General features: G+C 70.8%; 52 protein-coding genes (1 of these 52 running past the window's edge). 18 read left to right on the forward strand and 34 right to left on the reverse strand.

Features of this window, described 5'->3' with window-relative positions; translation table 11 throughout:
• The 8 genes from KXC43_RS39760 to KXC43_RS39795 form a co-directional block, all read right to left on the reverse strand.
• Nucleotides 1-18: the 5' portion of an epoxide hydrolase family protein gene (locus KXC43_RS39760; RefSeq protein ID WP_221381418.1), read on the reverse strand. 1,125 nt of this gene lie to the left of the window's left edge; only the first 18 of its 1,143 coding nucleotides appear in the window; it begins with the start codon at nt 16-18; the stop codon falls past the left edge of the window.
• 39 nt (nt 19-57) lie between these two features.
• Nucleotides 58-981, reverse strand: a complete 924-nt coding sequence (locus KXC43_RS39765; RefSeq protein ID WP_221381419.1) for a DUF1648 domain-containing protein — start codon at nt 979-981, stop codon at nt 58-60.
• The gene (locus tag KXC43_RS39770) at nt 978-1,331 is read right to left on the reverse strand and encodes a GntR family transcriptional regulator (protein WP_221381420.1); all 354 of its coding nucleotides are present in this window, start codon (nt 1,329-1,331) and stop codon (nt 978-980) included. Before KXC43_RS39770 ends, KXC43_RS39765 begins: the two co-directional genes overlap by 4 nt.
• Nucleotides 1,332-1,473: 142 nt before the next feature.
• The gene (locus KXC43_RS39775) at nt 1,474-1,641 is read right to left on the reverse strand and encodes a hypothetical protein (protein ID WP_221381421.1); all 168 of its coding nucleotides are present in this window, start codon (nt 1,639-1,641) and stop codon (nt 1,474-1,476) included.
• A gap of 69 nt (nt 1,642-1,710) precedes the next feature.
• Entirely contained in the window at nt 1,711-2,205 is a 495-nt protein-coding gene (locus KXC43_RS39780; RefSeq protein WP_221381422.1) for a phospholipase, read from the reverse strand.
• A 134-nt stretch (nt 2,206-2,339) separates the two neighbouring features.
• Nucleotides 2,340-3,239, reverse strand: coding sequence for a serine hydrolase (locus KXC43_RS39785; RefSeq protein ID WP_308129472.1), 900 nt, complete (start codon nt 3,237-3,239; stop codon nt 2,340-2,342).
• Nucleotides 3,240-3,343: 104 nt separating this feature from the next.
• Nucleotides 3,344-4,990: an ATP-binding protein gene (locus tag KXC43_RS39790; RefSeq protein ID WP_221381423.1), complete on the reverse strand. Its 1,647-nt coding sequence runs from the start codon at nt 4,988-4,990 to the stop codon at nt 3,344-3,346.
• Between the two features lie 135 nt (nt 4,991-5,125).
• Nucleotides 5,126-5,500, reverse strand: a complete 375-nt coding sequence (locus tag KXC43_RS39795) for a response regulator transcription factor (RefSeq protein WP_221381424.1) — start codon at nt 5,498-5,500, stop codon at nt 5,126-5,128.
• A gap of 201 nt (nt 5,501-5,701) precedes the next feature.
• Here KXC43_RS39795 and KXC43_RS39800 point away from each other — a divergent pair, with 201 nt between their 5' ends.
• Together KXC43_RS39800 and KXC43_RS39805 are read left to right on the forward strand one after the other, a co-directional pair.
• Nucleotides 5,702-5,932, forward strand: coding sequence for a hypothetical protein (locus KXC43_RS39800; protein ID WP_221381425.1), 231 nt, complete (start codon nt 5,702-5,704; stop codon nt 5,930-5,932).
• A gap of 387 nt (nt 5,933-6,319) precedes the next feature.
• Complete coding sequence (locus KXC43_RS39805; protein ID WP_221381426.1) at nt 6,320-8,170, forward strand: anthranilate synthase family protein; 1,851 nt, start codon at nt 6,320-6,322, stop codon at nt 8,168-8,170.
• A gap of 124 nt (nt 8,171-8,294) precedes the next feature.
• Here the strand turns inward: KXC43_RS39805 and KXC43_RS39810 are convergent, their stop codons facing one another.
• Nucleotides 8,295-9,647: an alpha/beta fold hydrolase gene (locus tag KXC43_RS39810; protein WP_221381427.1), complete on the reverse strand. Its 1,353-nt coding sequence runs from the start codon at nt 9,645-9,647 to the stop codon at nt 8,295-8,297.
• Nucleotides 9,648-9,756: 109 nt separating this feature from the next.
• Between KXC43_RS39810 and KXC43_RS39815 the strand changes: the two genes are divergently transcribed.
• On the forward strand, nt 9,757-11,175 hold the full coding sequence (locus KXC43_RS39815) for a sensor histidine kinase (protein ID WP_221381428.1): 1,419 nt from the start codon (nt 9,757-9,759) through the stop codon (nt 11,173-11,175).
• A gap of 87 nt (nt 11,176-11,262) precedes the next feature.
• Entirely contained in the window at nt 11,263-11,940 is a 678-nt protein-coding gene (locus KXC43_RS39820) for a response regulator (protein ID WP_221381429.1), read from the forward strand.
• 69 nt (nt 11,941-12,009) lie between these two features.
• Here the strand turns inward: KXC43_RS39820 and KXC43_RS39825 are convergent, their stop codons facing one another.
• From KXC43_RS39825 to KXC43_RS39845, 5 genes are all read right to left on the reverse strand, one after another.
• Nucleotides 12,010-13,215 (reverse strand): ABC transporter ATP-binding protein, encoded by a 1,206-nt coding sequence (locus KXC43_RS39825; RefSeq protein WP_221381430.1) that lies wholly within the window; start codon nt 13,213-13,215, stop codon nt 12,010-12,012.
• 6 nt (nt 13,216-13,221) lie between these two features.
• Nucleotides 13,222-14,055, reverse strand: a complete 834-nt coding sequence (locus KXC43_RS39830; RefSeq protein ID WP_221381431.1) for a carbohydrate ABC transporter permease — start codon at nt 14,053-14,055, stop codon at nt 13,222-13,224.
• Complete coding sequence (locus tag KXC43_RS39835; RefSeq protein WP_308129473.1) at nt 14,055-15,032, reverse strand: carbohydrate ABC transporter permease; 978 nt, start codon at nt 15,030-15,032, stop codon at nt 14,055-14,057. Before KXC43_RS39835 ends, KXC43_RS39830 begins: the two co-directional genes overlap by 1 nt.
• A complete protein-coding gene (locus KXC43_RS39840) occupies nt 15,029-16,312 on the reverse strand; it encodes an ABC transporter substrate-binding protein (RefSeq protein ID WP_221381432.1) in 1,284 nt (427 codons plus the stop codon). The genes KXC43_RS39835 and KXC43_RS39840 overlap by 4 nt, the downstream gene beginning before the upstream one ends.
• Before the next feature lie 127 nt (nt 16,313-16,439).
• Nucleotides 16,440-17,309: a TIGR03560 family F420-dependent LLM class oxidoreductase gene (locus KXC43_RS39845; RefSeq protein WP_221381433.1), complete on the reverse strand. Its 870-nt coding sequence runs from the start codon at nt 17,307-17,309 to the stop codon at nt 16,440-16,442.
• A gap of 132 nt (nt 17,310-17,441) precedes the next feature.
• On the opposite strand from KXC43_RS39845, the gene KXC43_RS39850 reads away from it, so the two are divergent.
• Together KXC43_RS39850 and KXC43_RS39855 are read left to right on the forward strand one after the other, a co-directional pair.
• Nucleotides 17,442-18,995 (forward strand): GAF domain-containing protein, encoded by a 1,554-nt coding sequence (locus tag KXC43_RS39850; RefSeq protein WP_221381434.1) that lies wholly within the window; start codon nt 17,442-17,444, stop codon nt 18,993-18,995.
• Nucleotides 18,996-19,008: 13 nt separating this feature from the next.
• Nucleotides 19,009-19,623, forward strand: coding sequence for a carbonic anhydrase (locus tag KXC43_RS39855; protein WP_221381435.1), 615 nt, complete (start codon nt 19,009-19,011; stop codon nt 19,621-19,623).
• A 27-nt stretch (nt 19,624-19,650) separates the two neighbouring features.
• Here KXC43_RS39855 and KXC43_RS39860 read toward each other — a convergent pair whose 3' ends face one another.
• On the reverse strand, nt 19,651-20,193 hold the full coding sequence (locus tag KXC43_RS39860; RefSeq protein ID WP_221381486.1) for a TetR/AcrR family transcriptional regulator: 543 nt from the start codon (nt 20,191-20,193) through the stop codon (nt 19,651-19,653).
• A 237-nt stretch (nt 20,194-20,430) separates the two neighbouring features.
• Between KXC43_RS39860 and KXC43_RS39865 the strand changes: the two genes are divergently transcribed.
• On the forward strand, nt 20,431-21,600 hold the full coding sequence (locus tag KXC43_RS39865) for a macrolide family glycosyltransferase (protein ID WP_221381436.1): 1,170 nt from the start codon (nt 20,431-20,433) through the stop codon (nt 21,598-21,600).
• A gap of 73 nt (nt 21,601-21,673) precedes the next feature.
• Here the strand turns inward: KXC43_RS39865 and KXC43_RS39870 are convergent, their stop codons facing one another.
• The 5 genes from KXC43_RS39870 to KXC43_RS39890 form a co-directional block, all read right to left on the reverse strand.
• A complete protein-coding gene (locus KXC43_RS39870; protein WP_221381437.1) occupies nt 21,674-22,060 on the reverse strand; it encodes a nuclear transport factor 2 family protein in 387 nt (128 codons plus the stop codon).
• On the reverse strand, nt 22,057-23,361 hold the full coding sequence (locus KXC43_RS39875; RefSeq protein WP_221381438.1) for an MFS transporter: 1,305 nt from the start codon (nt 23,359-23,361) through the stop codon (nt 22,057-22,059). Before KXC43_RS39875 ends, KXC43_RS39870 begins: the two co-directional genes overlap by 4 nt.
• Nucleotides 23,358-24,617, reverse strand: coding sequence for an aminotransferase class I/II-fold pyridoxal phosphate-dependent enzyme (locus tag KXC43_RS39880; protein ID WP_221381439.1), 1,260 nt, complete (start codon nt 24,615-24,617; stop codon nt 23,358-23,360). The genes KXC43_RS39875 and KXC43_RS39880 overlap by 4 nt, the downstream gene beginning before the upstream one ends.
• Nucleotides 24,618-24,633: 16 nt before the next feature.
• Nucleotides 24,634-27,696, reverse strand: coding sequence for a putative bifunctional diguanylate cyclase/phosphodiesterase (locus KXC43_RS39885; protein WP_221381440.1), 3,063 nt, complete (start codon nt 27,694-27,696; stop codon nt 24,634-24,636).
• Nucleotides 27,697-27,770: 74 nt separating this feature from the next.
• Entirely contained in the window at nt 27,771-29,486 is a 1,716-nt protein-coding gene (locus tag KXC43_RS39890; RefSeq protein WP_221381441.1) for an SCO7613 C-terminal domain-containing membrane protein, read from the reverse strand.
• An 80-nt stretch (nt 29,487-29,566) separates the two neighbouring features.
• Between KXC43_RS39890 and KXC43_RS39895 the strand changes: the two genes are divergently transcribed.
• The 4 genes from KXC43_RS39895 to KXC43_RS39910 are packed head-to-tail and all read left to right on the forward strand — an operon-like array spanning nt 29,567 to nt 33,088.
• Entirely contained in the window at nt 29,567-30,445 is an 879-nt protein-coding gene (locus tag KXC43_RS39895) for an ATP-binding cassette domain-containing protein (RefSeq protein WP_221381442.1), read from the forward strand.
• Nucleotides 30,442-31,044 (forward strand): hypothetical protein, encoded by a 603-nt coding sequence (locus tag KXC43_RS39900; RefSeq protein ID WP_221381443.1) that lies wholly within the window; start codon nt 30,442-30,444, stop codon nt 31,042-31,044. Before KXC43_RS39895 ends, KXC43_RS39900 begins: the two co-directional genes overlap by 4 nt.
• A gap of 50 nt (nt 31,045-31,094) precedes the next feature.
• On the forward strand, nt 31,095-32,237 hold the full coding sequence (locus KXC43_RS39905; RefSeq protein ID WP_221381444.1) for an NAD(P)/FAD-dependent oxidoreductase: 1,143 nt from the start codon (nt 31,095-31,097) through the stop codon (nt 32,235-32,237).
• A complete protein-coding gene (locus KXC43_RS39910) occupies nt 32,234-33,088 on the forward strand; it encodes an RNA polymerase sigma-70 factor (protein ID WP_221381445.1) in 855 nt (284 codons plus the stop codon). The genes KXC43_RS39905 and KXC43_RS39910 overlap by 4 nt, the downstream gene beginning before the upstream one ends.
• On the opposite strand, the gene KXC43_RS39915 is transcribed toward KXC43_RS39910, so the two are convergent.
• Both KXC43_RS39915 and KXC43_RS39920 read right to left on the reverse strand, forming a co-directional pair.
• A complete protein-coding gene (locus KXC43_RS39915) occupies nt 33,075-33,473 on the reverse strand; it encodes a TIGR03668 family PPOX class F420-dependent oxidoreductase (RefSeq protein ID WP_308129474.1) in 399 nt (132 codons plus the stop codon). The two genes, KXC43_RS39910 and KXC43_RS39915, sit on opposite strands and share 14 nt — an antisense overlap.
• On the reverse strand, nt 33,470-34,300 hold the full coding sequence (locus KXC43_RS39920; protein WP_221381447.1) for an LLM class F420-dependent oxidoreductase: 831 nt from the start codon (nt 34,298-34,300) through the stop codon (nt 33,470-33,472). The genes KXC43_RS39915 and KXC43_RS39920 overlap by 4 nt, the downstream gene beginning before the upstream one ends.
• A 67-nt stretch (nt 34,301-34,367) precedes the next feature.
• Here KXC43_RS39920 and KXC43_RS39925 point away from each other — a divergent pair, with 67 nt between their 5' ends.
• Nucleotides 34,368-34,547 carry a hypothetical protein gene (locus tag KXC43_RS39925; RefSeq protein ID WP_221381448.1) on the forward strand — a complete coding sequence of 60 codons (180 nt, stop codon included), beginning with the start codon at nt 34,368-34,370 and terminating at the stop codon, nt 34,545-34,547.
• 54 nt (nt 34,548-34,601) lie between these two features.
• On the opposite strand, the gene KXC43_RS39930 is transcribed toward KXC43_RS39925, so the two are convergent.
• From KXC43_RS39930 to KXC43_RS39955, 6 genes are all read right to left on the reverse strand, one after another.
• Nucleotides 34,602-34,853, reverse strand: a complete 252-nt coding sequence (locus KXC43_RS39930; RefSeq protein WP_221381449.1) for a hypothetical protein — start codon at nt 34,851-34,853, stop codon at nt 34,602-34,604.
• Between the two features lie 74 nt (nt 34,854-34,927).
• Nucleotides 34,928-37,534 carry an MGH1-like glycoside hydrolase domain-containing protein gene (locus KXC43_RS39935; RefSeq protein ID WP_221381450.1) on the reverse strand — a complete coding sequence of 869 codons (2,607 nt, stop codon included), beginning with the start codon at nt 37,532-37,534 and terminating at the stop codon, nt 34,928-34,930.
• An 84-nt stretch (nt 37,535-37,618) separates the two neighbouring features.
• Entirely contained in the window at nt 37,619-40,576 is a 2,958-nt protein-coding gene (locus KXC43_RS39940) for a sensor histidine kinase (RefSeq protein WP_221381451.1), read from the reverse strand.
• Nucleotides 40,577-40,800: 224 nt separating this feature from the next.
• Nucleotides 40,801-41,163: a hypothetical protein gene (locus tag KXC43_RS39945; RefSeq protein ID WP_221381452.1), complete on the reverse strand. Its 363-nt coding sequence runs from the start codon at nt 41,161-41,163 to the stop codon at nt 40,801-40,803.
• A gap of 113 nt (nt 41,164-41,276) precedes the next feature.
• Nucleotides 41,277-42,092 (reverse strand): metal-dependent hydrolase, encoded by an 816-nt coding sequence (locus KXC43_RS39950; protein ID WP_221381453.1) that lies wholly within the window; start codon nt 42,090-42,092, stop codon nt 41,277-41,279.
• Nucleotides 42,093-42,152: 60 nt separating this feature from the next.
• A complete protein-coding gene (locus tag KXC43_RS39955) occupies nt 42,153-42,647 on the reverse strand; it encodes a DUF1707 SHOCT-like domain-containing protein (protein WP_221381454.1) in 495 nt (164 codons plus the stop codon).
• Between the two features lie 412 nt (nt 42,648-43,059).
• On the opposite strand from KXC43_RS39955, the gene KXC43_RS39960 reads away from it, so the two are divergent.
• The 5 genes from KXC43_RS39960 (at nt 43,060) to KXC43_RS39980 (ending at nt 47,525) form a co-directional block, all read left to right on the forward strand.
• Entirely contained in the window at nt 43,060-44,574 is a 1,515-nt protein-coding gene (locus KXC43_RS39960) for a sensor histidine kinase (protein ID WP_308129475.1), read from the forward strand.
• Nucleotides 44,571-45,245 (forward strand): response regulator transcription factor, encoded by a 675-nt coding sequence (locus KXC43_RS39965; RefSeq protein ID WP_221381455.1) that lies wholly within the window; start codon nt 44,571-44,573, stop codon nt 45,243-45,245. The genes KXC43_RS39960 and KXC43_RS39965 overlap by 4 nt, the downstream gene beginning before the upstream one ends.
• Nucleotides 45,246-45,273: 28 nt before the next feature.
• Nucleotides 45,274-46,113, forward strand: coding sequence for a formate/nitrite transporter family protein (locus tag KXC43_RS39970; RefSeq protein WP_221381456.1), 840 nt, complete (start codon nt 45,274-45,276; stop codon nt 46,111-46,113).
• Between the two features lie 94 nt (nt 46,114-46,207).
• Entirely contained in the window at nt 46,208-47,257 is a 1,050-nt protein-coding gene (locus KXC43_RS39975; RefSeq protein WP_221381457.1) for a glycoside hydrolase family 43 protein, read from the forward strand.
• 82 nt (nt 47,258-47,339) lie between these two features.
• A complete protein-coding gene (locus KXC43_RS39980) occupies nt 47,340-47,525 on the forward strand; it encodes a hypothetical protein (RefSeq protein WP_221381458.1) in 186 nt (61 codons plus the stop codon).
• 45 nt (nt 47,526-47,570) lie between these two features.
• On the opposite strand, the gene KXC43_RS39985 is transcribed toward KXC43_RS39980, so the two are convergent.
• The 3 genes from KXC43_RS39985 to KXC43_RS39995 form a co-directional block, all read right to left on the reverse strand.
• Nucleotides 47,571-48,746 (reverse strand): serine hydrolase domain-containing protein, encoded by a 1,176-nt coding sequence (locus tag KXC43_RS39985; protein ID WP_308129476.1) that lies wholly within the window; start codon nt 48,744-48,746, stop codon nt 47,571-47,573.
• A 127-nt stretch (nt 48,747-48,873) separates the two neighbouring features.
• The gene (locus KXC43_RS39990) at nt 48,874-49,449 is read right to left on the reverse strand and encodes a hypothetical protein (protein ID WP_221381459.1); all 576 of its coding nucleotides are present in this window, start codon (nt 49,447-49,449) and stop codon (nt 48,874-48,876) included.
• A 9-nt stretch (nt 49,450-49,458) separates the two neighbouring features.
• Entirely contained in the window at nt 49,459-50,595 is a 1,137-nt protein-coding gene (locus KXC43_RS39995) for a zinc-dependent alcohol dehydrogenase (RefSeq protein WP_255645635.1), read from the reverse strand.
• 179 nt (nt 50,596-50,774) lie between these two features.
• Here KXC43_RS39995 and KXC43_RS40000 point away from each other — a divergent pair, with 179 nt between their 5' ends.
• Nucleotides 50,775-51,593, forward strand: a complete 819-nt coding sequence (locus tag KXC43_RS40000) for a DUF4142 domain-containing protein (RefSeq protein ID WP_308129477.1) — start codon at nt 50,775-50,777, stop codon at nt 51,591-51,593.
• 118 nt (nt 51,594-51,711) lie between these two features.
• On the opposite strand, the gene KXC43_RS40005 is transcribed toward KXC43_RS40000, so the two are convergent.
• The 3 genes from KXC43_RS40005 to metH are packed head-to-tail and all read right to left on the reverse strand — an operon-like array spanning nt 51,712 to nt 56,161.
• Complete coding sequence (locus KXC43_RS40005; RefSeq protein WP_221381461.1) at nt 51,712-52,050, reverse strand: gamma-glutamylcyclotransferase family protein; 339 nt, start codon at nt 52,048-52,050, stop codon at nt 51,712-51,714.
• On the reverse strand, nt 52,050-52,472 hold the full coding sequence (locus KXC43_RS40010) for a rhodanese-like domain-containing protein (RefSeq protein ID WP_308129478.1): 423 nt from the start codon (nt 52,470-52,472) through the stop codon (nt 52,050-52,052). The genes KXC43_RS40005 and KXC43_RS40010 overlap by 1 nt, the downstream gene beginning before the upstream one ends.
• A gap of 56 nt (nt 52,473-52,528) precedes the next feature.
• Entirely contained in the window at nt 52,529-56,161 is a 3,633-nt protein-coding gene (gene metH / locus KXC43_RS40015) for a methionine synthase (RefSeq protein ID WP_221381491.1), read from the reverse strand.
• Nucleotides 56,162-56,320: the final 159 nt, after the last annotated feature.

Raw genomic sequence — 56,320 nt, forward strand, 5'->3', positions numbered from 1 at the left:
GAACGGCTGAATCAACACCGTCGTAAGCTAACACCGGCGTCCCGGCGCCGCGCCCTGTCAGCCGGACCGCAACTGCAGGGCGGTCAGCAGGGCGGCGGGCGTACGTGGGTCGTCCAGCGTGACGGCGAAGCGGCGACCGTTGGTCTGGTGGACGACCAGGCCGGGCCCGCGGCGCATCACCAGAGCAGCCCGGCCGGGAGTGACGCGGTAGCCCCAGCCACCCCACTCGAGGGGCTCGATCTCGGTCACCTCGACGCCGGCGACGTCGGTCAGCGGGATGGTCTTCAGCGGAACGGCGAGCAGGCCGGCCACCAGACGCAGGCCCCGGCGGTCGGCGGTGACGCGGAGGCGGCCGAAGACCAGGCCGATGACCACCGGCACGGCCGCGAGCGGCCAGATCGGGGCCGCGCCGACGGCGGCGACCACCGCGATCAGCACGGCGGACGCGGCGGTCAGGGCGAGGATCAGCGGGGCGCGCAGGGTGGTGCTCCAGGCGGCGCGCTCGGTCGGGGCCAGGTCGAGCGGCGCCACGGCCGGAGCCGGTGGCTGCACCGCGCTCGGCAACGAGCCGGCGACCAGGGCGACGACGGCGCCCCAGCCCAGGCCGGCCACGAAATACAGCAGCCGCCAGCCCAGACGCGGGTCGCCCGGACTCTGCAGGGTCGCCGTTGCGGAGGCCACCCAGACGCCGGCGGTGCTGCCGGCGAGTGCCCCTGCCGCGCCCAGCAGATAACGCGAGCCGTAAGCGCCGCCCGCGCGCAGAGCGATCACGATGCCGGCCATCCCGGCCACGACGCCGAGGACCAGCATCGCCGTCCAGAAGCCGCTCGACGAGCTGAAACCGTCGGCCGCGCCGGCGCCGTTCCAGTGGGTCGCCATCCGGTCGGGCAGTCGGTCGGACCAGGTGGGCCAGGTCGCCGCGGTGATCACCACGGGCAACCAGATCAGGATGATCGCGGCCGGAGTCCTCGGTCGGTTCATGGCTGTGCCTCCCTCATCATCGCGAGCATCTCCGCGTCGCCCAGGCCCTGTCGCCGCGCCTCGCCGACGAACTGGCGGGCCAGCTCGACCAGTCGCAGGCGGGCCGGGTCGGCGTCGCCGCGGACCATCGCGCCCCGGCCACGCCGCAGCTCGATCAGTTCCTCGTCGCGGACCTTGGCGTAGGCCCGCAGCACCGTGTGCAGGTTGACGTCGAGCACGTCGGCCAGCTCGCGGGCGGCCGGCAGGCGGTCACCCGGCGCCAGCTCGCCGCGCATGATGCCGCCGCGCACCTGCGCGGCGATCTGATCGGCCAGCGGCTCGGCTGCCGCCACGTCCACCCGGAACAACATGTTTGCATTCTACTATAACAATGAAGCGCACGAGTTCTTGGGTGCCGGGTATGCGCTCAGCAGAGACCCGCAGGCGCCGCGGCCTGCTTCACTCCAGCGCCGAGGGGCTGGAAGATTTCGTCCGGGAGAGTCGGAGGCCGGCTCAGGCGCCGGTCACGGTGGCCACTCCGCCGACCACGACCACCGCGCCGAGGGCGACCAGAAGGGCGGTGCAGAGCTTGCGCGTACGAGGGCTGGGCGGCGCCTGATCCAGCGCGGCCACCAGCACGCCCCACACGACCGCGAGGCCACCGGCCAGGAATCCGAGCATCGTTGCAGAATGCCGTCACCGGCCGGTGGGAAGCTCCAACGGCCGGTGACGTGAAGGTGAATACCGGGACTACTTCTTCAGGAGGGCGGCGGCCCGGTCGATGTCAGCCTGCTTCACCGCGGCCAGGGAGCCGAAGTTCTTCACGGCCTGGTAGTACACCCAGGCCAGACTGTTGCACGCGGCCCGGGGGACGGTGCTGTAGGTGGCGCAGACCCGCTGCAGGTCGGCGTAGAAGGTGCTGTCGAGGCGGGCCTTGTTGGCGGAGAAGGCGCCGATCCCCTTGTAGTTGCGGTAGCCGAAGTCGTGGTGCCAGCACGACATGTCGAAGGTGAAGCCGAGGGGGTTGTCCGGGCTCGAGGAGCAGTAGTCGGTCGACCAGTCGAAGTTGTACGACACCCACGGTGGACGGTTGGTGCGGGCGTCGTTCCAGGCCGCGGTGCTGGCAGCGGTCGGCTGCGTCCACCGGGCGAGGACAGTGGCCTTGGAGTCCGCCGCATGGGCGGCACCGGCCGGGAAGAGGGCGGCGACGGCGAGGAGCAGAACGACGAGGACGCGTCGGGTCATCGGAGCCTCCTGTGAGGGGATGCTCCGAGCCTCGGGCCCACGGCTGAACTAATCCATGCCAGTCGATTAAATCCGCCGCCCGCCGGAGGAAATTACCGGCGAGTATTCCTTAACGATCATTCATGTGGTTAAGGTCAGTATTTGAGGTGCTGCCGGGTCAGCTTGGCGACGTTCTCGACCAGCGCGATGCCGTCGTCCATCGACTGGTTGTTGTGCGACAGCACGGCCACCGAGACGTTCACCTTGCCATCGGGCGAGGTCACCCGGCCGATGGTGTTGACCGCCCACAGGCCGCCGTCGGCCGAGCGCGTGTCCCAGCCGTTCTTCACGGTGGCGGTCTCGCCCGGCTTGGCCACCGCCGGCACGCCCCAGTCCTGGGTGTCGTCGACGGTGTTCATCAGCGTGAAGGCGGTCTTGCGCGAGTCCTCGTCGAGCGGGCCCTTGGTGTCGACCAGCTTGTTGAGCAGCCGCACCTGGTCGGCGGCCGTCGTCTTGGTGAGGCCCCAGGCCTTGTTCACCGTCGTCTGGCTGAGGCCGAGGCGCTTGTTGCACTTGGTGATCGCGCTCTTGCCGCCGAGACGCTGGAAAAGCTCGGTCGTGGCGTCGTTGTCGCTTGACTGGATCATGGGGGTGGCCAGGGCCATCTCGCCCTCGGTGGGCTCCCGGTCGGCGTCCTGCGCCTTGAGCAGCTCGCAGGCCAGGATCTGGGCCTTCACGATGCTCGCCGTGTCGAACGTCTCCGACCCCTGGTACGCGTACGTCTGGCCGGTCTTCTTGTCGAGGACGGCCACCGAGAAGTCGGGCGTCGTGGTCGCGATCTGCTTGAGCGCGGCGTCGAGCGCCTTGGCTCGCTTCGCGCGCTCACGCTTGGCCAGCTCCTCGGCACTGAGGCCGGCCGGTTTCGCGTTGCCGCCGCTGATCGCCGCGGGCAGGACGCCTTCGTCGTCGTCGGTCAGACCGAGAACGATCAGGCCGCCGCCGCCCAGAATCACGGCCGCCGCCACAGCAATGATGAGGTTTCGGGATGACCGCACCGGAGCATAGTGCCGCCTTCTCCGCGAAGACTCAAACCCTCGTACGTACGGCGGCGGCATCGACACTTTGCGTGATCGACATCAACCGCCTTGGATGCGCTCGTTCAGTCGGCCCGGCCCGCGCTCTCGGTGTGGGCCGCGCTCTCGGTGTCGGCCTGCGCGTGGGCGGCGCGTTCGGCGTGCCAGGCGTTGATGGGGTCGCTCTCACCCTCGTACTCCTGCGCGTCGTCGTTCCCGTACGCGCTCGGCGTCTCGCGGGCCGCGAGGTCGGCCGGAAGGCGGACGGTGACGGTGGTGCCGCTGGTCTCGTCCGACGCGACCTCGATGGTGCCGCTGTGGTTGTCGATGATGGTGCGCGCGATGGCCAGACCCAGGCCGGTGCCGGGAATCGCCTGCTTGATCGCGTTGGTCGCCCGGAAGAAGCGGCCGAAGAGCGCCTGCTGTTCGGCGGCCGGGATGCCCATTCCGGTGTCGGCCACCACCAGCACCGCCTGATGACCGCGGCGCTGGGCCTTGACCGTCACCATGCCCTCGGCCGGGGTGAACTTGACGGCGTTGGTCAGCAGGTTGTCGAGCACGCGGTCGAGTTGCGCGCCGTCACCGCGTACGGGAAGAGGGCCCCGCACATCCAGATGCAGGGTCACCCCGTTCTTGGCCGCCACCGGGCCGATCGTCACCAGGGCGCGGTCGATCACCTTGGCGAAGTCGAGCGGGGTGCGGTCGCTGCCGTAACCGCCGGACTCGATCTTCGAGAGCGTGAGGATGTCCTCGACCAGGTCCCGCAGGCGCCGCGTGTTGCGGGAGATGACGTCGAGCATGCGCCGCTGCGGTTCGCTCAGCTCGTCCGGGTTGCTGTCGCGCAACAGCTCCAGATACCCCGAGATGCTGGTCAGCGGCGTGCGCAGCTCGTGCGACACGGTCGACATGAAATCGGTCTTGACCGTGTCGAGCGCCTGCAGCCGGGCAGTGACCTCCTCCTCGTGGCGGCGGATGTCCTCACTGCGCCGGGCGACCGCGTTGACCGCCTCGGCCAGGGCCCGGATCTCGGCAGGGCCGGCGGTGGGGTCGGCCCGGGCGTGACGTTCCCCTTCGCGTACGCGATCGAGGGTCTCGACGACCGCGCCGAGCGGCCGGGTGAGGCGCCGGGTGGTGCGCACGGCGGTCAGCACGGCGCCCGCCGTCACGGCCAGGGTGAGCACCGACACGACCCCGATGGCGATCACTCGCAGGGCGTCGACCCGGCCCCGGAGGTCGTCCGAACGGGCTTCGAGCGCCAGCCGGAGCTCGTCGTTGGCGGTGGCGAAGTCCTGGAACAGGGTGGATCCGCGCTCGGCGGACCGGATCGCGGCGGCGCTGCGGGGCGGCTCGAGACGCTGATCCTCGGCGTTGGCCCACCAGCCGTCGGCCCGCGCGACCTGGACGGCGGCCGACGAGGCGTGCTGCCGCCCGCTCAGCCGGCGCAGATCGTCCCCGGCCACCGCGTACTCGCTGCGCGCCCGGTAGTACGTGTCGAGCATTCGCTCGTCGCCGGTCAGCAGGTAGCCACGCAACCCGCGCTGGGCGTCGCTGAGCACCGCCCGAACCTCGGCGTTGGCCAGCTGTAACGGTTGCACCTCGCCGGTGAGCTGCTGCACGACCCGGTTCTCGACCAGCACGACAGCCAGTTCGGCGATCCCGGAGCCGACGACGAGCGCGACCAGAACCGCGAAGGCTCTGTTCAGCAGCCTGCCGACGGTCCCTTCACGTCGCATCGTCCCGACGCGCGCCCGGCCGTCCGGCCCTCACGCGCAGCCCCCCAGCCCTCACGCGCAGCCGCCCAGCCCTCACGCGCAGCCGCCCAGCCCTCACGCGCAGCCGTCCGGCCCTCACGCGCAGCCGCCCGGCCCTCACGCCCGGGCCCGGCTCAGGAGGGCCTGGATGCGGGAGACCAGTTCGCGAGGGCTGAAGGGCTTGGTGACATAGTCGTCGGCGCCGGCGCTGAATCCGCCCTCGACGTCCTGTTCCTGCACGCGGGCGGTGAGCATGATGATCAGGATCCCGGCCGTGGCCGGGTCGGACCGCAGCATCCGGCAGACCTCGATCCCCGACAACCCGGGCATGGACACGTCCAGCACCGCCAGCGTCGGCTGCCGGCTCCGCGCCTGCTCGACCGCCGTCTGCCCGTCCTCGACGGCGATCACCTCGAAGCCCGCCTGCTCCAGCTTGAACGCCACGAGGTCGCGAATGTCGGCGTCGTCATCGGCGACCAGGACCACCGTCACGGCACTCTCCCTCGGTTGTCAGCGCAGTCGCTACTTATCGGGACCATATCCGGTTAGTCACGATTGTGAGGCCGCTCCGTGAATGCCGGAAAGCAGCGGAACTGTGCAACTGATGCGCACCCGCCGCGCAGCAGAGCTGCATCCCCGCTCGGGTCTCCTGGATTGCAGGCCCCACCAGCACCGGACAGCAGGAGGTTCCCGATGAACACGGTCCTCGACTCCATCCGCTCCGAGGCGCTCTTCGCCTCCACCCTGCAGCGCTCCCAGAGCCCCACCCCCGAACTGATCCGCGAGGTCGTGAGCACCACGGTCGACCGCCTCGGCGAGGCCCGCTGCGCCGAGGTGGTGGCCCAGGAGTTCGGCGAGCACCCCGACTGCGCCCTCGGCCGCATGCGCTGGGCGCGCAACGCCGTCCGCAACGCCTTCGCCTGACCGCTTTCGCCGCCTGGCCGCTCTCGGCGCCTGGCCGCTCTCGGCGCCTGGCCGCTCTCGGCACCTGGCCGCTCTCGGCGCCTGGCCGCTCTCGGCGCCTGGCCGCTCTCGGCGCCTGGCCGCTCTCGGCGCCTGGCCGCTCTCGGCGCCTGGTCCCCCTTTTCGTCGCCCGACCATCCCCGGTTGAGGGAAATGTGGGACAGGGGTGGTGCGGGATCGGCCGTGGGCCTTAGGCTCGGCGGCATGCTGAACGCGCGATTGAACTGGTGGCCCGCCTGACCGGCGGACCCCACGCGCGTTGACAACCACGCGGCCGCCTCCCCGAGGCGGCCGCTTTCGCATGGTCAGGCCTCGGTCGGCGCCGCCGAGACCCGAAAGAGGACCACCATGCGGCCTTTCGCCCTGCTCCACCGGGACGGCGCCGACCACGTCGAGGTGCTCACCGGTGATGTCGTGACCGTCGCCTCGCTCGACGACATCCCGCTGCACCGGGGCCGGCCCACGCTCGCCGTGATCCCCTACCGGCAGATCACCGAACGCGGCTTCGACTGCGTCGACGACGGGGCGCCCCTCGAATGCCTGGTCGTCCGTTCGTCGCGCCAGGAACCGCTCGACGCCTTCCCGCCCGGCCCGCTCAGCCTCAGCGGCGGCGGCTTCGACCTCTCCGACGACGAGTACGGCGAGATCGTCGAGGACGTGCTGCGCGACGAGATCGGCCACGGCGAGGGCGCCAACTTCGTCATCCACCGCGTCTTCCAGGCCCGGGTCGAGGGTGACCCGATTGCCGCCGCCCGGGCCGCCTTCGGACGCCTGCTCGCCGCCGAACAGGGCACCTACTGGACGTTCCTCGTGCACACGGGCACCCGCACGCTCATCGGGGCCACCCCGGAGCGGCACGTCAGCGTGGCCGACGGGATCACCATGATGAACCCGATCAGCGGCACCTTCCGCAACGGCTCGGGCCGCCTGCTCGACTTCCTGCAGGACCCGAAGGAGGTCGAGGAGCTCTACATGGTGCTCGACGAGGAGCTCAAGATGATGGCGACCGTGGCCGAACACGGCGGCCAGGTGGCGGGCCCGTACCTGAAACAGATGACCCACCTCACCCACACCGAGTATCTGCTGGCCGGGCGCGGTTCGCTGGACGTCCGGGACGTGCTGCGCGAGACCATGTTCGCCCCCACGGTGACGGGCAGCCCGATCGAGAACGCGTGCCGGGTGATCGCCCGCCACGAGCGCCGGGGCCGCGGCTACTACGCAGGCGTGCTGGCCCTGCTCGACCACGACGCGCAGGGCCGCCAGACGCTGGACGCGCCCATCCTGATCCGGACGGCGGAGATCTCCCCGAGCGGCGAGCTGCGCGTGCCGGTCGGGGCGACGCTCGTACGCCACTCGACGGCGGCCGGCGAGATCGCCGAGACACACACCAAAGCGGCCGGCATTCTGGCCGCCCTGGGCGCGGTGAAGGCCCAGCCCTCCCCGGCACGCACGGAAGCCGAATCGCCCGAGGCGCAGGCCGCCCTGGCCGCCCGCAACGACGGCCTGGCCCGCTTCTGGCTGGATTCCCGCGCCCCCGGCGCGCTGACCGTCCCCGCCCTGGCCGGCCGCACAGCCGTGATCGTCGACGGCGAGGACACCTTCACCGCGATGCTGACCCACCAGCTGCGCGCCCTGGGCCTGGCCGTAACAGTCGTCCCGTGGACAGCCCTGCCGGTCGGGGCGGCGCTCGCCCGGCTCGGAACGGCGGACGTCGACGTGGCCGGAGCCGACCTGGTGATCGCCGGCCCGGGTCCCGGCGATCCCGGCGACGCGCACGACCCGAAGATGGTGGCGCTGCGCGGGCTGATCGCGGCCCGCCTGGCGGACCGCAAGCCGCTGCTGGCCGTGTGCCTGGGCCATCAGATCCTGGCCGGCTTGCTGGGCTTGACGCTGCACCGCCGGAACTCCCCCTACCAGGGGCTGGCACGCGAGGTCGACCTCTTCGGCGTGCAACGACGGGTCGGCTTCTATTCGAGTTTCACCGCGCTGGCGCCGCAAGAGCTGATCACCACCGCCCACGGCCCGGTGGAGATCGCCCGCGACCCCGCCGACTCGGCCGTGCACGCACTGCGCGGCCCCGGGTTCGCCGGCTTCCAGTTCCATCCCGAGTCGGTGCTGAGCCGCGACGGAGTGACCGTCCTCACCGAACTTCTGCCGCAATTGATGACGGATGTGATTAGCCCGGCCACGAACGGGTAGCGATGAGGACTGCCGGTGGTTCAAGGGGATCGAGAGCCTCCGCTTGGGCCACCGGCCCCGCTCGCCGGCGGGACACTCAACCGGCCATATCGACAGGCTGTCCGAGTCGTTCCGACCCCGGTGCTCACCCGGCCAGCACATCGTCCAGCACCTCGATGAGCCTCTCGGGGTGCTCGAAGAGTGCCGCGTGACCCGCGCCGGGCACGACGGTCAGCTTCTTGCTCGGCGCGCGCAATTGCGCGTACCAATCCTCGAAGATCACCCGCAGTCCGCGCATCTCGTTGCCGCCCAGGAGGAACCAGGCCGGCACCGGCAGGCTCGGCGCGTCGCGACGCAGGTCGATCCCCTGCATCCGGGGATAGAGAACGCTCCACGTGTCGAGGATCGCGTTCAGCACGTGGACCTTCTGGAGCAGCGTGTATTCCTCGACCCCGAGCCCGAAGCCGGGCGCCGGCTGGTCGTAGGCCTGATTCTCGTACGTCATGATCGGCTCGTAGCCCCAGACGTCGGCGTAAGGGGGCGGGCCCTGCGCGGTCAGCTGCCGGACGACCTCGGCCCGGCCGGTGGACCGCGCCCAGGCCACAATGTCGTCGTAGAAGATCCGGTCGCTCGCCGGCAGGTCGACGGCCTGACCGGAGCCGATGTAGGCGGCGAATTTCTCCGGATGCCGCTGAAGGGCGAGCACGGACAGGATCGAGCCGCCGGAATGGCCGAGCAGGTAGATCTTCTCCCGATGGAACCGCTCCCGCAGATAGTCGGCCACGTCGAGGATGTCGTCGACCGCCCGGTCGAGCGTGACGCGCGACGTCGGGTCGAGCGCCGGATACGACGAGCCGCCGCCACGCCGATCGAGCGTGGCCATGACGAAGCGCTGCTCGACGGCGGCCAGGTGGGTGCGAACGTTGCCGAGCTCGGAGCCGCCGGGGGCGCCCGGAACGAAGAGCAGCACCGGAAGGTCGGCGCCGGCACCACGGATCATGACGCCGAGCCGGCCCACCCGCGCCAGCTCGGCCACCCCGCCCGGAATCGGCGCGGTGCGGGCCGGAACGGCGACGGCAGCGGTCAGAAGCAGCACAGCGGCCGTGGGCAGGGCGACCAGCACCCGGCTCAGGCGGCGTCGGACACCGCGGCCGACCGCGAGCCCGAGCAGAAGGGGCAGCAGGGTCAGCACCGCCTGCAAGCCCCGGCCGGTGACCAGGACGATCACCCCGAACGGGCTGCCGTGGGGCGGGCCGGTGGATGGGCCCGCCACGCCGGTGCGGGCGACCTCGAGCGCCACGACGAACAGGACCGGCACGACCAGCCACACCAGGCGTGACCGGCCCGAGCGGCCGGCGGCCCAGCCGATCGCCGCGCTGACGGCGACCGAGACCAGCGCCTGGGTGATAGTGAGCGGGCCACGCGGAGTCAACCACCCCACGACCGCGCCCCAGAGCGCAGCGGCCAGGCCCCAGAGAAATGCGGGAAGTAACGTCATGGCGCTGAGGATTGCGGCTCGCGCCCGGATGCACAGCCGCCATCGGTCGGGGGTCGACCCAGTACTTTGGTAGGTCCTCAACCGACTCCGCGGCTCGTAGGCTTCGCTCATGTCGTCGCTTCTGTTCGCCTTGCTGGTGCCCGGTCCGCCGGGCAACCGGCTGGCGGTCGTGCGCGACCGGACGGCCGACGTCCTGTCCTTGCTGATCGCGCTGTTCTACGGCGCGATCATGGTTCCGCTCGGCGACGCCACCTCGTCGCAGGCCGCGATCCCGTGGCAGGCCGACGTCGCGATCGGCGTCGCCTGCCTCCCCGCTCTGCTCCTGCGCCGCCGGTGGCCGCTCGGCCTCTGCCTGGCGCTGCTGCCGCTCGGCGCCATCTCGGTCATGGCGACGGGCCCGATCCTGGTGGCGCTCTTCACGGTGGCCATCCGGCGACGGGCGACCCTCATGCTGGGGCTGGCCGCCGTTCACGTCGGCACCGGCGTCGTCTACTACGCGCTTCAGCACGATCCGCCGTTCGATCTCTGGGTCGATCTGCTTCTGCGATCGGTCACGGTGCTCGCGGCGGTCGGGTGGGGGCTGTTCCTGCGTGCCTACCGGCATCTGACGTCCTCGCTGCGCACCGAGGCGGCGAACGAGCGGGCCCAGCAGCAGTTGCGGATGGAACAGGCGCGGCTGACCGAGCGTGCCCGCATCGCCCGCGAGATGCACGACGTGCTGGCCCACCGCATGTCGATGGTGAGCCTGCACGCCGGCGCCCTCGAGGTCCGGTCCGACGCCCGCCCCGACGAGATCGCGACGGCCGCCCGCACCATCCGCATCAGCGCCCACGAGGCCCTCGAGGAGCTGCGCTCGGTCATCGGCATCCTGCGCCAGCCCACCACCCCCGGGCAGCCTCGATCTCAGCCCAACGGTGACGGCGGCTCCGCACTCCTCACCCCGGCGACAGACTCCACACCGGCATCGGCCAGCTCTACGCCGGCGCCCGCCGGCTCCACGCTCGGGGCGGCCGGCCCAGCGCACGCAGCAGACCACCCGGCCGACGATGACGATCTTCGGGACGCCGGCGACGAGCCGCAGGCGGAGGGCGTCGCCGAACGGTTGCAGCGCCTGGTGGTCGAGCCGCCGCAACCGCGGTTCTGGGATCTGCCCGAGCTGTTGGACGGCGCGCGCACAGCGGGCATGAACATCGACTTCGCCTGGGTGGTGCCCCGGGCGGCGCCCTCGCAAGAACTGGGGCGCACGGTCTACCGGGTGGTGCAAGAGGCTCTGACGAATGCTCGGAAGCATGCCCCCGGATCCGACGTCAGGGTCATGCTCGACGGCGGCGGCGACCGCGATCTCCGCATTCTGGTCGACAACTCGCTGGGCTCGTGGCACGGCGACGTCCGCGAGGAGGAGCTGCCCGGCTCGGGCACGGGCCTGGTCGGCGTCGGCGAGCGGGTGGCTCTGGTCGGGGGCCGCGTCGAGTACGGCGCCGACGGCGACCGCTTCCGATTGGAGGCGTGGCTGCCATGGCAGGAGTAACTCCGGGCGGGCCGATTCGGGCGGAGGCGTGGCTGCCATGGCAGGGCTGACTCCGGGCGGGCCGATTCGGGCGGAGGCGTGGCTGCCATGGCGGAGCTGACTCCCGGCGCGCGCCCGGTGCGGGTGGTGATCGTGGATGACGATCCGATGGTGCGGACGGGGCTGCGGTTCATGCTCGGCGGGTCAGCCGACCTCGAGGTGGTGGGGGAGGCCGCGGACGGGGCCGAGGCGATCACGGCGGCCGAGGCGCATTGGCCCGATGTGATGTTGATGGACGTCCGGATGCCCCGGATGGATGGGGTGGAGGCCACGCGGTGGATCAGGGCGCGGCCTCGGGCTCCGCAGGTGCTGATCCTGACGACGTTCCACGCCGATGAGTACGTGCTGGAGGCCATCCGTAACGGCGCTACCGGCTTTCTGCTCAAGGACACACCGCCCGAGGAGCTGATAGCGGCCGTCCGGAAGGTGGCGGCCGGGCAGAGCATCCTCTCGCCGAAGGTGATCGGGGCCGTCGTGAGCTTTGTCGCTGCCTCGGGGGCGGGGTCGCGACGGGCTCAGGCCAACGAGCAGCTCGGCAAGCTGACGGATCGGGAGCGGGAGGTCGCGATCGGGCTCGGGCACGGCTGGTCCAACGCCGAGATCGGGAGCGCGCTGGGCATGGGCGTCTCGACGGTGAAGGGCCACGTGTCGAGAGTTCTGGGCAAGCTCGGCATGAACAACCGCTCGCAGGCGGCCGTGATGGTCCACGACGCCGGCCTGGTGTGAAAGCGCGGCGGAAACGGCAGGGCGCCCGGCGGGGAGGCCGGACGCCCTGCGCTCGGAGGCGGGGTGGGATCAGGCGGCGGAGACGCCTGCTGCCTTGCCCTCGTGGAGGGTGATGTTGTGGCCGTTGCGGGGGTCGAACAGGTGGATCTTGTCGAGGTTCATCCAGACCCGGGCGTCGACGCCGTCGCGGACCCGGGACTCGGCCGACAGCCGGGTGACCAGGTTGTCCTGCGGAGGCAGGTCGGCGCCGCCGGCGTCGGCAGTCAGGTCTTCCAGGTCGGCGGCGGCGGCGCGTTCGCCCTCGACCGTGAAATAGACGTACTTGTCCGAGCCCATCGACTCGACCAGGTCCACCGGCATCGTGAACTCGAAGCCCTTGGCCCGCTGGTGCTCCTCGATCAGGGCCGCGTCCTCGAAATGCTCGGGGCGGATGCCCACGATCAGCTCCCGCGGAGCGTCCGCGCCGCTCAGCGCGCTGCGCATGCGGTCGCCCAGCGGCAGATCACCCAGCGGCGTGCGCAGCACCGACTCCTCGACCGTCGCCGCCAGGAAGTTCATCGACGGCGAGCCGATGAACCCGGCCACGAACAGGTTCACCGGGTTGTCGTACAGCGTCTGCGGATCACCCAGCTGCTGGATGTATCCGCCGCGCATCACGACCACCCGGTCGCCCAGCGTCATCGCCTCGGTCTGGTCGTGGGTCACGTACACCGTCGTCGTGTTCAGCTGCTTCTGCAGGCGCGACACCTGCGTACGCATCTGGACCCGCAGCTTGGCGTCCAGGTTGGACAACGGCTCGTCCATCAGGAACGCCTTCGGGCTGCGGACGATCGCCCGGCCCATCGCCACCCTTTGCCGCTGGCCGCCCGACAGGTTGGCCGGCTTGCGGTCGAGGTATTCGGTCAGCTCCAGGACCCGCGCCGCCTCGTCGACCTTCTGCTTGATCAGCGCCTTGTCCATCTTGGCCAGTCGCAGCGGGAACGCCATGTTCTCGCCGACGGTCATGTTCGGGTAGAGCGCGTACGACTGGAACACCATCGCGATGTCCCTGTCCTTGGGCTGCTTCTCGTTGACCCGCTGGCCGCCGATGCGCAGCTCCCCGCTGGAGATGTCCTCCAGACCGGCGATCATGTTCAGGGTCGTCGACTTCCCGCAGCCCGACGGCCCCACCAGGATGATGAACTCCCCGTCGGCGATCTCCAGGTCCACCTCGTGCACGGCGGTGGTGCCGTCCGGGTACTTCTTGGTCACCTTGTCGAGAACAATGTCAGCCATCGATACCTAACCCTTCACGGCGCCGGACGTGAGGCCCGCGACGATGCGCTTCTGGAAGAACAGCACGAACAGGATGATCGGAATGGTGATCACCACGGCGGCCGCGGAGATCGCACCGGTGGGGTCCTCGAACTGGGAGGCACCGGTGAAGAACGACAACGCCACCGGGACCGTGCGGGACCGCTCGGTCGAGGTCAGCGAGATGGCGAACAGGAAGTCGTTCCAGCAGAAGATGAACACGAGGATCGCCGTGGTGAAGACGCCCGGCGCGGCCAGCGGCGCGATCACCTTGCGGAAAGCCTCGCCCTGCGTGGCGCCGTCCATCTTGGCTGCCTTCTCCAGGTCCCACGGAATCTGCTTGAAGAAGGCCGACAGGGTGTAGATCGCCAACGGCAGCGCGAACGTGATGTACGGGAGGATCAGGCCGGGCCAGGTGTCGAACAGGCCCGTGTTGCGCTCGATGTTGAACAGCGGCGACACCAGCGACACCTGCGGGAACATCGCGATGAGCAGCGAGACGCCGACGAGCAGCTGCTTGCCGGGGAAGTCGAGCCGGCTGATCGCGTACGCCGCCATCGTGCCCAGCACCACGGCGATCAGCGTCGAGATCAGCGCGATGCCGATCGAGTTGATCAGGGCGCGGACGAACTGGTCGGTCTGGAAGATCAGCTTGTAGTTCTCGAACGTCCATTCCCGGGGGATGAAGTTGCCGTCGGTGAGCGTGGCCGGCGTCTTGAACGACAGCGACGCGATCCAGAGCACCGGGATGAGCGCGAACACGACGACAACCGCGTCGAGCAGACCCCATTTGACCTTGGCAGAGGTGGTGGCGACAGCCATCAGCGTTTCCCTTCGTCGCTACCCGGCGCGGCCGTGCCGAACAACTTGACGAAGACGAACGCGATGATCGCCACGGTGAGGAAGATCAGCACGGACATCGTGGAGCCGATGCCGAGGTTGAGCCCCTTGATCAGGTTGTTGTAGGCGATCATCGAGACCGAGGACGTCTCGTTGGCCCCGTTGGTCAGCACGTAGATGTTGTCGAACACCCGCAACGCGTCGAGCGTGCGGAACAGCAGCGCGACCAGGATCGCCGGCTTCATCACGGGCAGCATGACCTTGGTGAACCGTTGCCACCAGGTCGCGCCGTCCATCGAGGCGGCCTTGAGCAGGTCGTCCGGCACGAGCGCGAGCCCGGCCATCAGCAGCAGCGCCATGAACGGCGTGGTCTTCCAGATCTCGGCCAGGATGATGATGCCGAGCGCGCTGGCCCGTTCGGTGAGAGGTGCCCCGTCCGGCGCCAGCAGGTTGGCCAAGTAGCCCGTGCCCGGCGTCCAGGCATAACGCCAGCTGAACGCGGCCACGACGGTCACGATGCCGTACGGGATGAGGGCCGACGTCCGCACCAGGCCGCGCCCGACCAGGGTGCGGTGCATGATGATCGCCAGGCCCATGCCGAGGACCAGCTCGACCACGACCGAGACGACCGTGATCAGCATTGTCACCCCGAAGGCCGTCCACCAGTAGCCGTTGGTGAGCACGGTGACGTAGTTGGAGAACCAGACGAACTCCCGCTCGTCGGGGAACTTCAGGTCGTACCGCTGAAGCGACAGCCAGAACGAGTAGAGGATCGGGTAGGCGGTGACCGCCACCATCACGATCGCGGCCGGTGCGCACAACAGCCAGCCGAGCTTCCTCTCCTGCTTCTTGCCCTCGCTGAGCTCGACGCGCTTGCGGCGGCCGCGCTGTTTCGGGATGGCCTGCTGTTCGGCGTCGGCTGCGGCCGAGCTCGCCGGGGTCGTGCTGGAGACGCTCACGGCAGCACCCCCTTCGAGTCGATGGCGGCCTGAATGGATTTCTTGAGCGACTCCGCCGTACGCGAAGGGTCAATCCCGGCGGGCGGCGAGAGCTCGGCCGCCACCACCGTCGAGAGGTTCTGGTACGCCGGGGTGCGCGGCCGCGGCGCCGCGTTCTTCAACTCCTCGAGCAGCGTGTCCTTCATCGGGTAGGCCTCGGCCATTTCGGGATCGTCGTAGACGGATTCGATGGACGGCGGCTGCCCGGCGTTGATCGCCAGGTACTTCTGGCTCTCCGGCCCGCGCAGGCATTTGGCCGCCTCGAAGGCGAGGTCGGGATGCTTGCTGTAGGCGCTGACGGCCAGGTTGGACCCGCCGATCGTCGTGACGCTGGGCGTGCCGGCGTCGATGCCCGGGTAACGGGCCCAGGCGACGTTCTTGGCCAGGTCGGGCGCGTCGCCCTGCATCGAGGCGTAGACGTACGGCCAGTTGAGCTGGAACGCGCCGCCGCCGGTCTGGAACGCGAGGCGGACGTCGTCCTCGATCGCGTTCGAGAAGGACGGGCTGGTGACGCCGGCCGTGGCGAACGTCTTCAAGGTGCTCAGCGCGTCGACGGAGCCCTGGTCCATCACCGCGTTCTTGCCGTCGTCGCTCACGACGTGCCCGCCGGAGCTGGCCACCAGGCTGTTGAAGAGCACGACCAGACCCTCGTACTGGGCCCCCATGGTCAGCACCTGGTAGGTCTTGCCCTCGGCCTTGAGCTGCTGGGACATCTGGATCATCTCGGCCCACGTCTTCGGCGGCGTCGGCACCAGGTCCTTGCGATACCAGAGCAGCTGCACGTTCGTGTTGTTCGGGGCCGCGTACAACTTGCCGTTGTATTCGCCCGAGGCCATCGGCCCGGGCAGCGTGCCGTTCTCGATCTCGGCCCGGTCGTCGCCGGTCCATTCCTTGATCCAGCTGGCGCTCGCGAACTCCTGGGTCCACGTGACGTCCATGCCCAGGATGTCCATGCTGTCGTCCTTGGCGGCGAGCCGCCGCACCATCTGGACCCGTTGATCGTCGGCCTGACGCGGCAGCACCTGGTAGACGATCTTGTACCTGCCCGCCGCCTCCTGATTGCAGGTGTCGATGACGTTCTGCATGTTCTCGACGGGGAATTGATAGAGATTGAGGACGGGCACGCCGCCCTCGTCTGATCCGCAGGCTGCCAACGGTGCGAGCAGGGTGATCGCGGCTCCCGCCGCGAGTGCCCGGGCGCGCAGGGTGCGCCGTTGCGGATGTCGGTCTGTGATCGCCATTGACCCTCCATCCGGCCGGTAACACGTCGAGTGATCTTGGTCACTTGACGGCCAGTGCTTGTCCTGCCCCACACGGTGACGTGACAAACCAGAAATGCATTGAAGGGATCCCCGGGCGCGCCGGCGGTCAGACGATCCCGCGGATCACATCCATCGCCTTGAGACGCTCAGCGCCCGTGCCGAGCAGTCCGTCCGGGATGATCAGCTCGTCGAGACCGAATTCCGCGTACGCGGCCACGTCCTCGGCGAGCTTCTCCGGTGAACCGCCGATGACCGGCGTGCTGCCCTCCGGCAGCGGACCGTTCACCACGGTGAGCGCCTGCGCCGTGCGCCGGATCGCTCCGGGGTCGCGCCCCACCGCCGCGCAGTGCTCGTCCAGCACCGCCGACTTGTGCGCGACCAGATCGGGCCGCCCCCAGCAGTTCCATTCGTCGGCGTGCTCGGCGACGACCCGCAGCATCCGCTTCTCGCCCTTGGCGCCGATCAGCAACGGCAACGGCCGCACCGGCTTGGGCTCGCACACCGCGTCGGTGACCTGGTAGTAGGTTCCGTCCACAGTGGTACGGGCGTCGTTCAGCAACCCCTCGAGCACGTGCAGGCCCTCGACGAAGCGGTCGATGCGCTGCTTGATCGGGGGCAACTCGATCCCGTACTGCTGGTGTTCGTTGACCTGCCAGCCGGCGCCGACGCCGAGCACGAACCGCCCGCCGCTGATCCGGTCGACGGTCGCCGCCATGTTGGCCAGCACGGCCGGGTGCCGGTAGGTCATGCCGTAGACGAGCGTGCCGATCCGCACCCGTGGCACGGCCGCGGCCAGTGCCGCCACCACGGACCCGCACTCGAGCACCGGCCAGGTGTCGTCCTCGCCCGGGTCCGTGTTCGGCATGAAGTGGTCGGCGAACCAGACGCCGTCCCACCCCGTCGTCTCGGCGTGCCGGGACACCTCGAGAACGCCGGCGAAGTCCTGCCCCGCGCCGGGCCAGATCGAAAGTCGCATCCCGTCACTGTGCCCGAGCTGCTACCGAATAGCACTCGACGACCGGCCTCCGAAGTCGCATACCGGCCCGGCGGCAGCCGAAGGGTCTCTCAACGAGCGGCACAGCGCCGGTCACGACGAAGGGAGCAAGCGGTGTTCCGTAGCGCTAGACGTGCCGAGGCCGAGCGAGCAGGCGCCGAACTCGCCGAGTCACAGGCCGACGTGGCGGCGATCACCGCGATCATGCGGGCCATGGAGAGCGCCTCTTCCCCCGAGAAAGCCATCGGCGGGGCGCTCGACCAGGTGCGCAGCCTCTTCGGCTGGGCCTACGGCTCGTACTGGCAGCTGGACCCGGCCGGCCGGGCGCTCACCTTCGCCCAGGAGAGCGGCACCGTCAACGAGGAGTTCCGGCGGGTGACCCTGAACGCCTCGTTCGCCGAGGGTGTGGGCCTGTCCGGGCGCGCCTGGCGCAGCCGCGACCTGGTCTTCGTCAGCAACATCGCGGACGTCACCGACTGCGTCCGCGCTCCCGTAGCGGCTCGGGCCGGGGTCCGCAGCGGTGTCTGCTTCCCGCTCATGGAGGACGACAAGGTCGTCGGGACGATGGACTTCTTCGCCACCGAGGAGCTGCACCCGTCGGAGGGCCGCCTCGCCGTGCTGCGCGCCGTCGGGCAGCTGGTTTCGGGAGCGCTGGCCCGGCTGCACGAGGCCGTCCGCCAGGAGAAGGCCGCCCAGGACGTCCACGCCGTCTCCACCGTGATCCGCGAGCTGACTCAGGCCACCAGCCGCGACCAGGCGCTGCGGTCCGCGCTCGAGACCATCCGCCAGGACTTCGACTGGCAGTACGGCTCCTTCTGGCAGCTCGACGAGGCCGGGTCCGAGCTGCACTTCTCGCTCGAGTCGGGCGACGCCGGGGCCGAGTTCCGCCGGGTGACGATGTCCGCGTCGTTCGCCAAGGGGGTCGGGCTCTCGGGACGGGCCTGGGCCCGTGATGACCTGGTGTTCGTCGAGGATCTGGGGGAGCTCACCGACTGCGTCCGCCGTCCCGCGGCCCAGGCGGCCGGCGTCAAGTCGGGCGTGTGCCTGCCGATCAAGGTGTACGGCCGGTTCATCGGCACGATGGACTTCTTCGCCACCCGGACGCTGATCATGTATCCGGGCCGGGAGTCGGCCCTGCGCAACACGGCCTACCTGGTCGGTCAGGCACTGGAGCGGTTCGTCTCGGCCGAGCAGCTGCACCGGGCCGGACGCGAGCTGCTCGACTCCATCGCCGAGGTCGAACGCAACGTCACCTCGGCTGCGACCGTCGCCGAACAGGGCGAACGCCTCACCGTCGAGGCCAACCAGCAGGTCGCCGCGCTCGGTCAGGCCAGTGCCGAGATCAGCCAGGTCGTGAAGACCATCCAGTCCATCGCCGCGCAGACCAAGCTGCTGGCGCTCAACGCGACCATCGAGTCGGCGCGGGCGGGCGAGGCCGGCAAGGGCTTCGCCGTGGTCGCGGGCGAGGTCAAGGCCCTGTCCGACGAGACCGAGCGGGCCACCGCCGAGGTGAGCACCAAGGTCAACGCCATCCAGGCTCGCGTCGACGCGGTCACCGCGTCGCTCGCCGAGATCCAGACCGCCGTCGAAGAGATCAACCAGACGCAGCGGTCGATCGGCGGTGTTCTCACCGAACAGGTCGCTGTCACCGGCGCCATCCTCAACTGAGCGGAGTCCACTCATGTCAAGCAACGCAACCCCCTGGACCCGCCTCCGCGACGGCAACCTGCGCTGGACCCAGGACCGCAGCACCGCCGCCGCTGACCGGGGCGCGGCCCGCCGCGCGCAGCTCAACGAATCGCAGAACCCGTTCGCCCTGGTGCTGGGCTGCGCCGACTCGCGCGTGCCGGCCGAGATCCTGTTCGACCAGGGACTGGGCGACCTGTTCGTGGTGCGCACGGCCGGCCACGTCGTCGACGCGGCCGCGCTCGGCTCGGTGGAGTACGCCGTCGAGATCCTCGGCGTCTCCCTGATTGTCGTCCTCGGCCACGAGGGCTGCGGCGCCGTCGCCGCGGCAACCCGCGTCGTCGACGAGGGCCTGGTCCCGCCCGGCTACATCCGCGACATCGCCGAGCGCATCGCACCCGACGTGGCCCGCGCCCGCCGCGCCGGCGCCGTCACCCAGTCCGAGATCAGCGCCCAGCACTCGCGCTACACGCTGGACCTGCTGCGCGAACGATCGTCCATGGTCGACGCCGCCCTCCGCCGCGGCTCCGTGATCGCCGTACCCGCGCAGTACTGCCTCTCCACCGGCCTCGTGGCCGAGGTGCACGCCCCGGCCCTCACGACCGTCTGACCTGCCCCGTGGATGGCCGCGCTCCGGTCAGGCCGACCCTGGCCGGAGCGCGGCCATCACGTGTTCGAGCAGCCCGTCGGCGTACTCGTCAGTGAGCGGGCCCGTGCGTAGCAGCCAGCGGTGGAAGATCGGGCCGAAGATCGACTCGACGGCGTGATCGAGGTCGGCCTCGGCGCGGACCTGGCCGGCGTCGCGGGCGACCACCAACCTTCGCCGCACGGCGTGGAGGTGCGGCCGCAACAACCGGTCGCGCACCTGGCCGGCCAACTCGTCGTCGACCATCGTCTCGACCGTCAACGCCCGGGTCGTCGCGGACAGCTTCGGATCGGCGAACTCGGCCACGGTGGCCCGGATGACCACCCGCAGATCGGCTTCGAGGTTTCCCGTGTCGGGCAGGGCGACCGGGTTGGACGCGACATTTTCGGCCATCGCGTCGAGTACGACCGCAGGCTTGCCCCGCTCCCACCACCGGTAGATCGTCTGCTTGCCGACGCCGGCCCGGGAGGCGATCGCCTCGACCGTGAGCCGGGCGTAACCGGTGTCGCCGAGGAGCGCCAGCGTGGCGTCCATGATCGCTCGGCGGGACCGCTCACTGCGGCGGGCGACATCGGGCACGCGCTCACCCTACTCGTCCGAGACGAGACGTCGTCTCGGCTGAATCGGCTCGGCCGGGATCGGCTCACCTAGCGAGACGATACGTCTCGTCTCGCCTTGCCATGTGACGAGACGAGACGTATCGTCTCGCTTGACCGCGTGACGAGACGAGACGTCTCGTCTCGTCAGGTCTCCACCGGAAGCGAGGTCCCTGTGCCGCATATCGCCATCGTCAGCATCCCGTTCCACGGCCACGTCAACCCCAGCGCCGAAGTCGTGCGTGAGCTGGTCCGGCGAGGCCACCGGGTGACGTACGCGAACGACCCGTCGTTCGCCGAGGCCGTCACCGCCACCGGCGCCGAGCTCAAGCCGTACGCATCGACCCTGCCCCCGGCCGGCACGCACAGCGACCTCGACCCGATCGACCAGCTCACGATGTTCCTCGACGACGGGATCGCGATGCTGCCGCAGCTGCGCGCGGCCTACGACGACGACCGCCCCGACCTGTTCCTCTACGACATCGCGGGCGCCCCGGCCCGGCTGCTCGGCGAGCAGTGGGGCATCCCGGCCGTGCAGCTCTCCCCCACCTTCGTGGCCTGGGACGGCTACGAGCAGGAGATGGCCCCCATGATCGAGGCGATGCGGGCCGACCCACGCGGCGCCGCCTACTACGACCGCTTCTCCGAGTGGCTGGCTGCGGAGGGCTCCTCCACCACCGACAGCATGTCGTTCCAGGGCCGCCCCGAGCACGCGCTGGTCCTGATCCCCCGGGCCCTGCAGCCGAACGCGGACCGCGTCGACCCGGCCGTCTACGACTTCGTCGGCCCGATCCTCGGCGACCGGTCGGATCAGGGCACGTGGACGCGTCCCGCCGGCGCCGGCAAGGTGCTGCTGGTCTCGCTCGGATCGGCCTTCACCGACCATCCCGAGTTCTACCGGCGGTGCGTCGCCGCGTTCGGCTCGCTGCCCGGCTGGCACACCGTGCTCCAGATCGGCCGCACGGTCGACCCGGCGGTGCTGGGCGAGGTGCCGCCGTCGGTCGAGGTCCACCCGTGGGTCCCGCAGCTGGCGGTCCTCGAGCAGGCCGACGCGTTCGTCACCCACGCCGGCATGGGCGGCGCCGCCGAGGGCCTGTACTGCGGCACCCCGATGATCGCCGCCCCGCAGGCCGCCGACCAGTTCGCCAACGCCGAGCAGCTGGCGGCCCTGGGCGTGGCCCGCGTCGTCGACTCGGCCACCGCGACCGCCGGCGAGCTGCGCGACCACCTGATCGCCCTCACCGGCCCCGACGTGCTCGCCCGCAGTCAAGAGATTCAGCGCGACGTACGTACCCAGGGCGGCGCCCCGCGCGCAGCCGACCTCATCGAGAAGATGGTCGGGTGACACGGCGACGGCCGGCCGGTGAGAGCCCCACCGGCCGGCCGTTTCCCCATCCCCACCCTCCGGGCGCCGGACCTCAGGACGAAGGTTCGCTGCCCTGGCAGTGACGCCAGAGCCAGCGGCCCTCCACCTGCTCCACCAGCCCCGACACCCGGTAGGGGAAGTTCTCGTGACCGCCCGCGTCGGCGCGGGCCACGCCGTCGGCCTCGGCGAAGACGTAGGCACGCGATCCGGCGAGGTGCACGGTGGTCTCCCGCGGTTCCCAGGCGTACGCCTCGGTCCGGGTGAAGACCTTGCCGAGCAGAGCCGTCAGTTCGGCCCGGCCCACCGCCGACTCGGCCCGCTCGGATCCGGCGTAACCGATGTCGTCGCCGGGGGCGAAGCAGGCCAGCGCCGCGCCCAGGTCGCGAGCCGCGAACGCCTCGCTGAGATCACGCACGGCCTGCCCGGGTCCGTCGATCATGCCGGCACCTTCATCGTCTCGTGTGAAGCGGCGGAATCGGCCGAGGGAATCGCAGTGGGGCGCTCGATGTACTCGAGCGCCTCGATCCGGCGCATGCCGGGCAGGAACAGGAAGCCGAACGTCACGACCGCGCCCAGCAGGCCGGCGCCGATCAGCGTCTCGCGTACGCCGATCCAGGCCGCGACCGGCGCGGCCAGGGCGTACGAGAGCGGCAGCAGCGCCGTCGAGACGAACCAGTCCACGCTGGACACCCGGCCGAGCATCCCGGCCGGCACGAATCGCTGCTTCGTGGTCGCCCAGGCCACCGTTCCGGCCGCTTCCAAGCCGTTGACCAGCATGCAGGCCACGGCGAGCTGCCAGGTGTGGCTGGCCGCGCCGTAACCGGCCACGGCCAGGGTGGCGACCGCCCACACCGCGTACGTGTAGGTCATGAACCGCCGCGGGATGCCGAGCCAGCCGACCGCCAGGGCGGCGGCGATCGCGCCCAGGCCGCCCGAGGTGAGCACCAGGGCCAGCGCCGACGCGCTGCCGCCGAGTTCGTGCTTCACCACGTACGGCAGAAGCACTTCGGTCGGGCCCACGAAGAGCAGGTAGGTGAAGGTGGCCGAGAGGAAGGTGCCCCAGAGCCACACGTGCTTGCGGACGTAACTCAGCCCCTGGCGCATCTCCTGCCAGATGGAGCCGGTCGCGGAGTCGTCGGCCGCGAGCGGGGTACGCCGCATCGCCAGCAGGCACACGACGGACAGCGCGAACGTCGCCGCGTTGACCCCGAACGCCCAGCCGGCGCCGCCGATCGCGATGACCGCGCCGGCCAGCATGGGACCGAAGATCTGCATGCCGGCCGGGCGCACGAACTGGTCGAGAGCGTTGGCCGACACCAGATCGCCGGCCGGCACGATCCGGGGCACCGTCGCGTCGAAGGCCGGCCCGAAGAACCCGGCCGCCGCCCCGTGCACCGCCGCGATGACCAGGATGGGCCACAGCGAGTTCAGCGCCCCGGTCACGCTCAGCGCCGCGAGCGTGGCCATCGTGCCCAGCCGCACCAGGTCGGAGGCGAGCATGACCTTGCGCGGGTCGAACCGGTCGCTCACCACCCCGCCGAACAGCAGCGTGACGACCTGCGGCAGGGAGAGGGCGACGCCCACCGCCGACATGGCGGCGGGCGTCCCGTAGAGGTCGTAGACCTGCCAGGCCAGGGCGACGAGGAGGACCCCGTCGCCCACCAGTGAGGCACTCATCCCGGTCCACAGGAGCCGGAACTGGCGGTGCCTGAGCGGCGCCAGTGGACCGGGGAGGCTCACTCGGCGCTGCGCAGCCTGCCGGCCGCGGCCAGCTCGGTGATGACCGCGTTCAGCTCGTCGAGCTCGTCGTCGGAGTTCGCGGCCGTGACCTGGGCCCGGAAGCCCACCTGGTCGCGCGGCACCAGCGGGTAGGCGGCCAGCGTGACGTAGATGCCACGGTCCCAGAGCAGCTTGCCGACGGCGTCGATGTCCTCGCCCTCGGCCAGCGGCAGCTCGATCACCGGGGTGCTGCCGGTGTTCGGGGTGTAGACGCCCAGGCCGCGTACGTGGTCGAGCACCTTCATGGTCTTGCGGTAGAGGTCGGCGCGGATGTCGTCGCCGCGCTTCTCGTTGAGGTCGAGGCCGGCGTTGACGGTGGCCAGCGACGCGGTCGGGGCCGGGCCGGAGTAGAGGTAGGGCGCGGCCGAGACCTTGAGGTGGTTCTTGAGCCAGGTCGGCAGGGCCAGGAAGGCGAGCAGCGACGAGTACGACTTGGAGAAGCCACCGACGAGCACCACGTTGTCATAGGTCTCACCGCTGTACTTGACGATCGCGTTGCCCTTGAGACCGTACGGCGACTTCTCGTTGGCGCCACGCTCGCCGATCACGCCGAAGCCGTGGGCGTCGTCGACGTAAAGCAGGGCGCCGTGCTCGCGGGCCACCGCAGCGAACGCCTTCAGGTCGGGCGCGTTGCCGGTCATGCTGTTCACGCCGTCCATCGCGACGATCTTCGACACGCCACCGGGGGCCGCCGCGAGCAGCTCGCGCAGGTGCTCGTGGTCGTTGGCCCGGAACCGCTGGACCGTCGCGCCGAAGCCACGGGCGACCATGCTGCCGTCGTAGATGGTCTTGTGAGCCTGCGAGTCGAGGAAGATCATGCCCTTGCCGGCCAGGATCGGCAGCACCGACATGTGGATGTGCGTGATCGTCGGCAGCACGAGGGTGTCGGGCGCGTCGAGCAGCGCCGTCAGCTTCTCCTCGATCTGCGGGTAGAGCGACGGGTTGCCGAGCAGGCGCGACCAGCTCGGGTGGGTGCCCCAGCGGGCGACCTCGGGGGCGATCGCGTCCATGATCTCGGGCTCGAGGTCGAAGCCGAGGTAGTTGCAGGACGCGAAGTCGGCCAGCCAGTGGTCGCCGACCCGGATGCGACGGCCCTTGACCTCTTCGATCGTGGCGTCGTACATCGGGTTGCCGCTGCGCAACCGCTCCAGGTCGGCCCAGCGTCCGTCGCGCTTGACGAACTCGAGTCCGGAACCGGCGAGGGGAGCGTCGTTCATGGGGATGAAGGTCCTTTCAGTGGTGGGCGACAGCGGAGTCCTGCGTGCGCAGGTACTCCAGGAATTCGTCGGAGGTGACCGGCTTGGAGAACAGGTAGCCCTGGCCGTACGAGCAACCCATCGCGGTCAGTGCAGCGCGGTGCCCGTCGAGCTCGATGCCCTCGGCCACCACGGCCAGCTCGAGGGTGCGGGCGAGACTGACGATCGTCTCGACCAGCGCCATCTGCTGCGGGTTGTGCAGGATGTCGTCGATGAACGACTTGTCGATCTTGAGAACGTCCACCGGCATGCTGCTCAGGTAGCTGAGCGACGAGTAGCCGGTGCCGAAGTCGTCGATGGCGATCCGCACGCCCATCGCGCGGAGTTCGCCCAGGTCGCGCCAGACCTGGTCGGCGTCGTGCAGCACGAGGCTCTCGGTGACCTCGAGGAGCAGCCAGCGCGGGTCGGCGCCGGTCTCGGCGAGCACCGTACGGACCTCGTCGACGAAGCCGGGTGTACGGAACTGACGGGCCGAGACGTTCACGCTGACGTACCGCATGTGGCTGCCGGCCTCGGTCCGGCGCCAGTGGGCGAAGGTGCTCAGCGCCTCGCGCAGCACCCAGCCGCCGATCGCGACGACCGAGCCGTTCTCCTCGGAGAGCTCGATGAACTCGTTCGGGCCGAGCAGACCGCGCACCGGGTGCTGCCAGCGCACCAGCGCCTCGAGCCCGGCCACCTCTCCGGTCGGCAGGTCGATGATCGGCTGGTACCGCAGGCGCATCTGGCCGCCGGCCACCGCGTCGTTGAGCGCCGAACGCATCTCGAGCCGGTGCAGCATCGCGTCGTGCATCTCGTCCTCGTAGCGCTGCCACGTGTTCTTGCCCTCGGTCTTGGCGCCGTACATCGCCACGTCGGCCCGGCGCAGCAGCTCGCTGATGCCGGCCGCATCGGCGCTGGTGGCGATGCCGACGCTGGCCGCGCCCCGGATCTGGTGGACGGCGCCGGTGGCGTCGGTGACCTCGATCGACTCGGCCAGGGCGGCCACGATCCGGTCCGCCACCCGTTCGGCCTCGCCGGCGTCGCTGATCCGGTCGATCAGCACGGCGAACTCGTCGCCGCCGGTGCGGGCCACGGTGGCCAGCGGGCCCACCACGTCGGTGATGCGGCGGCCCACGACGGACAGCAGCTGGTCGCCGGCGGCGTGGCCGAGGCTGTCGTTGACCTCCTTGAAGTCGTCCAGGTCGACGAAGAGGACACCGACCTCGTGCCGGCGTTCGGCGGCGTACGAGGCCGCGTTCTCCAGCCGGTTCTGGAACAGGGCGCGGTTGGCCAGCCCGGTCAGCGCGTCGTGGTACGCCTGGTGGGCCAGGTCGGTCTCGAGGCGGCGGCGCTCGGTGACGTCGCGGATGGTGACCACCAGCCCGTTCACGGCCGGGTCGTCCCGCAGGTCGCGGCAGGTGCACTCCACCTGGAGCAGCAGGTCCTCGCCGGAGACCGCGGTCAGGTCGACGCCGTCGCGCGGGCCGCGGCCGTTGCGCACCTGATCGAGCAGGTCACGCAGCTCGGCGTGGTCGGTGCCGGCGATCAGGCGGGCCAGCGGCAGGCCGATCAGGTCGGTGCGGCCGAAAACGGGCAGCGCGGACGGGCTGGCGTACCGGATGGTCTCGTCGTCGCCGACGATCAGGATCACGTCGGACGCGCTCTGGATCAGCGCCCGGAAGTAGTCCTCGCTGCTCCGGCGGTTCACCTCGTCGGTCAGGTTGATGCGCTCGACGGCCATGGTGGCCTGGGCCATCAGCGCCTCGAAGGAGGGCTCGATCGCCGTCAGCACCTCGTCGCCGGCGGCCAGGTAGACCTGGTTGTGGCGCAGAGGGCCGTTCCTCGTGCGCCCGGCCGAGACCGCCTCGGCGTAGAGCGCCCACTCGAAACCCTCGAGCTCGGCCGCGACGTCGGCCGGCAGGTCGGCGACCCGCACCCGGCCGGTGGACATCAGCCCGGTGACCGCGTTCGGCTCGGCGTCGGAGCCCCGCATCACCCAGCGGTGGTCCTCGCCGGTCGGCACGATCGACGTGACGGCGTTGGTCAGGGCCGCGCCGGCCTGGTCCACGCTGCTGGCCGCGACCAGGTCGGTCCCGGTGATGCGCAGCGTGCGCTCGCGGGCCACGTTCTCGCGCTGCAGCTGCATGAGCCCGGCCACGCGCGCCATGACCAGCAGGAACATGACGCTGGAGGCGGTCGCGATCATCGGCGCGTCGGTCACGCCCTGGTTCAGGTCCTCGATCAGGAGCACGGCCGGGGCGATCAGCGCGGCGATCGACATGAGGGCCAGGCGGCGACCGCCGGTCAGGCTCTGCGGGAGCCGCTCGCCCGTCGTCAGGCGGCGCATCGACGGGTGCAGGGCGGAGAGCGCGGTGGCGGTGTAGAAGAGCACCCAGCCGGCGTCGACCGGGCCGCCCACCTGCCAGGTGCCCTCCAGCTGGCGCAGGCCGTAGATGACGTCGGTGATCAGCAGGCTGCCGACGCCGGCCACGAGCACGTGCAGCGCGACCGGCTTGCGGCCGCCCGCGGTGAGCAGGCGGGCCAGCATGGCCAGGGCGAGCACGTCGCCCAGCGGGTAGCCGGACGAGACGGCCTTCTCGACGAAACCGAGGTCGGTGTCCCGGACGTACGGGGCGATGAGGAACACCCAGGAGAGCAGCCCGAGACCGACGGTGGGCACGAGCGCGTCGAGCAGCGCGGCCCGGTTGCCGGCGCCCGAGCGGGACCGGATGAAGATCAGCAGCGCCCCGGCCAGCATCGGGTAGACCATCAGGTAGAACAGGTCGGCCAGCGACGGGAACGGGTTGGCGATGTGCAGGTAGTCGGTCAGCACGTTGTACGTGGTGTCGCCGAACGTGAAGCTGACCAGCACCGCCGACAGCAGGTACCAGGGCAGGCGCCTGTCCGGCCGGTGCAAGCGCACGCCGACCAGCACGGCGGCGGCCGCCGAGAGACCGATCGTCGCCCACGAGTACATGCTGTACTGCGGGAACGCGTAGAAGCCGACAGTCAGGGCAGCTATCCAGGCGGCGAAGCACACCTGCGTGCGGGAGGCCGACATCCGTGCTCCGATCTGTCTCAGGGCGGCTGAGCCCTCCTGATCGGCACCCGGATGCGCTTGCTGAAGAATCCAGGTCAGCTCATCCGGTGAAGCGCGGCACGCACCCGGTCGAGGTCGCGCCGTCGCCGCTCGAGCGTGGTCGCCAGCAGCACCAGCAGCAGACCGGCCACCGCGAGCGGGATCCACCGCGGGATCAGGTCCCACACCTCGGCCAGCTCGTGCAGGGCCAGCACGGCCAGCACCCCGCCGCCCAGGATCACCGGCGCCCGCAGCCGGGCGACGACCCCGGCGGCCACGACCGCCACACAGACGACGCCCAGCACCAACCGGCGCGCGTACTGGTCGTCGTCGGCGGCCAGGATCACGAACAGGTGAGGCAGGAGCCCGACCGCCAGCGCCGGGCTGTAGACGACCCAGCTCGATCGGCCCCGCCCGAGGACGAGACCGGCCGCGAGCAGGGCACCGTCGAGGATCAGGGCGGTCCACCAGGGGAGGCCGAGCCCGGCCGGCACGGCCAGAACCAGCACGGCAGCCGCGCCGAGCACGCTGACCCGCCACCACCGGGCCGGTGCCAGCAGCGCCAGGGCCGCGCCGAGCAGCGCGACGGCCGCCGGCAGCTCCCAGCCGGACGGACCGGCCAGGGACCTGTCGAGCCCCCGCACCCCGGCTTCGGCGGCCAGCACGAAGGCCACCAGACCGGGCGCCGCCGCCACGGCCAGCGCGCCGAAGCGGCCGTAGAAGCGGCCCACCACGGCCAGCGCGAGCGCGACGACGGCCACCGTCAGCAGGGCGTCCCCGTGGACGATCAGGTGCGCTACCCGGCTCGCGGCGACGCCGGCGGCCACCACGAGCAGGTTGTCGCCCACCGGCCGGGCCGAGAGCAGCCGGGTGCCGGCCAGCACCACGCCGGCGGCGATCAGCAAGGCGCCGCCGGACGCGGCGGCGTCGCCCGGGTCGCCCGTCGTGAACAGGCCGAGCAGCGCGAAGACGCCGGACACCAGTACCGCGAGGCCACCGGCGACGGCGCCGGCCCGGCGCAGACCGCCCGACAGCAGAGCCAGCACGACGACGTCCAGGCCGGCGACCGCGGCGAAGGTCAGGGCCCAGCCGGTGGCGCCGGGCTGAGCCGGCGCCACCAGCATCGGGACCACCGGCTGGGCGATCACCAGGGCGGCGTAGCGGGGGCCGGTCAGGCCAGTGACGTGCTCGTAGCCGGCGGCCAGGGCGGCGGTCACGGCGAAGACGGCGCTCGCGTAGCCCCAGCCGTTGGTGGCAGCCACGCCGAACAGGTCGACGTGCCAGGCGGCGTACCCGTCGAGAAGCACGAGCAGCAGGCCCACCGCGGCGAAGGTCTCAGCGGTGGACCGGAGGCCACGACGGAGCGCCGCGAACGGCGCGGCCAGCGCGATGCCGGTGAACGTGAGGAGCACGAGCGCGCGCCCGCCGATGCCGAACTGGGCCCAGGCCACCGCGGCGAAGACGATCGCGGCCACGCCCAGCAGCAGACCGCCGAGCACGAAGAGGACGTTCTGCGCGACCTTGGACGAGACCTCCTTCGGCGCCGGGGACGCCCCGAGCAGCGAGGCCCGCACCCGGGCCGCCGCGGCCTGCCGCCGGTTCCAGACCTGGGCCAGTTTCTCCTGCAGCTGCCCGATCTGCTGGTTCAGCTCGGCAATCTCGGCGTCGGCCGTGACCACCTCGATCGCGTCGGGATCGGGGCCGCGCCCGCAGGACGGGCAGCCGGTCTCCGGCGAGGCGGCGCTGCCGCAGGCCGGGCAGGGATACGTCATGCCCTGATCCTCGTGCCCGGCCCGGACGAGCGGGTGAGCACACGTACTCATCTTGACGCGAGCCGCCATAATTCCCGGCAATGATCGAAACCAAGGGATTGACGAAGCGGTACGGCCGCACCCATGCCGCACGCGACGTGACGTTCACTGCCGAGCCCGGCCGGGTCACCGGCTTCCTGGGGCTGAACGGCTCGGGAAAGACGACCACGCTGCGCATGCTGCTGGGGCTCACCCGTCCGACGAGCGGCGAGGCGCTGATCGAGGGCCGGCGCTACCGCGATCTCAAGGATCCGCTGCGGCAGGTCGGCGCGGTGCTCGAGCAGGGCCTGATGCATCCCGGCCAGACCGGGCGGGGGCATCTGCGCACGCAGGCTCTGCTCTGCGGCGCCGGGCGCGGGCGGGGTGAAGAGCTTCTCGAGTACGTCGGACTGGCCGACGCCGCCGGCCAGCGCACCGGCGACTACTCGCTCGGGATGCGGCAGCGGCTCGCGGTCGCGACGGCGCTGCTCGGCGAGCCGTCGATCCTGGTGCTCGACGAGCCGGCCAACGGCCTCGACCCGTCCGGCATGGCCTGGCTGCGCGGGTTGCTGCGCGCGCACGCCGACGCGGGTGGCACGGTGCTCATCTCCAGCCACCTGCTCTCCGAGCTCGAGCTGCTCATCGACGACGTGGTGATCATCGCGGGCGGCCAGGTGCGGCTGAACGCGCCGCTCGCCGCGGTGGCCGGTGAGCAGGCCGGGCACCTGCGGGTGCGCGGACGTGACCCGAACGCGCTGTGGCAGGCGTTCGAGCAGGCCGGGGCCGAGGTGACCACGGACGGGCAGGTTCTGTTCGTCACCGGGATCGGCCCCGAGGACGCCGGCGAGATCGCCCTGCACGCCGGGATCGCGATCTACGAGCTCACCGCCGAGCAGCCCAGCCTCGAACGGACCTTCCTCGACCTGGCCGGCGCCGCATGATCGCCGTCCTGCGCAGCGAGTTGCACCGCACGCTGACCATCCCGTCGAGCTGGCTCTCGATGGGCCTCGCGGTGGTCATGGGCATGTCGTTCGCGCTGTTCAGCGTCGACTTCTGGTCGCTGTTCGTGGCGCTCGGGGTGTTCGGCATCGCGGTGGTGATCACCTCGCAGCACTACCAGCACCGGACGGCCGTGCTGCTCTTCCTGGGCCAGCCGCGACGGCTGCGAGCGCTGGCCGCCCAATGCGTGTGCGCGATCCTGCTGGGCCTGATCGTGGCCGTCGTGAGCGGCGTGACGACGATCCTCAGCCGCGAGTTCGAGCAGTTCACGGGCACTCTGGCGGCGACGCCGCTGCTCGCTCTGTTCGGGGTGGCGAGCGCGACGGTGATCCGGCGGCCGGTGGCGCTGTTCCTCGCGTACGGCACCTGGTTCGTCTTCGCCGAGGGCCTGGCCTTCCGGTTCAAGCAGCCGCTGCCGTTCACGACCTTCATGAGCGCCGCCGGCGGCAACACGCAAGGCCTGCTGCTCTTCTCCGGGTACACCGCCGCGGCCCTGGGTGTCGCGGCCTGGTTCATCCGCCGGGACCTCGCCGATCAGTGACCCGCGTCACTCGGGCTCACAGCCGCCCGGGGAAGGAACGTCCCGCGGGCATGACTGACATCGTGATCCTCGGGGCGGGCTACGCGGGCCTGGCCGCGGCGACCAACCTGGCCGGCCGCGTCCGGCGCCGTGACGACGTACGCCTGACCCTCGTCAACGCCGGTGACCGGTTCACCGAGCGGCTCCGCCTGCACTCGACCGGCGCCGGGCGGCCCACCGCCGACCTGCGCCTGTCCGCCCTCCTGGCCGGCGCCAACGTTCACCTCGAGTACGGATGGGTGACCGCGGTCGACGCGGACGCGCGGACCGTGCGCCTGGACGACGCCCGCGACCTGCCGTTCGACACCCTGATCTACGCCCTGGGCAGCGCAGCCGACACCGCCTCGACGCCCGGCGCGGCCGAGCACGCCTACACGTTCGACGACTTCCGCGGGGCCGAGGCCCTGGCCACCCGCCTCGACCGGGGCACCGTGGTGGTCTGCGGCAGCGGCCTGACCGGCGTCGAGGCCGCGACCGAGATCGCCGAGCGGCACCCGGATCTCGCCGTGCACCTGGTCGGCCGCGACGCACCGGGCGCGTTCATGACCGCGGGCGCTCGCGACCACCTGCGCGCGGCCCTGGACCGGCTCGGCGTCCGGGTGCGGACGGCCGAGATCCGCAAGGTTCTGCCCGGCGCCGTGGAGCTGACCGATTCCCGTCTCGAAGCTGACGTCGTGGTGTGGACGGCCGGCACCCGGGTGCCGCCCCTGGCCGCCGCCGCGGGTCTCACCGTCGACGGCCGCGGCCGCATCGTCACCGACCCCAGCCTGCGGTCCGTCTCGCACCCGCACGTGTACGCGGTGGGCGACGCGGCCGCTGTCCGGCAGGGCTTCGGCACCCTGCACGGCACGTGCCAGAGCGGCATGCCCACCGGCGTGCACGCGGCCGCCTCCATCGTCCGTGAACTCGACGGCAGGCAGCCCCGGCCGTTCCGCTTCGGTTACTACCACCGCCCGGTCAGCCTGGGCCGGGGTGACGCCGTCGTCCAGTTCACCCGGCCCGACGACAGCCCGCGCCGCGCGTACCTGACCGGCCGGGCCGCCGTCTGGTACAAGGAGACGGTGACCGCCTCGCCGTGGCCGACGTACGCCCGGATGCTGAAGCTGCCGGCGCTGGCTTCGTGGTGGCCCCGCGGCGGCCGGTACACGCGATGACGGTCTTCGAGGAGCACCGCCGCCTGCTGTTCGCGATCGCCTACCGCATCCTCGGCTCGGCCACCGACGCCGAGGACGCGGTGCAGGACACCTGGCTGCGGTGGTCGGCGGCCGACCGCACGCGGGTTGCCGACCCCAAGGCGTACCTGGCCCGCATGGTCACCCACCAGGCGATGGACCAGTTCCGCGCGGCCCGGCGGCAGCGCGAGACCTACATCGGCCCGTGGCTGCCCGAGCCGATCCTGACCGCCGGCGAGGACGTCACCGACGACGTCTCGCTGGCCATGCTGGTCGTGCTCGAGACGCTGACCCCGCTGGAACGGGCGGTGTTCGTGCTGAAGGAGATCTTCGACTTCCCCTACCCCGAGATCGCCGCCGCCGTCGACCGCACCGAGCCGGCCGTCCGTCAGGCCGCGCACCGGGCCCGCGAGCACGTGCGAGCCCGCCGCCCCCGGTTCCGCGCCGACCACCGCCACCAGCGCGACGTCACCGAGCGCTTCCTGGCCGCGGCGTCGGGCGGCGACATCAACGGCCTGCTGGAGTTGCTGGCGCCCGATGTCACGCTCTGGACCGACGGCGGCGGCAAGGTCCGGCACGCGCGCCGGCCCGTCTCCGGCGCCGCGCGGGTGGCGGCCTGGATGGCCGGGGTCAGCCAGGTCCCGTACGAGGGGGTGGCGCCGGCCGACATGCGGGTCGACCTGGTCGACATCAACGGCCGGCCCGGCCTGCTCTTCACCGGCCCGCAGCGGGTGATCGGCACCCTGACCTTCGACTTCGACGACGACGGCCGCATCGCCGGCATCTACAACGTCGCCAACCCCGACAAGCTGGGGGCCGTCAGCCGCGACTGACCCACGACGACCACGAGCCGACGGTGATCTCGACGAACGGCCCCGCCGGCGGCGCCTGGACATACTGCGGATAGCGCTCGACCAGGGCTTCCAGGCCTTCCGCGTACGCCGGGAGGACGCGCGCCACCCCGTCCGCGCGCACCCACCACAGCCGCGACCAGTCCTGCTCGTAGTGGTCGGCCAGCACGCTGACCCGCGGCTCGGCGGCGATGTTGGCCAGCCGCTTGAGCGCCCGGCTCCGCTTCGGCTTGGCGTCCACCGCGCTCACGATCACGTCCGTGGAGACCAGGGCGAACACGATCGGCACGAGGTGCGGCGCCCCGTCCGGCCCGACCGTCGCCAGCCGGGCCACGGGCACGCTCGCGAACAGCGCGGCCGGGGTCACCGGCCGGTCAGCTCGCCGATGGCCGCCTCCCACTTCGCCAGCGCCGGCTCGACGACGCTCCACGGACCGGACGGCAGCCACACCGACACCCGCTCGACGCCCGCCCGCTCGCATTCCTCGAGAGCCTTGGGGTCGGCCGGCACGCCGAGCATCTGCACCTGCAGGTACCGGTCGGCGCGGGCGCGCAACTCGGCGATCCGGCCGAACACGTTCTCGTCCCGCCACTGCGGGAACCAGCCGTCGCCGTGGTCGAGCACCCGGTCGAGCACGGTCGGTCCGCCGCCGCCGATCAGGACCGGCGGGTGGGGACGCTGGGCCGGCTTGGGCCACGACCAGATGCGATCGAAGTCGACGTGCTCACCGTGGAAGCTGGCCTCGTCGTTCATCCAGATCTCGCGCATGGCCCGGATCCGCTCGGTCATCACCGGCACCCGCCGCCGCGGGTCGGTGCCGTGGTTGCGCATCTCCTCCCGGTTCCAGCCGAGGCCGACGCCGAACTCGAACCGCCCGCCGCTCAGGTGGTCGACGCTCGCCACCTCCTTGGCCGTGGTGATCGGGTCGCGCTCGGTCACCAGGCACACGCCGCTGCCGATGCGCAGGCGGCTGGTAGCCTCGGCCGCCGCCGTCAGCGCCACGAACAGGTCGTACGTGTGCCAGTACTTCTGCGGCAGCTGCGCCCCGCCCGGCCAGGGAGTCTCCCGGCCCGCCGGGATGTGCGTGTGTTCAGCGAAGTAGAGCGCGCTGTGCCCGCGCTCCTCGGCCCGCCGGGCGATCTCGCCGGGCCGCATGCCGTCGTGCGTAGGAAAGCAGCCGACTCCGAAATCCATGCACCGATCCTATGAACCCGATGGCTCCGAAGCCCGTGTGAGAGAAAAGCGCGGGAGGGAGAGTTTCATGATCCTCATCATCGCCGTCGCCTCGGCCCTGCTGGCCGGCTTTCTGGCCGGCTTCGTCTGCTTCAAGAAGACCAACGAGTTCTGCGGCCGCTGCGGCATCACCCGCAAGTGCCCGGTCTGCCCCGAGGAGCCGGCGTCCCCCTCCCGCCCCACCTGGCGTACCGCGTCCGCGGCATGAAACTCCCCGCGCCGGCGGTGGGGGCCGGCGCGGGGAGCGTACGAGGAGCCGTGGTCAGTTCGCAGCGTTGAGCACGATGGCACCGAGAATGACGCCGATCACGCCGCCGGCCACACCGGCCGCCGCCGCGTACCAGCCGAGCGGGCGGTCGCCGAGATAGCCGCCGACCAGACCCAGCACGATCGCGGCCGGACCGAAGATGATCGGCGCGAAGAGGATCGCCACGGCGGCGAAGACGAACGCGAGGATCGTGCACACGCGGGCGCCGGTGATGCTGCCGCTGCGTCGGGTCGTCACCTGAGTCATCGGAGTGTTCCTTTCCCCGTCGGAGTCGTTGGTGTCCTTTGTGTACCCCCCACTTCGGCCGGGCTAAACAGGAATCAGCGGCGCAGGGTCAGGATGAGGTCGACGACCAGGGCGGTCCAGCCCGTCTGATGCCAGGCGCCCAGGCCCGCGCCGTTGTCGCCGTGGAAGTACTCGGGAAAGACGATGAGGTCCTTCCAGTCGGGGTGGTCCTGCAGGATGCGGTTGGCACCGTAGATCGGGCGGTGGCCGTTCTCGTCCGGCAGGAACAGCGAGATCAGGCGGCGCGAGATGTCGTCGGCCACCTCGGCCAGGGGCACCTTGCGCTGCGAGCCGGTCGGATACTCGGCCTTCATGTCGTCGCCGAAGAACTCGGCGTACTCGCGCAGGGCCTCGACGAGCAGATAGTTGACCGGCATCCAGACCGGGCCGCGCCAGTTCGAGTTGCCGCCGAACAGGCCGCTGGTGCTCTCGGCGGGCTCGTAGCCGACGGTGAAGTCCGAGCCGCCGAGCGAGACCGTGAACGGTTTCTCGAGGTGGCTGCGGGACAGGGTGCGGATCCCGTACGCCGAGAGGAACTCCTCCGGGTCGAGCATGCGGGCCAGGATTCGCAGCAGCTGGTCCTGGCCCACCATCGAGAGCAGACGCTGCTGCACACCCTGGGCGGACAGCCGGCGGGCGCTGATGATGTCGGCGTACTCGCCCTGCGACGCCTGCAGCCACCGCAGCCGCGCGTTCAGCTCGGGCAGCCGGTCGAGGGTCGTCTTGGTGAGCCGGGTGGTGGCGGCCAGGGGCAGCAGGCCGACGACCGAACGCACCTTCAGCGGCAGCTTGTGCCCGTCGGGCAGGCGCAACTGGTCGTAGAAGAAGCAGTCTTCCTCGTCCCACAGGCCCTGCCGGTAGGCGGCTTCGGCGATGTACGCGAAGTGCTCGAAGAACTTCGTGGCCATGTCCTCGTAGGCGCGGTCGTGCAGGGCGAGCCGGATCGCCATGTCGAGCAGGTTGAGCGCGTACATCGCCATCCAGCCCGTGCCGTCGGACTGTTCGAGCACCCCGGCCACCGGCAGCGCGGCCGACCGGTCGAACGGGCCCACGTTGTCGAGCCCGAGGAAGCCGCCCTCGAAGACGTTGTTGCCGCCCACGTCCTTGCGGTTGACCCACCACGTGAAGTTCAGCAGCAGCTTGTGCATGACCCGGGCCAGGAAGTCGAAGTCGCGCCCGCCGTCGATCTCGAAGACGCGCAGCGCCGCCCACGCGTGCACCGGCGGGTTCACGTCGCCGAAGGCCCACTCGTAGGCGGGGATCTGGCCGTTGGGGTGCATGTACCACTCGCGCAGCAGCAGCACGAGCTGGGACTTGGCGAAGGCGGGGTCGACCCGGGCGATCGAGACACAGTGGAACGCCAGGTCCCACGCCGCGTACCAGGGGTACTCCCACGAGTCGGGCATCGAGATGACGTCGAAGCTGTTCATGTGCCACCAGGCGTTGTTGCGCCCGTAGCGCCGGCCCGGAGGCGGGGGCGCGGAGCCGGGGTCGCCGGTGAGCCACTGCTTCACGTCGAAGTGGTAGAACTGCTTGGCCCACATCAGCCCGGCGATGCCCTGCCGGGCCACCATCGCCTCCTCGGGGCTCGCCGCCGCCGGGATCAGCTCGGCGAAGTAGTCGTCGGCCTCGGCCCGGCGTCCCCTCATCACGTACGAGAATTCGTCGTTCAGGTCGAGGCCGTCGATCGGCTCGTCGTCCTGGGCGAGGCGCAGCCGGATCGTGCGGCTCTCCCCCGGCCCCAGCGTGAGCACGTAATGCAGCGAGCCCTTGGTGCCCTCGCCGGCCGGGTTCACCGTGGGCGCGCCCGCGACGACGTGGTCGTTGATGCCGTCCTTCGGATAGAGGCTCTTGCCGGGCTGGCCCCACAGCCGCTGCGCGTTCGTCTCGTTGTCGCAGAGCAGCGGGACGGGTTCGCCCTCGCCTTCGAGCAGCAGGTGGCCGAGGGTGCGGTGGGTGCCGGTGAGGCGGCCGGGACGACCGGTCAGGCGCGGCACGGGACGGTTGGGCAGGCCCCACGACCACGTGTTGCGGAACCACAGCGTCGGCAGCACGTGCAGGGTGGCCTCGTCGGGGCCGCGGTTGGCCACGGTGACGGCGATGCACATGTCCCGCGGGGAGGCCTTGGCGTAGTCGACGGTGACGGCCCAGTAGCGGTCGTCGTCGAAGACTCCGGTGTCGACCAGCTCGTACTCCGGCTCGGTGCGGGAGCGCTGCCCGTTCACGCGCACCAGTTGGTCGTACGGGAAAGCGGCCTGAGGGTAGTGGTACCGCCAGCTCATCCACGAATGGGTGGGCGTGGAGTCCTGGTACCACCAATAGTCTTTCGCGTCCTCGCCGTGGTTGCCGCCGTCGCCGCCGAGACCGAACATGCGCTCCTTGAGGATCGGGTCCTGCCCGTTCCACAGCGCCAGCCCGAAGCAGAACGTCTGCCGTTCGTCGCAGATCCCCGCCATGCCGTCGTCGTTCCACCGGTACGCCCGGGAGCGCGCGTGGTCGTGCGGGAAGTAATCCCAGGCGGTGCCGTGCTCGCTGTAGTCCTCGCGAACCGTGCCCCAGGCCCGCTCGGCCAGGTAGGGCCCCCAGGCCCGCCACGGCTGCTCGCCCGAGTCGGCCTGCGCCAGCCGTAAGCGCTCCGCCACGCCTGCCTCACCCTCGCCCACCGATGGCCACCACCAGCTTGATTGTGCACGAGAACGCGAGGTGAGCCGATGGCTACAGAGCGACTACCGCTGACCGGCGAAGTCGGGCGCCGGCAGCGACAGCCGGAACTGGGTGCCGCCGCCGGACGCCGGCCGGGCCGTCAGCGTGCCGCCGTGGGCGTCGACGATCGCCTTGGTGACGGCCAGGCCCAGGCCCGTGCCCTTGATGCCGGCCTTCTGCGCGTTGCTGGCCCGGAAGAAGCGGCTGAACAGGTGCGGGTACTGCTCGGCGGGGATGCCGATGCCGGTGTCGCTGACCGTGATGACCACGGCGTCGCCGTCGTGCTCGGCCGTCACCGAGACCGTGCCGCCCTCGGGCGTGTACTTGACCGCGTTGGATACCAGGTTGTCCAGGGCCTGGCGCAGGCGCTGGGCGTCGGCCAGCACGCACAGCTCCGGCTTGATCGAGGCGTGGATCGTCAGGCTCTTGGCCACCGCGCTGGGCTGCTGGCCGTCCACCACGTCACGCAGCACGCCGTCGGCGGCCAGCGGGCACGGGTCGATGCTGATGTGGCCGGCGTCCAGGCGGGCCAGGTCGAGCAGGTCGTCGACCAGCCCCTGCAGGTGCCGGGTGGTGCGTTCGACAACGGTGGCGTGCTTGCGCTCGGCGCCGTCCAGCGCCGGGCTCTCGAGCAGCACTTCGGTGTACGCCTTGATGACGCTCACCGGGTTGCGCAGCTCGTGGATGACCAGGGCCGACAGCTCGTCCTTCATCCGGTCGAGCTCACGCAGCCGCTCGACCTGCTCGCGCTCCCGGTCGAGCAGGCGCTCGCGCTGATCGGAGAGCTCGTGCCGCTCGGTCACGTCGGTCGAGAGACCGTCGAAGAGAACGCGGTCGCCCTCGAAGCGTGCGGCGGCCCGGGTCCAGATCCAGCGGGTCACGCCGTCCAGCCCGACGACACGGCACTCCATCTCGGCGTGCTCGCCGGCGAGCAGCTTCCGGTTGAACTCGGCCAGGATCCCGATGTCCTCCGGGTGGACCTGGTGGGCGAGGGTGGCCGGCTCCGTCACCGAGACCGGGCCGCCGAAGACCGCCACGCCGTTGGGGCTGGCGTAGATCAGCCGCGGCTCCTGGTCCGCGATCGCCTCGACCGTCCAGACGTAGTCGTTCACCTGCGCGACGATCCGGTCGAAGTTGCGGCGGGCGGCGGCCAGCGCGATCGACATGTCCTCGGCCCACCGGCGCTCGACGAAGCGGCCCAGGTGCGCCGCGGCCGCGTCCAGCATCTGCACGGTGTCGGAGTCGAACGGCAGGTTCTGGTCGGTGTAGAACGCGAGCACCCCGAGGGTGCGGCGGCCGGAGCGCACCGGCACCCCGACCGCGACCCGGATGCCGACCTCGTGCAGCGTGGCCCGCCCCTCGTCGACCATGTCGGTCGGCATCTCACCGGTGTCCCACCACACCTCGCGGTTGCGGGCCCAGACGAGTCCGGGCAGGCCCTCCCCGAGTACGAAGGTGAGCGGGGTGCCGCCCGTGAAGGCCGACAGGTCACGGTCACCGGTGGTGTGCGAGCTGTGCCGCACGATGCTCTTGCGGTCGTCGGTGACCTGCCAGTACTCGCCGCACGACCAGCCCAGCGAGCCGGTGATGGCAGCGACCGCCTCGATCCCGGCGTCCATGGCGTTGGTGGCGTCGGAGAGCACCTGCGCGACCGCGTGCCGGGCCCGGCGCAGCTCCTCGGCCCGGTGGACCTCGGTGATGTCGTGAAAGGCCACCACCGCGCCCAGCCGCCGGTTGTCGCCGGTCTCGATCGGCCGCCCGTTGGTGACGAACCGCCGCCACGAGCCGGGCGTCTTGACCACCATGTGGTGGCCCTCGACGATCTCGCCGGCGCGAGCCCGGGTCAGGGGCATGTCGGCGATGGGCGTACGGCCGTCGGGCTCGTGCACCTCGAAGGCCGAGAGCCACTCCGCGGCCGTCGTGCCGGGCGTGACCGGTTGATCGGTCACGCCGCGCGCGGCCCGGTTGAGCAGGGTCATCCGGCCCTCGTTGTCGCAGGCGGCGATGCCGACGTCGACGCTGTCGAGCACCGCCTCGAGGAAGGCGTGCTCCTCGTCGAGCTTCTTGCGGTGCTGCTCCATCTCCGCGGTGGCGACGATGCGGCCGGTGATGTCGTGCAGGAACGCGTGGCAGACCGGACCGCCGGGCTCGGCCACGACCCGCAGGGTCATCTCGGCCGGGAACTCGCGGCCGGTGCTGGTGAGCGCGGCGATGCGCAGGTGCTGGCCGGAGAGCTGGGAGTCGCCGGTGACCCGGACCCGCTTCATGCCGGCCAGGTGGTCGGCGCGGAACCGCTCCGGAATGATCAGTTCGGCGATGTTGCGGCCGACGGCCTCGTCGGCGCGGTAGCCGAACATCCGCTCGGCGGCCGCGTTCCAGTCGAGCACGTCGCCGCCGAGGTCGGTCGAGATGTACGCGTCGTGAGTAGTGCTCAGCACCGCGCTCAGCCGGGCTGACGAGATGGCCTGCTCGGCCCGGGCCATCCGCAGCGCGACCTCCGACTCGGCCGACTCGGCCAGGTCGTGCAGCAGGGCGATGTCGTCGAGGCTCCACTGCCGCGGCACCGAGTCGACGACGCAGAACGAACCCAGCACGTGGCCGTCGGGCGAGCGCAGCGGCATGCCGGCGTAGGCGATGGCGTCGTAGTCGGCGATCGCCGGGCTGTCGTGCAGCCGGGCGTCGAGCCGGGCGTCCCCGACGATCAGGGGGCTCTGGTCGTCGACGACGTGCTTGCAGTACGAGTGCGACAGCGGGGCCTCGCGGGTCTCGGCGAGCTCACCGGAGAGGCCGTACGCGCTGGCGAAGCGCTGCCGGTCCTCGTCGATCAGCGACACGAGCGCGGTGGGCGCGGCCAGCATGCGCGCGGCCAGCCTCGTCACACGGTCGAGCGCGTGGACGCTCTCGGCCTCCAGCAGACCGGTGGCCCGCAGCGCACGCAGGCGGCCCGCCGCGTACCGCGACGTACCCGATGTAGTCAGCACGGAGCCTGGTATCGGTCCGGTCCGGCCCGACCTGAGGCAAGCCGCCGGACGAAGATGTGCGGCCGAAAGGATGAGCGCGGAAACGTGCCGGAAGAATTGTGGAAAGAATGGCGGGAATTCGTTCCACTTCCCATCGAAGCTTTCTCTGTGAATCAGCTGTGAATAAAAGCGAGGGCCGCACCCGTCGCCGGGGTGCGGCCCTCGCTTATTCACCGGAAATCAGCTCACCGGTGGCCGTGACCCCACGGGCCGTGACCCTTCGGACCGCCGTGGCCGTGGCCGCGGACGTCCCACTGCGCCTCGAGGGCGACCCAGCCGCGCTTGAAGCCACGCTGCACCCGGTCGCAGTCGAAGTCGTCCCACTTGTTGCGGAACTCACCGATCTTGCCGGCCCGGTTGCAGGCCTGCATCGTGCGGTAGTAACCGACGACGCGGTCCTTGCTCTTGAACTTGTGATCCTGGACCTGAACGGCGGAGCCCTTCGCGGCCGGGGCGGCGGGGGCCGCCGAGGCCGGGCCGGCGCCCATCGCGAGGCCGGCGGCAACCGCCAGGCCGGTCATGGCGAACACGCGCGAGACCTTGTTCATGACAACGCCTTTCTCTCTACACACCAAGCTTTCGCTTGATGCAGGAGATATTAGGGACGCCGCCGCAATTATCGGCCCGGGAAACGCAACCACCAAAGAGTGAATACGGATGATCAAGAAAAGGTGTCGAGTTCGAATTTTTGCAACAGGCCGGGCGCGAAAATACCGGCCAGGGCGATCAGCGAGATGGTGACGAACGCCGTACGCAGGACGACGGTCTCGACCTTGCCGCCGACCCGGATGGCCATGCTGTTGGGCACGCCGACCATCCGCCACAGGCGGCGACCGGTCGGCACCGGCCAGAGAATGGGCACCCCGGCCGACGTGATCATGTCGCCGAACAGGTGCACCACGCAGCCCACGGCCACCGCGAACCCCAGCATCGGATAACCCCGGTCGCCGGGCAGATTCGCCGCGGTGAACCAGGCGATCACCGCCGAGCAGAGGGTCACGATGACCCAGCCGGCCCGCTCGGCCCACTTGTCGAACAGGCCGCGCAGCGCCAGACCGGCCATGACGAAGACGATGCCGACCACCGCCCACTTGCCGTAGTGGCCGCTCAACCACGTCGTGCCCCAGCCCACGAGCGCGGCGAAGGGCAGGGTGTGGGTGAACGTGCGGTGGCCGTTGGTCCGTCGCGGGTCCTTGCTGAGCCTGGTCGCCGTGTAGACGCCCAGCGACACCTTCTCGATCACCTCGGCCGCGAACAGCGAGAACACCCCGAACGTACGGGCCACCGTCGCGCCACCCTGGTTACGGGTGACCTTGCCCGACAGGTCCAGGTCGGGGAGCAGCGCGCCGCCCGCGCACACCAGGGCGCCGACGCCCACGGCGAGCGGCGACTGCTCGTACCCGGCGAAGTGGTCCAGGGCCCAGGTGCCGGCCAGCCAGGCGGTTGCCCCGGAAAGAGCATGCGATGGACCCATCATGTCTGTGTTGCCCCTCCCCGAACTTCTGTTCGAGGAGGGTTTCAGCTCACGGCAGGTTGATCAACAACCTCGATGTCCACTGTGGAACCGGTCCGGGCCGCCGTAGCCCGGCTGGTTCCACGGGGCCACGCCGTGACCGAGGCTGTACTCCAGCTGCCAGCGGCGGTACCGGGCGTGCTTGAAGAAGCCGATGACCAGGAACGTGAGCGGGATGGCGGGCCAGAAGAACTGAGCGCCCGAGATGATCCACAGGCCGGTCAGGATCATGGCGATCGAGACGATGATCCAGCCGTGCCGGCGGAGGCTCCGGCGTGTCGCGATCCGGGCCTCCGGGGTGTTGGCCAGGGCGGTCCAGCCACCGTTGGGCAGGTCGGCGGTGAGCGGGCCGAGCTCGTCGCGGAACTTCGCGGCGTACGCCCGGGCCAGGCGCTCCTCGCCCTCGGTGAGGTCGAGCCGGCCCTCGGTCATCGCCGCCCGCAGGATCTCGGCGACCTGCTCCCGCTCCTTGTCCGACGTGCGGACGCGTTTGGTGCCGGTGCTCTCGTTGGGTTGCATGGGGTCCTCCTCGGTCGGCGTCGTGTTCCCAGAGTCGGCCTTTTCGGGGCGCGGGGCGTCGGCCCGGCGGAGCATCTTCCGGGCGGCCTCCGGGAGGGAACCGGCCCCGGGGCGTACGACCTGGGGCGCACGACCCCGACCCGGCGTACGACCCCGGGAGTAGCCGAAACCAAACCCTGCTCCGATGCCCCCGGACCCGCCGGTGCCGTAACTTCGGCAGTGCACATCGCTTGGCTCCGTTCCCTGCGGGGCGACGCGCTTCGCTTCATCCGGGGCGACGCGCTTCGCTTCATGCGGAGCGACGCGCTTCGCTTCATGCGGAGCGACGCGCCTCGCTTCATGCGGAGCGACGCGCTCGTGCGGGGCGCGATGCGTTCGGGCGGGACGATGCGACTACGGAAGGAGCGGAGGCGTGGGCAGGAGCATGAGGCACATGCACGGGCCGCCGATGCCGCCGTGGGCGCGCGAATACCGCACCGGGCGGTTCCACGGGTCGCCACCGATCCCCGGACAGTTCCGGGGGCCCGGCGCCGGCGCGGCCATCGGGGCCGGGCTGTTCCAGGCCCTGGGGGCCAAGCAGCAGGCCGGCGAGGGGCACATCCTCGTCGCCATGCGCCCGGCGCTCTACATCCTGCTCCTGGTCGGGCCGTTCGCCCTGCTCCTCCGGCGGCGCTACCCGGTCGCGGCGTTCGTGATCGCGACCGCGGCGTCGCTCGGCTTCGCCACGGTCGCCGAGCCGCACTGGTTCTGGACGGTCGCGCCCATCGTGGCGCTGTTCCAGCTCGGCTGCTGCGGGCGGCGCACCACCGCGTTCATCAGCGCCGGGGTCGCCTATGCCATCTACCTGCTGGTCTTCTGGGTCTTCGCCGGCCCCCTGTCTCTGCCCGGGGCGGTGCGGCCGGGGCTGCGCGAGGCGCTGCTGCTCGGTATCGCGCTGGTCGCGGCGATCTTCCTGGGCGGCATCGCCAAGATCAAGGGTGAGCAGATGGCGCAGATGGTCAAGGTGCGGGCCGAACGCGAACGGGCCGAGGAGGAACAACAGCGCCGCCAGGCCTCGGAAGAGCGGCTGCGCATCGCCCGCGAGCTGCACGACGTGATCGGCCACCACCTTTCGCTGATCAACGTGCAGGCCGGCGTCGGCCTGCACCTCATGGACAACCGCCCCGAGCAGGCCCGTGAGGCGCTGTCGGCGATCAAGACGGCCAGCTCGGAGGCGCTGCGCGAGGTGCGCTCGGTGCTGGGCGCCCTGCGCACCGAGGACGAAGCAGCCCCCCGCCAGCCCGCCCTGGGCCTGAGCCGCCTGCACGACCTGACCGCCGACGCCGGCCTTCCGGTCGAGACCAAGGTGACCGGCGAGGTGCGCCCGCTGCCGCCCGAGGTCGACCGGGCCGCCTACCGCATCGTCCAAGAGGCCCTGACCAACATCCGCCGCCACGCCGGCCCAGGCGCCACCGCGATGGTTTCGGTCGACTACCTGCCTACCGCCTTACACCTGGCCATCCGCAACGACACGGCCAACGCCCCGGCGCCGGCCGAGGGCGGCCCGCCCGGCACCGGAATCGCCGGCATGCGGGCGCGCGCGCAGAGCCTCGGCGGAACCCTGGAGGCGGGCCCGGTGCCCGATGGCTTCCTCGTGTCGGTGCTGCTTCCCGCGGTCGGCGACGGCGACGCGTCCCCGCTCGGCGACGCGGCCCGGCCCGGCGACGCGACCCGGCCCAACGACGCGACCCGGCCCAACGACGCGTCCCCGCTCGGCGACGCGGCCCGGCCCGGCGACGCGACCCGGCCCAACGACGTGACCCGGCCCGACGATGCGACCCGGCCCGGCGACGTGGCCCCGCCCGACGATGCGACCCGGCCCGGCGACGTGGCCCCGCCCGGCGACGTGGTGTCCGGGCGGATGGCGAGCGAAGGAGCGGTGGAGTGATCTCGGTGGTGCTGGCGGACGACCAACTTCTCGTGCGGGCCGGTTTCCGGGCCCTGCTCAATGCGGAACCCGACATCGAGGTGGTGGGCGAGGCGGCCGACGGGCTTCAGGCGGTCGCCCAGGCGCAGCAGACCAAGCCCGATGTCGTGCTGATGGACATCCGCATGCCCGGCGTCGACGGTCTGGAAGCGACCCGTCGCATCGCCGCCGACCCGTCGCTGTCCGGCACCCGGGTGGTCATCCTGACGACCTTCGAGCTCGACGAGTACGTCTTCGAGGCGCTGCGCCTGGGCGCGTCCGGCTTCCTGGTCAAGGACACCGAGCCCGTCGAGCTGATCCGCGGCGTGCGCGCCGTCGCGGCGGGTGACGGGCTGCTGTCTCCCGGCGTCACGCGCCGGGTGATCGGCGAGTTCGCCGGTGGCGCTCACGGCCGCTCGCCGGCCGCTCCACCGGCCACTCTCGACCAGCTGACCGACCGCGAGCGCGAGGTGCTGGTGCTGGTGGCCGAGGGGCTCTCGAACGACGAGATCGCGGCCCGCCTGGTGATCAGCCCGGCCACCGCGAAGACCCACGTCAGCCGCACGATGATCAAGCTGGGCGCCCGCGACCGGGCCCAGCTGGTCGTCTTCGCGTACGAGGCCGGTCTGATCCGCCCCGGCTGGCTGGCCTGATCGCCGCCGCGCCGGGTATGCGGCCGGCATGCCCGCCAAAGAACCCTCGGACATCGCCCACGCCGCCGTCGCCACCGGTGTCAAGAAGGCCGAGCTGCGCTGGGACAAGGTGCTGGTGGGGTCGTTCCTCGCCGGCGCGTACATCGCCTTCGGCGGCCTCGTCGCCATCGCCGTGTCCTCCGGTCTCGACCCGCGCACGTGGGGCAGCCTGCCCACCCTGTTCACCGGGACCGCGTTCACCCTGGGCCTGGTGCTCGTGCTGGTCGCCGGCTCCCACCTGCTGACCGGCAACATGCTTCTGGTGCCGATCAGCGCCATGCAGCGCCGGATCTCCAAGGGCGACATGGCCCGCAACCTGACGCTGGTGCTGATCGGCAATGTGCTCGGCGCCCTGTTCGTCGCCTACTTCCTCGCCGTTCAGACCGGGGTGATCGGCAGCATCGGCAGCGACGCGGGCACCTCGGGCGCGATGACCTACGACCGGCTGGCGTCGATCGCCGAGGCCAAGGCCGTGCACGAGAACAACTGGCAGGTGTTCCTGCGCGCGGTCGGCTGCAACTGGCTGGTCTGCCTGGCCGTCTGGATGTCGCTGGCCGCCGACACGCTCTCCGGCAAGGTCCTGGTCATCTTCTTCCCGATCATGGCGTTCGTCGCGATGGGCTTCGACCACGTCGTGGCCAACATGTTCTTCCTGCCGGCCGCGATCTTCGCCGGCGTCCCCGGCCTGGGCTGGGACGACACCTTGCGCAACTGGGCCTTCGCCTTCCTGGGCAACCTGGTCGGCGCGGTCGTCTTCGTGGCCACGTCGTACTGGTATCTCTACCTGCGCGACGAGCCCTCGGCCGAGAAGCCCCGCGAGCTGGCCTGATGCCCGTTTTCGACGATTCCTGCCTCTTTACGCGTTGACAACGCTGTAAAACGAGTCGGATTCTCGGGAGATCCCCCATCCCCCGGGAGTCCCCATGAAAAAGCGACACCTCGCCCTCGCCTCCGCGCTGCTGATAGCCGCAACGCTGGGCCTCGCCTCCCCCGCCGCCGCCGGGCAGACCTCGATGCGCGCGGCCGACCCCAGCGTGCTGCGCGTCGGCGGCACGTACATCTCGGTGCAGTCGACCGGTGGCGGCATCGCCGTCCGGCAGTCCTCGTCGACCGACGGGCTGGCCTCGGCCGCCGCCCGTCAGGTGTGGAGCGACACCCGCAACCTCGGTGAGGTGTGGGCGCCCGAGATCGCCACCGACAACGGCCGCTTCTACATCTACTTCTCGGCCGGGCGCGGCGCCGCGCACCGGATGTACGTGATCAGCTCGACGTCCGCCGACAGCGGCTACACGGCCGAGACGCGGATGGCCCTGCCCGACGACCGGTGGGCCATCGACGGCGCCATGTTCGTCTTCAACGGGCAGCGCTGGTTCGTCTGGTCGGGCTGGGCCGGCGCCACCAACGTGGAACAGAACCTCTACATCGCCCGGATGAGCAGCCCGACTGCCACCACCGGCGCGCGGTTCGTCATCTCGCAGCCGCGGGAGAGCTGGGAGCGCGTCGTCGGCAACCCGTTCATCAACGAGGGTCCCGAGCCGATCCGCGATCCCAACGGCCAGCTGCACATCGTCTACTCGGCCAACGGCAGCTGGAGCGACCAGTACTGCCTGGCCGATCTGCGGCTGCGGGCGGGCGGCGATCCCACGTACGTCTGGGACTGGTACAAGTCGAACGGCTGCCAGTTCGGCTCGAACCGGGCCACCATGATGGCCGGCTGGGATCCCACGCTCCACGCCAACGGGCCCGGCCACCACACGTTCGTGTTGCTCAACGGCGACATCGCCACGAGCCCGCCGGCCGGCCCGCGCTTCCCGGTGATGTATCACGCGGTTCCCAAAGGCACGCCGTACGCCTGGGAGAACCGCTACTGGTACACCGGGAGCTTCGTTTGGTGGGGCAACAGCACCTACACCCGAGCGAACGTCCCCGGCGCGACATCGACCACGGGCTTCGGCCTGAAGTTCTTCGAGTAGAAAAGCAATCACCGGTTCGGTTGATGCGCCGCCGGTTCCGGCGGCGCATCATGGTTCGTTCCTGGATCAAGAAAGTGTGCCCATGTTCAAGACCGCCGACGCCGAAGCCCGCCTCGCCACCGCGAACGAGATCGCCGCGCTGTTGCGCGCGCAATACGTCGCCAGCGGGGACCGCGCGTATCTGCACGCCGCCTCCATCGCCCTGAGCAAGGCGCGATCGGCGGGCTCCCCGCAACCCGACGAGCTGACGGCGGTCTTCGCCTCCTGAGAGTGTTCCCGGTGCTCACCTGCCCCGGCGAGCACCGGGAAACGTTCAGCAGAGGACGTCGTCGACGAGCCGGAGGATGCGGCTGTCCACGGCGGCCGACGGGGCCGCGTCGGCGAGCCCCGTGGTGCGATAGAGCACCACGGCCCGGTCGCCGACGCCCGAGACACCGTTGAAGGTGCTGGTGCCGACGACGTCACCGGGGTGTCCCCAGAAGCCGCCGCAGTCGTTCGGCACTTCGAAGATGCCCAGTCCGTACCGGATGCCGGGCACGATGTCCTGCATGCCGTCGGCGAGCACCGTCCGGTGCATCTGGGCGGCCTGCGCCGGCCGCAGCAGCTCGCCGCGCTGCACCGCGCGCCAGAAGCGGGTCAGGTCGGCCGTCGTGCTCACCATGCCGCCCGCGGCGCCGGCCGCTGTCGGGTTGAACTCGGTGACGTCGATCAACGGGTCGCCCGGGCCGAACTGCTGGTACGACCGGGCATGCGGGCGGGGCAGGGTGGATCTGTCCTGCGGGTACGACGTGTCGTGCAGACCCAGCGGGCGCAGGATCCGCGACCGCACCTCCGTCGCCCACGACCGGCCGGTGACCCGCTCGATGATCATGCCGGCCAGGATGTAGTTGGTGTTCGAGTACTCCCACCGCGCTCCGGGCCGGAAGCTCGGCTCGTGCTTCATCGCCAGGGCGACCAGGTCCGCCGGATCGTAATGGTCGAACCGGTGCGCCCGGTAGTCCTCGGCCGAGCCCAGCGCGGCCAGATCTTCGGTGTAGTTGTGCAGGCCACTGGTGTGCTGAAGCAGCTGCCGCACGGTGATCCGGCGCCCGTCGTTGCCGTTGCCCGACACCACGCCGGGCAGCCGGCGCTCGACCGTGTCGTCCAGCGACAGCCTGCCCTCACCGACCAGTTGAAGCACCACGACCGAGACGAACGTCTTGGTGTTGCTGCCGATCCGGAACCGGCCTTCGAGCGGCATCGGCCGGCCGCTGTGCCGGTCGGCCACCCCGCTGCGCGCCACGACGTTGTGGCGGCCGGCCGAGATCTCCCCTTGGGCGCCGACGATGCCCAGATCGCGCAGATCGTCGAGGGCGGTCTGCAGTTCGGAACGAGGCGAGACAGCCGCCGCGGCCGGAACAGCGCCTATCGCCGAGACGGCCAGCACGGCCGCGGTGGCCACCGCGGCCGCCCGGATCGCCGTACGCCGGTGTCGAGAATTCGTCTCCACGGGTCCCCCTGTTTCCACATCGGAACGAGACCTCAACGTACGAATTCGCGGCTCCGGCGGCCATCGTGCTGGCCCCCGTCTTTTTGGGGGTGCTGACCCCCGGGCGGCAGAACTGGCGAATCAGCTGTCAGCCGCGGGCCCGGCCGACGACGCGGCGAAGCACGGCGTACGCGAGACCGGCGCCCAGCACCCACGGCGCGGCCACGATGATCGGGTCGAGCGGGTGGTGGACCTTGTCCGCGCGCCGGCCCTCGCGGCGGGACCGCAGACCGTGCCGGGACCCCTCGGCGAGCACGCCGGTCTCGGTGACCGGGTTGTCGGGGCGGCGCGAGACGAACGAGCGCAGCGTGCTCTCCACCGCGTCGACCCGGTCCGAGGCGAGCAGCAGCAGCCAGTGCGCCGCCCGGCCCTCGCTGTATTTCGCGTACGAGTAGCGGCGGATCATGCCGGAGAGGCCCCGCGGCGGGCAGGAGGTGCCGAAGACCGGAGTCAGGAAGGCGTGCTCGATCGACCGCTCCCGCGGCGACAGCTCGGGCTGGCGCTCGGGGAACTCCCAGTGGGCCCCGCTGAACGTCGGATCGAACTGCTCCCGCGGCACCGACGGACGGTCCCGGGGGTCGAGGTCGGCGCCCCACCCGGGGATGCGGGCGCGCAACTGCTCGCTGGTCTCGGCCAGCTTGGGCTTGTCGGGCGTGTAGGCCATGGTTCCCCCTCAGGCGGACGGGACGATCAGCGGCTTGATGCAGCCGTCGAGCTTGGCCGAGAACATGTGGTAAGCCTCGGCGATGTGCTCGAGCGGGATCCGGTGCGTCACGATCTCGTTCGGCTTGAGATAGCCGTTGCGCACGTGCTCGAACAGCCGCGGCCACTGCCGCTTCACCGGGGTCTGGTTCATCCGCAGCGTCAGTCCCTTGTTCATCGCGTCGCCGAACTTGACGGCGCTGAACATCGGGCCGTATGCGCCCATCACCGAGATCGTCCCGCCCTTGCGAACCGAGTCGATCGCCCAGTTGAGCGCGATCGGCGAACCGCCCTGCAGCTTCAGCTTGGCCGCCGTCACGTGCTGGAGCAGGTTGCCGTCGGCCTCGGCCCCGACGGCGTCGATGGCCACGTCGGCGCCGAGGTGGTCGGTCAGCTTCTTCATGTGCACGACGATGTCGTCGTGCTCGGTGAAGTTGATCGTCTCGGCATGGGCGAACGTGCGGGCCTTGGCCAGTCGGTAGTCGAGGTGGTCGATCACGATCACCCGGCCCGCGCCCATCAGCCACGACGACGCCGCCGCGTACAGGCCGACCGGGCCGGCCCCGAAGACGACGACCACGTCGCCCTCCTTGATGTCGCCCAGCTGGGCGCCGAAGTAGCCGGTGGCCACGGCGTCGGTGAGCAGCACCGCGTCCTCCTCGTCCAGCCAGTCGGGGATGAGGGTGGGGCCGACGTCAGCGAAAGGCACCCGGACGTACTCGGCCTGACCGCCGTCGTAGCCGCCGGTGGTGTGCGAGTAGCCGTAGATGCCGCCGACCGCGGTGGCGTTCGGGTTGACGTTGTGGCAGTTCGAGTAGAGCCCCCGGGCGCAGAAGAAACACGTGCCGCAGAAGATGTTGAACGGCACCATGACCCGGTCGCCGACCGCGAGGTTCTGCACCGACGAGCCGATCTCGTCGACCACGCCCACGAACTCGTGGCCGAAGGTCGAGCCGACCCGCGTGTCCGGCATCATCCCGTGATACAGGTGCAGGTCGGAGCCGCAGATCGCGGCCCGGGTGACCCGCACGATCGCGTCGTTGGGGTGCTCGATCGAAGGCCGGTCCTTCTGCTCGACACGCACCCGGTACGGGCCGCGATAGACCATGGCATGCAAGGGAGCCTCCCGGTTGGTAAGTCCTTCAGCGGCCCTGGCTACCCGCCGCTACGGCAGGCAAACACGGCGTCGCGGGGCCGAAATCTGTGGACTTTCTTTGATCCGCGCGCGGGGTCCGGTCCGTATCAAGGCCCAGCAGGGGGTCCGCCGAGCAGTTGGAGGAAGTTGACGTGTCCGCCGTCGATCGCTTGTTCCGCCGGAACCGCCTGTTGCCGGGCTTGATGGTCGCCGCGACGGCCGTGCTCCTGCTCCAACCGAGCGCCGCACACGCGGAACCCGGAGTGCCGCTGCCGCCCAACGGGCTGATCTCCGACACCGGCGACGGCGACGTCGCCGCGGCCGACAAGGACTTCGCGGTCAAGGTGCGGCTGGCCGGACTGTGGGAGATCCCGGCCGGCGAGATGGCCCAGGAGCGGTCGAACAACCCGAAGATCAAGAAGATCGGGCGCGACATCGCCGACCAGCACGTCGTGCTCGACAAGATGGTCCGCGACGCGGCCCGCAAGCTGACCATCAAGCTCCCCGACAAGCCCAACGAGGACCAGCAGGGCTGGCTGGCCGAGATGCGCGACGCCGAGGGCGAGGAGTTCGACCAGATCTACATCGACCGGCTGCGGGCGGCCCACGGCAAGATCTTCCCGGCCATCGCGACGATCCGGACGAGCACCCGCAACGACACGATCCGCAAGCTGGCCCAGCGGGCCAACCAGTTCGTGATGACCCACCTGACCCTGCTCGAGAGCAGCACCCTGGTCGACTTCGAGTCGCTGCCCACCGCGCCGCCGCCGGCCGTGACCCCGGTCAGCAACAGCGGCGGCGGGGGCCCGGCGCTGGCCTCGTCCGGGTCGGCCACGCCGGCCTCGTCGTCGGTCAACCTGCCGCTGATCGGCGGCCTGCTGGCGGTGATCGTCGGCTTGGCCTTCTTCGTGGGCCGCAGCGTCCTCAGCGACCCCCGCCGCCGGCGCCGACGCTACCGATCCCGGTACTGAAAGCGTGCCGCTCTGGACGACAACTGGTTCCAGGTCGGGCTCTCGCTGACGCTCGCCTGTCTGTTCGCCGGCATGTGCTGGAGCGCCGCGGCCGCCCGGCAGCGGGCGCTCCGATATCTCAGGGGCCGTGACTGACGTACGCCCAGGCGGTGCCGCCGGAAGTCAGCGGCACCTCCAGGCGCTGGTAGTCGTCGACCTCGTAGTCGTCGGCGCGCAGCAGCTCGTCCTCGGTGAGCTCGAAGACCGAGCCGTCGACCGTGTCCTCGGGCGCGCCGGTGGCGACGAGAATCGGGTGGTGGGATTCGCCGCTGAGGGCGACCACCTCGGCGTCGGCGATCTCGAGCAGGTCGAGGCGGTAGCCGACGATGCTGTCGTTGCGGCCGTCCAATGTACGGCCGAAATTGGCTCTCTGCACGGCTGGGTCGCGCAGGGTTCCGTACGAGAAAAGCAGTGGCATCAGAAGCGCACGTCCTCGGGGCCGGTGGTCGTCGGCAGACCCGCGGCCAGCCAGGCCTCGACCCCGCCGGCAAGGTCGGTCGCGTTGCGCAGCCCGACCGCGCGCAGGCTGGCGGCGGCCAAGCTGGAGCTGTAGCCCTGCCGGCACACCACCACGATCACCCGGTCCGGGTCGGCCGCCTCGGGGATGCGGTGCGGCGACTCCGGATCGAGTCGCCATTCCAGCACCGTACGGTCGATGACAATCGCTCCGGGCAGCGAACCCTGCTGCCGGCGCTGCACGTCGGTGCGCGTGTCGATGAGCAGCGCACCGGCCGTGACGGCCGCCCGCGTCTCGTGGGGGTCGAGCCGGCGCAGACCCGCGCGCGCTCTCGCGAGCACGGCGTCCACACCGGTCAGATTCCGAAGATCGACAGTGGTCACGAGCCGATCATGCCTCAGCTCGTGACCCGGCGCGCCCGGACGGGGACGTAGCCAACTCAGCCGATCTCGTACGCCAGGTTGGGACGCAGCCAGCGCTCGACTTCGTCCAGCGGCATCCCACGGCGCCGGGCGTAGTCGGTGACCTGGTCCTTTCCGAGGCGTCCGACGGTGAAGTAGCGCGACCCGGGGTGGGCGAAGATCAGGCCGCTCACCGCGGCGGCGGGCGTCATCGCGTACGACTCGGTCAGCCCGACCCCGATCTCGGCCGTCCCCAGCAGCTCGAAGAGGTCTTTCTTCTCGCTGTGGTCGGGGCTGGCCGGATAGCCCAGCGCGGGCCGGATGCCCCGGAAGCGCTCGGCGTGCAGGTCGGCCAGGTCGGGCTGCGAGCCGGGCTCGAACCACTCGCGCCGGGCCTGCAGGTGCAGGTACTCGGCGAACGCCTCGGCCAGCCGGTCGGCCAGCGCCTTCACCATGATCGCGCGGTAGTCGTCGTTCTCGGCCTCGTACTGGGCGGCCAGGTCGCCGGCGCCGTGGATCGCGACCGCGAAGCCACCGAGGTGGTCGTTGTGGCCGGCCGGGGCGATGTAGTCGGCCAGGCAGCGGTTCGCGCGGCCGGCCGGCTTCTCGGTCTGCTGGCGCAGCATCGGGAACGTGACGCCGTTGCCGAGCACGATGTCGTCGCCCTCGCTGTGCGCCGGCCAGAACGCGTAGCGTCCCCGCGCCTCGAACGAGCCGTCCTTGATGATCTGGTCGAGCAGCTCGTTGGCGTCGTCGAACAGCTCGCGCGCGACCGGCTGCTCGAGGATCGCCGGGTACTTGCCCTTGAGTTCCCAGGCCAGGAACAGGAACTGCCAGTCGATCATCTCGCGCAGCTCGGCGATGGTCGGGCGCACGTCGCGGACGCCGGTGAAGGTCGGCGTGGGCAGGTCGGTGAAGTCGACCTTCTCGCGGTTGGCCCGCGCCTGCTCGACGGTCAGCAGCGTCTGCGCGCGCCGGTTGGCGTGCTGTTCGCGCAGCCGCTCCTGGTCGGCCCGGTTGGCGGTGTCGAGCCGGTCGGCCCGGTAGGGCTCGAGCAGGTCGCTGACCACACCGACAACACGCGAAGCGTCGAGGACGTGGACGGTCGAGCCGTCGTAGGCCGGCGCGATGCGCACGGCCGTGTGCTGCTTGGACGTGGTCGCACCGCCGATGAGCAGCGGCAGCTTGAGACCGCGGCGCTGCATCTCGGCGCCGACCGCGACCATCTCGTCGAGCGACGGGGTGATCAGGCCGGACAGCCCGACGACATCGGCGCCCTCGCTGATCGCGGTGTCGAGGATCTTGGCGGCCGGCACCATCACGCCGAGGTCGATCACCTCGTAGTTGTTGCAGCCCAGCACCACGCCGACGATGTTCTTGCCGATGTCGTGGACGTCGCCCTTGACCGTGGCCAGCACGACCTTGCCCTGGCCACGGCCGGTGTCGATCCGGCCCTCGAGACGCGCCTGCTCCTTCTCGGCCTCCATGAACGGCTCGAGATAGGCCACCGAGCGCTTCATGACCCGGGCGCTCTTGACCACCTGGGGCAGGAACATCTTGCCCGAGCCGAAGAGGTCGCCGACCACCTTCATGCCGTCCATCAGCGGGCCCTCGATCACCTCGAGCGGCCGGGCCTTCTGCTGCCGGGCCTCCTCGGTGTCGGCCTCGATGTAGTCGACGATGCCGTGCACCAGCGCGTACGAGAGACGCTCGCCGACCGGGGCCTCGCGCCACGACAGGTCGACCTCGCGCTGCTTGCCCTTGCCGGTGACGGTCGACGCGAACGTCACCAGCCGGTCGGTCGCGTCGGGGCGGCGGTCGAACAGCACGTCCTCGACCAGCTCGAGCAGGTCGGCCGGGATGTCCTGGTAGACGGCGAGCTGACCGGCGTTGACGATGCCCATGTCGAGGCCGGCCTTGACGGCGTAGAAGAGGAACGCCGAGTGCATGGCCTCGCGCACGATGTCGTTGCCGCGGAACGAGAACGACAGGTTGGAGATGCCGCCGCTGGTGCGGGCGCCCGGGCAGCGCTCCTTGATCAGCGGGAGCGCCTCGAGGAACGCCTTGGCGTACCCGTTGTGCTCGGCGATGCCGGTGGCCACGGCGAGCACGTTCGGGTCGAAGATGATGTCGTCGGGGGCGAAGCCGGCCTCGTTGACCAGCAGGTCGTACGCCCGGCCGCAGATCTCGACCTTGCGGTCCCGGGTGTCGGCCTGACCCTGCTCGTCGAAGGCCATCACCACCACGCCGGCGCCGAAGTCACGGATGCGGCGGGCCTGGGCCAGGAACGGCTCCTCGCCCTCCTTGAGGCTGATCGAGTTGACCACGCCCTTGCCCTGCACGCACTTCAGGCCGGCTTCGAGCACGCTCCACTTCGAGCTGTCGATCATGACCGGGATCCGGGCCACCTCGGGCTCGGTGGCGATCAGGTTGAGGAAGGTCGTCATCGCCTGCTCGCTGTCGAGCAGGTCGGCGTCCATGTTCACGTCGAGCAGGTTGGCGCCGCCGCGCACCTGGTCGAGCGCCACGTCGACGGCGCCCTGGAAGTCGTCGGCCTCGATCAGCCGGCGGAACTTGGCCGAGCCGGTGACGTTGGTGCGCTCGCCGATCATGACGAAGCCGGTGTCGGGACCGATCGCGAAGGGTTCGAGGCCGCTGAACCGCGTGGTGTCGGCGGGCGGATTGATCACACGCCGCGCCGTGCCTTGAACTCTCGAAGCGATTTGCCCGATATGCGCCGGGGTCGTGCCGCAGCAGCCGCCGACGATGTTGACCAGGCCGGCCGCGGCGAACTCCTCGAGGAGGGCGCCGGTCTGCTCAGGGGTCTCGTCGTAGCCGCCGAACGCGTTGGGAAGCCCCGCGTTGGGGTGCGCGGCCACGTAGACGTTGGAGAGGCGGGCCAGTTCGGCCACGTGCGGGCGGGCCTCGGTCGCGCCGAGCGCGCAGTTGACCCCCACGATCAGCGGCTCGGCCCGCTCGATGGAGCGCCAGAAGGCCTCGACCGTCTGACCGCTCAGCGTGCGGCCGGACAGGTCGACGATCGTCACCGAGATCCACAGCGGCAGCTCGGGCGCGACCTCGCGGGCGGCGGCGACGGCGGCCTTGGCGTTCAGCGTGTCGAAGATCGTCTCGATCAGCAGCAGGTCGACGCCGCCCTCGGCCAGGGCCGCGATCTGCTCGGCGTAGGCCGCCTTGACCTGGTCGAACGTGACCGCGCGGTACGCCGGGTCGTCGACCTTGGGCGAGAGCGAGAGCGTCACGTTGAGCGGGCCGATCGACCCGGCCACGAACCGGGTGCCCCCGGCCTCGTCGGCCGCCTGGCGGGCCAGTTGCGCGCCGCGGATGTTCATCTCCTTGACGTACGACTCCAGGCCGTAGTCGGCCTGGGCGATGCTCGTCGCGGTGAACGTGTTGGTGGTGGTGATGTCGGCGCCGGCCGCCAGATACTGCCGGTGGACGTCGAGGATCACGTCGGGCCGGGTGAGGATCAGCAGGTCGGGGTCGCCGGTGACGTCCTGCGGGTGATCGGGGCTGATCAGCTCGCCGCGGTAGTCCTCCGGTTTGAGCTTGGCGCCCTGCAGCATCGTGCCCCAGGCGCCGTCGAGCACCAGGATCCGCTCGTCGAGCAGGCGCTTGAGCTCACTGATGCGTGCCGCGCGAGTGTTGTCCACAGTTCTTTCCACACCGACCACCTCCGGTACAACGGAGGCGCCCTTGGTCGGTTTCCACCGAGCGAGCGTGGCGGGTGTCACCCCGTTGCAGCGCCTCTCGTCTCGGACCAACAAACTTACCCGATTTTCATTTCCCCGCCCCGCGCACCGCCAATGGGT

This window comes from Paractinoplanes polyasparticus, from assembly GCF_019710575.1.
Taxonomy (GTDB): domain Bacteria; phylum Actinomycetota; class Actinomycetes; order Mycobacteriales; family Micromonosporaceae; genus Actinoplanes; species Actinoplanes polyasparticus.

What these genes read in the sequence shown, in the direction of transcription:
- KXC43_RS39980 (WP_221381458.1), top strand. Translation starts at nt 47,340, where the DNA reads ATGTTCAAGACCGCCGACGCCGAAGCCCGCCTCGCCACCGCGAACGAG.
- KXC43_RS39890 (WP_221381441.1), bottom strand. Translation starts at nt 29,486, where the DNA reads ATGACGTATCCCTGCCCGGCCTGCGGCAGCGCCGCCTCGCCGGAGACC.
- KXC43_RS39805 (WP_221381426.1), top strand. Translation starts at nt 6,320, where the DNA reads ATGCGGCCTTTCGCCCTGCTCCACCGGGACGGCGCCGACCACGTCGAG.
- KXC43_RS39910 (WP_221381445.1), top strand. Translation starts at nt 32,234, where the DNA reads ATGACGGTCTTCGAGGAGCACCGCCGCCTGCTGTTCGCGATCGCCTAC.
- KXC43_RS39765 (WP_221381419.1), bottom strand. Translation starts at nt 981, where the DNA reads ATGAACCGACCGAGGACTCCGGCCGCGATCATCCTGATCTGGTTGCCC.
- KXC43_RS39845 (WP_221381433.1), bottom strand. Translation starts at nt 17,309, where the DNA reads ATGCGACTTTCGATCTGGCCCGGCGCGGGGCAGGACTTCGCCGGCGTT.
- KXC43_RS39885 (WP_221381440.1), bottom strand. Translation starts at nt 27,696, where the DNA reads ATGTCGGCCTCCCGCACGCAGGTGTGCTTCGCCGCCTGGATAGCTGCC.
- KXC43_RS39930 (WP_221381449.1), bottom strand. Translation starts at nt 34,853, where the DNA reads ATGACTCAGGTGACGACCCGACGCAGCGGCAGCATCACCGGCGCCCGC.
- KXC43_RS39895 (WP_221381442.1), top strand. Translation starts at nt 29,567, where the DNA reads ATGATCGAAACCAAGGGATTGACGAAGCGGTACGGCCGCACCCATGCC.
- KXC43_RS39815 (WP_221381428.1), top strand. Translation starts at nt 9,757, where the DNA reads ATGTCGTCGCTTCTGTTCGCCTTGCTGGTGCCCGGTCCGCCGGGCAAC.
- KXC43_RS39970 (WP_221381456.1), top strand. Translation starts at nt 45,274, where the DNA reads ATGCCCGCCAAAGAACCCTCGGACATCGCCCACGCCGCCGTCGCCACC.
- KXC43_RS39860 (WP_221381486.1), bottom strand. Translation starts at nt 20,193, where the DNA reads ATGGACGCCACGCTGGCGCTCCTCGGCGACACCGGTTACGCCCGGCTC.
- KXC43_RS39955 (WP_221381454.1), bottom strand. Translation starts at nt 42,647, where the DNA reads ATGCAACCCAACGAGAGCACCGGCACCAAACGCGTCCGCACGTCGGAC.
- KXC43_RS39855 (WP_221381435.1), top strand. Translation starts at nt 19,009, where the DNA reads ATGTCAAGCAACGCAACCCCCTGGACCCGCCTCCGCGACGGCAACCTG.
- KXC43_RS39770 (WP_221381420.1), bottom strand. Translation starts at nt 1,331, where the DNA reads ATGTTGTTCCGGGTGGACGTGGCGGCAGCCGAGCCGCTGGCCGATCAG.
- KXC43_RS39925 (WP_221381448.1), top strand. Translation starts at nt 34,368, where the DNA reads ATGATCCTCATCATCGCCGTCGCCTCGGCCCTGCTGGCCGGCTTTCTG.
- KXC43_RS39840 (WP_221381432.1), bottom strand. Translation starts at nt 16,312, where the DNA reads ATGGCGATCACAGACCGACATCCGCAACGGCGCACCCTGCGCGCCCGG.
- KXC43_RS39905 (WP_221381444.1), top strand. Translation starts at nt 31,095, where the DNA reads ATGACTGACATCGTGATCCTCGGGGCGGGCTACGCGGGCCTGGCCGCG.
- KXC43_RS39800 (WP_221381425.1), top strand. Translation starts at nt 5,702, where the DNA reads ATGAACACGGTCCTCGACTCCATCCGCTCCGAGGCGCTCTTCGCCTCC.
- KXC43_RS39950 (WP_221381453.1), bottom strand. Translation starts at nt 42,092, where the DNA reads ATGATGGGTCCATCGCATGCTCTTTCCGGGGCAACCGCCTGGCTGGCC.
- KXC43_RS39995 (WP_255645635.1), bottom strand. Translation starts at nt 50,595, where the DNA reads ATGGTCTATCGCGGCCCGTACCGGGTGCGTGTCGAGCAGAAGGACCGG.
- KXC43_RS39780 (WP_221381422.1), bottom strand. Translation starts at nt 2,205, where the DNA reads ATGACCCGACGCGTCCTCGTCGTTCTGCTCCTCGCCGTCGCCGCCCTC.
- KXC43_RS39775 (WP_221381421.1), bottom strand. Translation starts at nt 1,641, where the DNA reads ATGCTCGGATTCCTGGCCGGTGGCCTCGCGGTCGTGTGGGGCGTGCTG.
- KXC43_RS39880 (WP_221381439.1), bottom strand. Translation starts at nt 24,617, where the DNA reads ATGAACGACGCTCCCCTCGCCGGTTCCGGACTCGAGTTCGTCAAGCGC.
- KXC43_RS39920 (WP_221381447.1), bottom strand. Translation starts at nt 34,300, where the DNA reads ATGGATTTCGGAGTCGGCTGCTTTCCTACGCACGACGGCATGCGGCCC.
- KXC43_RS40005 (WP_221381461.1), bottom strand. Translation starts at nt 52,050, where the DNA reads ATGCCACTGCTTTTCTCGTACGGAACCCTGCGCGACCCAGCCGTGCAG.
- KXC43_RS39810 (WP_221381427.1), bottom strand. Translation starts at nt 9,647, where the DNA reads ATGACGTTACTTCCCGCATTTCTCTGGGGCCTGGCCGCTGCGCTCTGG.
- KXC43_RS39825 (WP_221381430.1), bottom strand. Translation starts at nt 13,215, where the DNA reads ATGGCTGACATTGTTCTCGACAAGGTGACCAAGAAGTACCCGGACGGC.
- KXC43_RS39820 (WP_221381429.1), top strand. Translation starts at nt 11,263, where the DNA reads ATGGCGGAGCTGACTCCCGGCGCGCGCCCGGTGCGGGTGGTGATCGTG.
- KXC43_RS39790 (WP_221381423.1), bottom strand. Translation starts at nt 4,990, where the DNA reads ATGCGACGTGAAGGGACCGTCGGCAGGCTGCTGAACAGAGCCTTCGCG.
- KXC43_RS39830 (WP_221381431.1), bottom strand. Translation starts at nt 14,055, where the DNA reads ATGGCTGTCGCCACCACCTCTGCCAAGGTCAAATGGGGTCTGCTCGAC.
- KXC43_RS39975 (WP_221381457.1), top strand. Translation starts at nt 46,208, where the DNA reads ATGAAAAAGCGACACCTCGCCCTCGCCTCCGCGCTGCTGATAGCCGCA.
- KXC43_RS39990 (WP_221381459.1), bottom strand. Translation starts at nt 49,449, where the DNA reads ATGGCCTACACGCCCGACAAGCCCAAGCTGGCCGAGACCAGCGAGCAG.
- KXC43_RS39945 (WP_221381452.1), bottom strand. Translation starts at nt 41,163, where the DNA reads ATGAACAAGGTCTCGCGCGTGTTCGCCATGACCGGCCTGGCGGTTGCC.
- KXC43_RS39870 (WP_221381437.1), bottom strand. Translation starts at nt 22,060, where the DNA reads ATGATCGACGGACCCGGGCAGGCCGTGCGTGATCTCAGCGAGGCGTTC.
- KXC43_RS39900 (WP_221381443.1), top strand. Translation starts at nt 30,442, where the DNA reads ATGATCGCCGTCCTGCGCAGCGAGTTGCACCGCACGCTGACCATCCCG.